Source organism: Inquilinus sp. YAF38, assembly GCF_052113205.1.
Classification (GTDB): domain Bacteria; phylum Pseudomonadota; class Alphaproteobacteria; order DSM-16000; family Inquilinaceae; genus Inquilinus.
On the sequence record NZ_JBFRCU010000037.1, the window covers coordinates 1 to 56,852 of the forward strand.

The window sequence follows — 56,852 nt, forward strand, 5'->3', positions numbered from 1 at the left end:
CCCACGGCCTGGTCGCCTCGGCCCACAAGGCCGCCTATGTCGCGGCCAAGCACGGGCTGATCGGGCTGACCAAGGTGGTGGGGCTGGAGACGGCCGGCACCGGCGTCACCTGCAACGCGGTGTGTCCGGGCTGGGTCCGCACCCCGCTGGTGGAGAAGCAGATCAGCGCGATCGCGGCCGAGAAGGGCATCAGCCAGGACGAAGCGGCGCGGCAGCTCTTGGGCGAGAAGCAGCCCTCGATGACCTTCGTGACGCCGGAGCAGCTGGGCGGCACCGTCGCCTTCCTGTGCTCGGACGCAGCCGAGCAGATCACCGGCACCAGCGTGTCGGTCGACGGCGGCTGGACCGCGCAGTAACCGGCGGTTTCGCCCGGCGGGGCGCCGCGAGGCGCCTCTTGAACCGGGTTTCATCCTCCCCAGATACAGATCGTGGCGGCGCCCAGCCGGGGTCGCCACGATCGCTCACCGCGGCGCGACCATGATGGTGCGCCGCCCAGGTATCGCTCACTGGAGGATATCCATGCGTACTCTTGACCTTTCCCCGCTGTTCCGCTCGACCATCGGCATCGACCGCCTGTCGCGGCTGCTCGATTCCGCGCCGCAGTTCGACGCCGCGGCGCCGTCCTACCCGCCCTACAACATCGAGAAGACCGGCGAGGACGCCTACCGCATCACCATGGCGGTGGCGGGCTTCGGCGAGGACGACCTCGAGGTCGTGACCTCCGAGAACACCCTGACCATCCGTGCCAAGGCGACCTCCGACGAGGAGGAGAAGAGCCGGGTCTTCCTGCATCGCGGCATTGCCGGCCGGGCCTTCGAGCGGCGCTTCCAGCTGGCCGACTACATCAAGGTCGGCGGCGCGACGCTGGTGAATGGCCTGCTCAACATCGACCTGGTCCGCGAGGTGCCGGAGGCGCAGAAGCCCCGCACCGTGAAGATCGCGGCCGGCCAGGCCGAGGCGCCGAAGCAGCTCGCCGCCTGACGTTCGGCAAGGGGCGCCGCCGCAGCGGCCGCGCCCCTTTTCCCGAGCCGCACAGATAAAAAGAGGGCCGCTTTCCGCGGCCCTCGTTTTTTGAAGCCTCGCCTGCTCAACTCGAGCATTGCGCGACGATAAGAGCGCTTTTGCCGCGGCGTCAAGAACTCGTTTGGGTCAGAAAAACCCTTTGTTTTGAAGGGTTTTCAGCTGTTCGCCGGCGCGCGGCGGCATTTGCTCAAGCGCAAGAGCGCTAAATGATCTTAAAAATGCAATATTTATGAGGGGTTGTCCTTCGGCGCTTAGATCCGGTGGAAACGGGAACGTTACCCGTTTCCATAGCCAGATCGCCGAAGCGTCACGCGAATTTCATCGAGAATCGCCGGGTCGTCGATCGTCGCCGGCACGGCGAAGGGAAGCGAATCGGCGATCCGGGCCATGGTGCCGCGCAGGATCTTGCCCGATCGGGTTTTCGGCAGCCGGTCGACGATCATCGCCGTCTTGAACGCCGCCACCGGACCGATGCCGTCGCGCACCCGCTGCACCGCCTCTGCCAGGATCGCCTCATGCGGCCGCGCCACCCCCGCCTTCAGCACCAGGAAGCCCAGCGGCACTTGGCCCTTGAGGTCGTCCGCCACCCCGATCACCGCGCATTCGGCGACGTCGGGATGGCCGGCCAGCACCTCCTCGATCTGCCCGGTCGACAGGCGGTGGCCGGCGACGTTGATGACATCGTCCACCCGGCTCATGACGAAGACGTAGCCGTCCGCGTCGACCAGCCCGGCATCGCCGGTCTTGTAGAAGCCGGGATAGTCCTCGAGATAGGCGCTGCGGAACCGCGCATCGGCCCGCCACAGCGTTGGCGCGGCGCCGGGCGGCATCGGCAGCCGGCAGGCCAGCGCGCCGATCTCGCCGCACGGCATCTCATGTCCGTCCGGCCCCAGCGCGCGCACGTCCCAGCCCGGCATCGGCCGGGTCGGCGATCCCGGCTTGACCGGCATCGGCTCCAGCCCCAGCGGGTTGGCGCAGATCGGCCAGCCGGTCTCGGTCTGCCACCAATGGTCGATCACCGGCACCCGCAGCAGCTTTTCGGCCCAGCCCAGCGTGGCGGGGTCGCAGCGCTCCCCGGCCAGGAACAGGGCACGGAAGGCCGACAGGTCGCGCCCGGCTAGCAGGCGGCCCTCCGGGTCCTCGCGCTTGATCGCGCGGAAGGCGGTCGGCGCGGTGAACAGCACCGAGACGCCATGCTGCTCGACCACCCGCCAATAGGCGCCGGCGTCGGGCGTGCCGACCGGCTTGCCCTCGTACATCACGCTGGTGCAGCCAGCCAGCAGCGGCCCGTAGACGATGTAGGAATGGCCGACCACCCAGCCGACATCCGACGCGGTGAACATCACCTCGCCGGGCCTGACGCCATAGATCGCCGACATGCTCCAGGCCAGGGCCACGGCATGGCCGCCATTGTCGCGGACGATGCCCTTGGGCTGGCCGGTGGTGCCGGAGGTGTAGAGGATATAGAGCGGATCGGTCGCCGCCACCGGTACGCAGCCAGCCGGCTCGGACGCGGCCTCCAGCTCGACCCAATCGTGGTCACGGCCAGCGGTCATTGCCGCCTCGCATTGCGGCCGCTGCAGCACCACAGTCGCCGGTACGGTGTGCTTCGCGAGGCCGAGGGCGGCGTCGAGCAGGGGCTTGTAGGCGACGATCCGGCTGACCTCGATACCGCAGGAGGCGGAAACGACCAGCTTCGGCTCGCAATCGTCGATCCGCGCCGCCAGCTCGGGCGCCGCGAAGCCGCCGAACACCACGGAATGCACGGCGCCCAGCCGGGCGCAGGCCAGCATGGCGATCGCCGCCTCCGGCACCATCGGCATGTAAATCACCACCCGGTCGCCCGGACCGACACCGAGGCCGCGCATGGCGCCGGCGAAGCGGGCGACCCGGTCGGTCAGCTCGGCATAGGTGAAGCGCCGCACCGTGCCGGTGACCGGGCTGTCATGGATCAGCGCCAGCCGGTCGCCATGGCCGGCGGCGACATGGCGGTCGAGCGCGTTGAAACAGGTGTTGAGCCGGCCGCCGGCGAACCAGCGGAAGAAGGGGGCATTGCTCTCGTCCAGCACCCGGTCCCAGCGCCGGTCCCAGTCGATCGCGGCGGCGGCCTCGCCCCAGAACCCCTCCGGGTCGGCGAGCGAGCGGCGATAGGCCTCTTCATAGGCTCCCATGGCGTCCTCCCGAAACTCTTTGGCCCGAGCCTAGCGCCGCAGGACCTCCGCGGCGAGGGCCGGTGTCGCGTTCCGGCCATGGCCGGACGCGGCCGGCGGAGCCCGATCCCGGCATTTCGCCCGAGGCTGGGCGATGCCAGTATGTCTCCGCACCAGGGGGCCCACCGATGCCGCACGCCTACGACACCGATCTCGACCGCAACCCCGCCAATTACGTGCCGCTGACGCCGATCTCCTTCCTCGGCCGCACCGCTTTGGCCCATCCGGACCGGACCGCTGTCGTCTACGGCGAGGTGAAACGGAGCTGGCGGGAGACGGCGGAGCGCTGCCGCCGCCTGGCGTCGGCCCTGTCGCGCCGCGGCGTCGGCAAGAACGACACGGTGGCGGTGATGGCGCCCAACATCCCGGAGGCGTTCGAGGCGACCTATGGCGTGCCGATGGCCGGCGCGGTGCTGTGCGCCCTCAACACCCGGCTGGACGCCGCCGCCATCGCCTTCCAGCTGCACCATTCCGAGACCCGGGTGCTGCTGGCCGACCGCGAATACGCCGCGGTGGTGCGGGCGGCGCTGGCGCAGCTCGACGCGCCGCCGCTGGTGGTCGACATCGTCGACCCCACGGTGGCGGGCGAGCCGGTCGGCGGCCTGACCTATGAGGAGTTCCTGGCCGAGGGCGACCCGGCCTGGCCGGGCGTCATGCCGGGCGACGAATGGGATGCGATCGCGCTCGGCTACACCTCCGGCACCACCGGCGACCCGAAGGGCGTGGTGACGCATCACCGCGGCGCCTATCTCAACGCGCTCGGCAACGTCGTCACCTGGGCCCTGCCGCACCACCCGGTCTATCTCTGGACCCTGCCGATGTTCCACTGCAACGGCTGGTGCTTCCCCTGGACGATCACGGCGATGGCCGGCACCCATGTCTGCCTGCGCCGGGTGGCCGCGCGCGACATCTATGCCGCGATCGCCGATCACGGCGTCACCCATCTCTGCGGCGCGCCGATCGTCATGGGCATGCTGCTGAACGCCCCGGCCGAGGAGCGACGCGACTTCCCGCAGGCGGTGCAGATGATGACCGCGGCCTCGCCGCCGCCCGCGACGGTGCTGGAGGGCATGGCCCGGCTCGGCATCAAGGTCACCCATGTCTACGGCCTGACCGAGGTCTACGGCCCGGCCGTGGTCTGCGACTGGAAGCCGGAATGGGACGCGCTGCCGGCGGGGGAGCAGGCGCGGCTGAAGTCGCGCCAGGGCCTGCCCTATGTGGTGCAGGAAGGGCTGATGGTGGCCGACCCCGACAGCCTGGTCCCGGTGCCGGCCGACGGCGAGACGCTGGGCGAGGTGTTCATGCGCGGCAACATCACCATGAAGGGATACCTGAAGAACCCATCGGCCACCGCCAAGGCCTTCGCCGGCGGCTGGTTCCACACCGGCGATCTCGGCGTGATGCATCCCGATGGTTATATCGAGTTGAAGGACCGGTCGAAGGACATCATCATCTCCGGCGGCGAGAACATCTCGACCATCGAGGTCGAGGGCGTGCTGTACCGCCACCCGGCGGTGCTGGAGGCGGCGGTGGTGGCGCGGCCGGACGAGAAATGGGGCGAGACCCCCTGCGCCTTCGTCACCCTGCGGCCGGGCGCCGAGGCGACGCCGGAGGAGATCATCGGCTTCAGCCGCCAGCACCTGGCGGGCTTCAAATGCCCGAAGACGGTGGTGTTCGGCGACCTGCCGAAGACCTCGACCGGCAAGATCCAGAAATTCGTGCTGCGGGACCGCGTCCGGGCGCTGTAGATGCCGGGGCCGTTGTCTCAAGGGGAAACGGGATTTCCTCTTTCTGTCATTGCCGGGCTTGACCCGGCAATCCAGAGATTGCGGCGACATCTTCTGGATGCCCGGGTCAAGCCCGGGCATGACAATTTAGGGTTTGGTTGACCGATATTCAGGTCGACTGGGCTCCGCTCTCTCCTGCCGCGGCCTCGACGCAGCGGCGGATGCCCTCGGCATAGGGCGTCTTGCGGATCGGCCCGATCAGGGCCTGCAGGGTGCCGTCGTCCAGCACCACCGGGTCGGTCTGCAGATAATGCATCTCGACCAGCTCGCGCATCAGCGGGTCGAACAGCCCGGCGAGGCGCAGCATGGTCCTGCCGGCCACCATCAGCCTCGGCGTGCGGCCGGCCGCGGCGAAGGCCATGGCCGCCGCCTCGCGCTGGGTGATGGTGCCGGCGCCGGCCAGGTGCCAGATCCGGCCCCAGGCTTGCTCCCGCGCCGCCAGGGCGGTGACCACCGGGCCGATATCGGGGACGAAGGCGAATTCATGCGGCCGGTCGATCGGGCCGATCAGCTTCGCCCGCCGGCCCGACGCCGCGGCCTGGAACAGGTCGTGCAGGAAGCTGCGCTCCACCCCCGGGCCGTAGAAATCCGGCAGGCGCAGCACCGCGCCGCGGATCCGGCCGGCGGCATCCGCCTCCAGCACCAGGTCCTCCTGCGCCTTGCGCATCCGGCCCTTGACCGTGTGCGGCTCGCGCGGATGGTCCTCGCGCACCGGCAGGGTCCGCGGCCGGCCGTAGGGATAGACCGTGCCGATCAGCAGCAGCCGGCCCACGCCCTCGGCCGTGGCGCCGTCCAGCACCTGGCGCATCACCACCGGATGCTGCCGGAACTGGTGATAGGGCACGCCGACCAGATGCACGATCGTGTCCATGCCGCGGGCGGCGGCGCGGACCGACTCCGGGTCGTCCGGGGTCCAGGTGACGATCTCGGCCAGCGGGTCGGTGCCGAACTCCCGCTCCAGCGCCGGGCGCGACCGCCCGACCACGCGGTAGGGCCGGCCATCCGTCCGCAGTGCCGCGGCGATGCTGCGGCCAATGGCGCCGGCGGCGCCGAACAACGCGATCCCACCCATCTCAGCTGCTCCATGAACAACGATCTGTTAGTGAACAATGTTCACTGAACGATGTTCATATACGCGTTGACGGCGGCCGGGTCAATCGGCCAGCATCCGGCATGGGCACGATGGAACGACGGGCGCGCGACAAGGCGGCGCTGCGCGGGCGCATCCTCGACGCGGCGCGCGAGATCGCGTTGCGCGAGGGGTTCGAGGGGCTGACCATGCGCAAGCTGGCGGCCGCGGTCGAATATGCGCCGGGCACGATCTACCTACATTTCGCCGGCCGCGACGCGATCGCGCGCGAGCTGTGCATCGAAGGCTACCAGGCTCTCTGGACGGCGCTGGAGCCGGCGGCGGGCATCGCCGATCCGCGGGTGCGCCTGGCGGCGCTGGCCCGGGCCTATGTCGGCTTCGGGCTGGAGCAGCGGGAGACCTACCGCCTGATCCTGATGGAGGAGCCGAAGCTGCTCGACGCGCTGTACCGGGACCGGCCGATCGACGATCCGGACGGCCCCGGCACGCGTTCGTTCCTGGCGCTGGTCCAGGCCTTCGCCGATCTCGGCGCGGCGGAGCCGGAGCGCCGGGCCGAGGTGTTGCTGGCGACGCTGCACGGCATTGTCAGCCTGAAGCTGACCTGCGACCGTTTCCTGCGCACCCCGGCGGAGGAACTGGTGGCGGCGGCGCTGGAGCGGGAGCTGGCCGCCTAGAGGCTGGCAAACCCGGTCCGCCAGGCGGAGGGAACAGGCTTGCCGCGGCTGCTCCCCCGCGTATTGTCGGACATTCCGTCGGGCCGCGCGTTTCCGCGTGATGGCCGGATGTCTTGAGCGGAAGCAAATTCCGTTTCATATAAAACGAATGTCAGGCGGGCGGGGAGGCCGGCGATGCGGGACCAGGCGGTGCGGGCGGAGTTCGATCTCGAGGCGTTCCTGCCCTATGAGCTGTCGGTGGTCAGCAACCGGGTCAGCCGCACCTTCGCCCGGCGCTATGCCGATGCCTTCGGGCTCAGCATCCCGGAATGGCGGGTGATGGCGATGGTCGGCCGCTACGCGCCGCTGTCTTCGAACCAGATCTGCGAGCGCACGGCGATGGACAAGGCCAAGGTCAGCCGGGCCGTCAGCCGGCTGATCGCCGCCGGCCATCTCAGCCGCGGCACCCACCCGGCCGACCAGCGGCTGATCCGGCTCGACTTCACCGCCGCCGGCCGCCGGGTCTATGACGCGATCGTGCCGCTGGCGCAGGAGATCGAATCCGAGCTGATGGCCGCCTTCGCGCCGGGCGAGCGCGAGGTGCTGCGCCGCCTGCTGCGCAAGCTCGACGCCCGCGTCGCCGGCCTCGGCACGCCGCCGGACGCGGCGGGGGAGGATTAGGTCACGGGTGCAGCGACAGGCCCTTCAGCACGCGGTCGACATCCTTGCGGTCCTCATGCAGGGCGAAGCCGACCAGGTCCAGCGCCTCGCCGGGCACGGCCTTGACCGCGGCGCGGTTGGCCTCGTCATGGCCGGTGGCGAACAGCTCGGCGGTGTAGATCGCGATCCGCATATTGCGGGCCAGCGCCCTTGCATGCGCCGCCTTCAGCGCCTCGGCCGTGCCGGCGAAGACCAGCACCGGCTGGCGGAACATCGGCAGGTACAGGTTGCCCGACCCGTCCTCATAGGGCGCGCCGACCAACTCCGGCCGGATCGCGGCGAGGCCGCTGACGGTGAAGGCGGTGACGTTCAGCTTCTGCCACACCGGCAGGTCCTCGCGAAGGGCGACGGCGATCTTGGTGTCGAACCGCATGCATGCTCCTTCCCACTTCCGTCATCCCCGCGAAAGCGGGGATCTCTCTGAAATCCCGAGGAGATTCCCGCTTGCGCGGGAATGACGATTTCAATTTGACGCTCAGTCTATGAACCGCAGCCGCCACCCGGCTTGTACGATCGTGCTGTGGCGGCCTTCCCCGGAGCGGCCTAACATGGGCTCATGGACAGCGGTGAATGGGTCACGGTCGGGCTGGACCGGCGCTTCGGCGTCGAGCGGTTCCGCGCCCATTTCACCGCCCATTGCTACGAACGGCACGCGCACGAGACCTATGCCATCGGCCTGACCGAGGCGGGGTCGCAGAGCTTCCACTGCCGCGGCGGCACGCACCGCACCCGGCCGGGATCGGTCATCACCTTCAACCCGGCCGAGATCCATGACGGCCACGCCACCAATGCCGAGGGCTTCCTGTACCGGATGCTGTATGTGGCGCCGGAGACGGTGGCGGCCGTGCTCGACGATGCCGGCATCCGGCCGCCCTGGGCGCTGGCCTTCCCCGACATCCTGTCCGAGGACCCGGTCCTCGCGGCGCTGATCGCCCGCACCGTCGACGCCTTCGCCGAGCCGGGGGCGACCCTGGCGCGGTCCGAGGCGCTGGCGGCGATGGTGGTCGGGCTGGCCCGCCGCCAGGCAGGGGCCCAGGCGCCAAGCCTGTCCCGCCCCGGCGACGCGGCGCTGGCGCGGGTGCGCGACCATCTGCACGCCCATCTCGACGACGACGTCACCGCCGACGACCTCGCCGCCGTCGCGGGCTTGAGCCGGTTCCACATGTCCCGCGCCTTCACCCGCCGCTACGGTGCGGCGCCGGCGACCTATCTGCGCTGGATCCGGCTGGAGCGGGCCAAGCGGATGCTGGCGGCGGGCGAGGCACCGGCCCAGGTGGCGGCGGCCACCGGCTTCACCGACCAGGCCCATCTGACCCGCCGCTTCAAGGGTGCCTACGGCGTCACCCCGGCGCGATTCCAGAAGGCGGCGCGGGCGGCGTAACTCATCACCCTATCCCGTCATCCCGTGCGCGCTGCGGCGCGCAGTGCCGCTGCGCAGACACGGGATCTCGCCGCACCTCGAAGAGATCCCCGCTTTCGCGGGGATGACGATATTGGAATGGATCAGGCCTGGAGCCCCAACCGCTGCACCACCTCGTCCGCGATCGACAGGCTCGAGGTCAGGCCCGGGCTCTCGATGCCGAACAGGTTGACCAGGCCGGGCACGCCGTGCCCCTCCGGCCCCTGGATCACGAAATCCGCGGCGGCGGCGCCGGGCGGGGTGATCTTCGGGCGGATGCCGGAATAGTCCGGCAGCAAGGCCCCGTCCGGCAGCGCCGGCCAGTAGCGGCGGATGGCGGCGTAGAAGCTGTCCGCCCGCGCCGGATCGACGCGGTAGTCCAGCGTGTCGACCCATTCGACGTCGGGGCCGAAGCGCACCCGCCCGCCCAGGTCGATCGTGGCATGGGTGCCGAGGCCGCCGGGCACCGGCACCGGATAGATCAAATGGCGGAAGGGCGGCCGACCGGACAGGCCGAAATAATTGCCCTTGGCCAGGAAGGGCTGCGGCACCGAAGCCTCCGGCACGCCGGCGATGCGGCGGGCGACCGCCGGGGCCGACAGGCCGGCCGAATTCACCACCCGGCGGGCCAGCAGTTCCATGCCGCCATCCTCGGTGGCGATCTGCAGATGCAGCCCCTCGGCGGTGATGGCGGCCGATTCCAGCCGAGCCTGATATGCGATCATCGCGCCCCGCGCCTCGGCGTCGCCCAGCAGCGCCAGCATGAAGCCGTGGCTGTCGACGATGCCGGTGGAGGGCGAGAGCAGCGCCGCGGTGCAGGCGATCTCCGGCTCCAGCGCATGGGCCTCGTCCGCGGTCAGCGGCTGCAGCGCATCGTCCTCGCCGGTCAGGCCGTTGGCCCGGGCCGCCGCTTCGATCCGGACCAGCGTCGCGGCTTCCTGTTCGTCGGTGGCGACGATCAGCTTGCCGCAGCGCTTCGCGATGACGCCGTGCTCCGCGCAGAAGCGGTACAGCGCCCGGCGGCCGGCGACGCAGTGCCGGGCCTTCAGGCTGCCCTGCGGGTAGTAGATGCCGGCGTGGATCACCTCGCTGTTGCGGGCCGAGGTCTCGGTGCCGAAGGCATCCGCCGCCTCCAGGATGATCACCTCCTGCCCGGCCAGGGCCAGCGCCCGGGCGACGGCCAGGCCGACCACCCCGGCGCCGACCACGACGGCATCGACCGTGTCGGTCATGCCGCGCCGCGCAGCTGGCCGATCGCCCGCGCCACCCCGCGCAGCTCGGCCAGCCCCTTCAGCCGGCCGATCAGCGAATAACCGGGGTTGGTCTTCTTGCCGACATCGTCGGCCAGCAGGTGGCCGTGGTCCGGCCGCATCGGGATCTCCCAATCCCTGCGTCCAGCCGCCTTGCGCGCCCGCTCCTCCGCCAGCAGCGCGTCGATCACCGCCACCATGTCGGCGCCGCCTTCCAGGTGCTCGTCCTCGAAGAAGGAGCCGTCGGGCTCGACCGTGACATTGCGCAGATGGGCGAAGTGGATGCGGGCTGAGAACTCCCGAGCCATCGCCGCCAGGTCGTTGTCGGGCCGCGAGCCGTAGGAGCCGACGCACAGCGTCAGCCCGTTCGCCGGCCGRTCGACCATGGCCAGCACGGCGCGGGCGTCGGCGGGGGTGGAGACGATGCGCGGCAGGCCGAACAGCGGGAAGGGCGGGTCGTCCGGGTGGACGGCCAGGCGGGCGCCCGCCTCCTCCGCCACCGGCACCACGGCGGCCAGGAAGGCTTTGTAGCTGGCGCGGAAGTCGTCGGCGGTGATGCCGGCATAGGCGGCCAGGCGGCGCTCGAACCCGGCCCGGTCGTTGACCGCGCCGGCCACGCCCGGCAGGCCGGCGATGATGGTCTTCTCCAGCTCGGCCTGCTCGCTTTCGCTCATCGCCGCGGCGCGGTCACGGGCGCGGGCCAGCACGTCGGGGCGATGATCCGCCTCGGCACCCTTGCGCTTCAAGATGAAGGCGTCATAGGCGGCCATGTCGACCGCGTCGAAGCGCAGGGCGTAGCCGGTGGTGGGCAGCCGCCACAGCAGGTTGGTCCGGGTCCAGTCGACCACCGGCATGAAGTTGTAGCAGACCGTCGTCACCCCGGCCGCGGCGACGTTGCGCAGCGACTGGGCGAAGATGGCGGTGGCCTCGGCCGCGCCGGCGCCGCCGGTCTTGACCGCGTCCGGCAAGGGGATGCTCTCGACCACCGACCAGGCCAGGCCGGCGCCCTCGATCACCGCGCGGCGCTCGGCGATCTCCTCGGCCGGCCAGACGCTGCCGTCCTGGCGGTGATGCAGCGCGGTGACGATGCCGCTGGCCCCCGCCTGCTTGACATGGTCCAGCGTCACCGGATCGTTCGGGCCGAACCAGCGCCAAGTCTCCTTCATCGTCTCCAGCCCCTCATCGCGTGTTGATCCTGTTGCGGCCGACCAGCGGATACTGCTCGACCTCGTACACTTGGCCGGTGACCGGCGCCGACCGATCGGACAGCCAGAACACCGCATGCTGCGCCACCTCCTCCGGCCGCAGGATGCGCCCCGTAGGGGCCAAGGCCGGCGGGATGTGCTCGGCCCAGTCGTCGGGCCGGCCCTCGCGGCGCTGGATGGCGCGCTCGGTCTCGGTCAGGGTCCAGCCGACATTCAGCTGGTTGACCCGGATGCGCTCGGCCGACAGCGAATCGCCCAGGTTGCGCGTCATCGTCATCAGTGCCGCCTTGGACATCGAATAGACCAGCAGGTTGTCCTGGCCGCACAGCGCGTTGACCGACCCGATATTGACGATGGCACCGCCGCTGCCCTGGCCGCGGAAGGCGCGCACCGCCTCGCGGCACAGCAGCAGCGGCGCGCGGGCGTTGACGGCGAAGATGGCGTCGAAGGCGGCCTCGTCGGCCTGCTCCAGCGTGGTGCGGGCCAGCGACGCGGCGTTGTTGACCAGCCCGTCGATCCGGCCATGGCTGCGCAGGACAGCGTCGATGATGGTTGTTGCCGCATCCGGTGCGGTCACGTCGGCCAGAACCGAGGCGACGCCCCCCAGATCGACCGCGGCCTGGGCCAGCGCCTCCGCCTCGATGCCATGCAGCACCACGGTGGCGCCCTCGGCCTGCGCCGCCCGGGCGATCGCCAGGCCGATGCCGGAGGACGATCCGGTGACCAGAATGACCTTGCCGTGAAGCATCGCGCCGTCTCGTGTCCGCTCAGCCCACCGACTTCATAGCGGCATCACAGGGCCTTCCGAAAGGTCAGGTTTATCCGCTGGTGGCCGAGCAGCGCATGGCTGCCGTCCGGCAGGGTGGCGATGCCGTGGAAGGCCAGCCGCGCCGGGCCGCCCCAGACCGCGACGTCGCCATGCTCGACCCTGACCTTTCGGGTCGGGTCGCTGCGCTGCAACCCGCCGAACAGGAAGGTCGCCGGCAGACCCAGCGAGACCGAGACGATCGGCGCGCCCGCGTCGCGCTCGTCGCGGTCCTGGTGCAGCGACAGGCGCGAGCCGGGCTCATAGCGGTTGATCAGGCAGGCATCKGGCGCGAACGGGCCGAAACCGGCCCGGATCGAGGCGGCGTCGGCCAGTTCGGCGAAGACCGGCGGCATCTTCGGCCAGGGGCGGCCGGCGATCGGGTCGTCGGGGTCGTAGCGATAGCCGCTGCGGTCGCTGACCCAGCCGACCTGGCCGCAATTGGTCATCGCCACCGACATGCGATAGCCGCCGGGCGTGACCAGGTGGCGGAACGGCGCCGCCGCCTCCACCGCCCGCACCGCCGCGATCAGCGCCTCGGCTGTGCCGCGGGCGAAGCCGCGCAGGAGGAAAGCCCCCTCGGCCAGGGTCTCCTGGTCCGGTCCCGGTCCTGGAAGGCTGTCGAACAGATCCGCCGTCATGCTCCGGCTCCCTCAACACCATCAATCAACGTCATTCCCGCGAAAGCGGGAATCTCTTTCCGCTGGCGAAGCCACGAGATCCCCGCTTTCGCGGGGATGACGGAAAGGGGTTTGCACGGACCTGCAGCTCGAAGCATCCCATCCCTTGCGGTCAAATTGGGCGCAAGAAAAGGAGTGTCGGCACGGCCGGGCCGCGAGACACTGAATCCTCACCTGCCCGAGGATGCCCATGATCACCCTCTACGACTACCTGCCGTCGCAGAACACCTACAAGGTCCGGCTGCTGCTGGCGCAGCTGCAGCTTCCGTACCGGACCGAGATCATCAGCATCTTCGAGGGCGAAGGCCAGCGGCCCGAATACCTCGCGATCAACCCGACCGGGGCGGTGCCGGCGATCAAGCTGGACGACGGCCGGGTGCTCGCCGAGTCCAACGCCATCCTGGTCTTCCTGGCCGAGGGCACGCCGTACCTGCCGGAGGACCGCTTCGCCCGGGCCAAGGTGCTGCAATGGCTGTCCTTCGAGGGTGACTATGTCCAGTCCACCATCGCGACGCTGCGGCACTGGGTCATGACCGGCAAGGCGGCGCGCCGCCCGGCCACGCTGGTCGAGGCCAAGCGCGAAGGGTCGCTGAAGATCCTGGCAGTCCTGGACCGGGAGCTGTCGCAGCGCGCCTGGCTGGCCGGGCCGGCCTATAGCGTCGCCGACATCGGCGTCTTCGCCTATGTCCACCGGGCGGAGGAGGCCGATCTGCCGCTGGCCGATTTCCCGCATGTGGTCGCCTGGATCGACCGGGTGCGGTCCCAGCCGCGTTTCCTGGCCGAGACCTTCCCGTACTCCGTCGATCCGCATTCCGCGAAGGAATTGTCCTGAGGCCTCGTCAAGAATTCATCGTCATCCCGTGCGCGCTGCGGCACGCAGTGCTGCTGCGCAGACACGGGATCTCGCGCGGACCTGGAAGAGATCCCGGTTCAGCGGTGCACCACTTCGTGCTGCACCGCGCCCGGGATGACGGTGACAATTGAGGTGAGTGGACACCTCATTCCGTGGACCGGAACCAGCGCTCCCCGACATCCTCGGCCCGGCGGCGCTCCAGCTCCTCGCTGTAGCGGCGCAGGGCGTAGGCTTCGCTGACATAGCCGATGATCCGCCGCTCCTGGGCGTCGCTGACCACCGGCAGGGTTTCGGTCTCCGCCGCCTGGAACAGCTCCAGCGCCGTGCGGACGGTCTGGCCGGGCAGCAGGATATAGGCGGCGGCGTGGCGCAGCGTGCCGATCTCGGTGGTCTCCGCCTCGGCATCGTGGTCGGAATTGTGCGCATCCGACACCTGCACCACCCCGGCGGCGCGGCCGGCGGCGTCGGTGACGAAGACGCGCTGGGTCGACCCGACCGGGAACTGCCTGCGGAAATCGGCCACCGTCGTCGTCTCCGGCACGCTGCGGGCGTCGCGGCGCATCAGACGGGCGACGGTCAGGTCGCGGATCCAGCCGACATCCTGGGCACCGCGGATCGCCTCGCCGCGCAGATGGAAGCGCCAGGTGGCGAAGGAATAGCCGAACAGGTGCCGCACCACCGCGGCCGCGACCACCACCCCGACCATGACGCCGATGGTGACGGAGAAGTCGCCGCTCAGCTCCAGCGCCAGGAAGGTCATGGTCAGCGGCCCGCCGATCACCGCGGCCGCCATCGACGCCATGCCGACCAGGGAATAGGCCAGGTGCTCGACCGGATGGCCGGGCAGGGCCAGCGCCGTCAGCTGGGCCATTATGCCGCCGAACAGCGCGCCGGTCAGCAGCGAGGTGAAGAACAGGCCGCCGCGAAAGCCGGCGCCGAGCGAGATCGCCGCCGCCGCGGTCTTGGCCACCAGCAGCAGGGCCAGCGCGGTCAAAGGCGGCGCCAGGGTCAGGTCGGCATAGAGCGCGCCGTGGCCGGAGCTCAGCACCTCCGGAAAGCGCAGCGCCATGAGCCCGACGATCAGCCCGCCGACGGCGGGGCGCAGGATCTGCGGCAGGGCCAGCCGGCGCATCGCCCGCTCGGTCCAGGTGACGCCCTGCATCATCAGGATGCCCAGGCCGGCGCAGGCCAGGCCGATCACGACGAAGATCGCGTAGTCGGCGGCGTGCAGGCCGGTGGTCCAAGTCACCGACAGGAACGGGCCCTCGTCCAGCAGCACCCGTTCCACCGCCGTGGCCGCCAGCGCCGCCGCCACCACCGGTGCCAGCGTCGCCGCGGTGTAGGCGCCCATGATCAGCTCGAAGGCATAGAAGGTGCCGGCCAGCGGCGCGTCGAAGGCTGCGGCGATGGCGGCCGCCGCGCCACAACCGACGATGGTGCGCAGATCGGCCCGGCGCAGCCGGAAGATCTGGCCGATGCGCGAGGCGAAGCCACCGCCGATCTGGGTATAGCCGGCCTCCATGCCGACCGAGGCGCCGACGCCGCTGGACATCAGCGTGGCGCCGGCGACGACGAAGCCGTCGCGCAGCGACATCCGGCCGCCATACAGGGCGTTGGCCTCGATCGGATCGACCGGCGGCCGGGGGCGCCAGCGGCTGATCGCCCACATCACCCCGCCGAAGGCCAGGCCGCCCAGCACCGGCACCAGCACGGTCAGCAGCGGGGCGGTGTCGATGCTGGCGCTGAGGCGCTGGCCGCTCGGCAGGCGGAACAGCAGCTCGTGCATGAGCTGCAGCGCCGAGCGCAGGGCGACGACGGCCAGGCCGACGATCACCCCGATCGCCACCGCCAGCAGCGGCAGCGCGACCTCGTTGGCGCGCACGGCGCTGCGCAGCCGGGTCCACAGATGCAGGCGCAGCAACTGCCGACGCAGGCCGCGCGGGGACGGGGAGGGGATCGCGTCTTCGGCCTGTGGCGTGGCCATGGTCGCCGCCGTGTCGGGAGGTCCCGTCCTTGTGGCCGAGGCGGGCAGGCGGCGCAAGGGATCCGGGCTCGACGAATGGTCGCAACTGGGTTTAAGGACGCGCGGTGGTGCGCAGAGGATGACACGATGGTTCTGATCGGCTGCTTCCTGCCCTTCATCCTGGCGCTGCTCGGCGCCGTGGCCGGCCATCTGCTTGGCAGCGGCAGCATCGGGCTGTGGGGCATGGGCATCGGCTTCGCCGCCGGGCTGGCCCTGGCGGCGGTGATCGGCGCAGTGGCGATGCGGTCGAAGCGCGACTGACTGGCCCGGCCGGTAGGAACTGAAATTTCCCAACACCTATTGAGGGAATCACCACGAACAACGGCGAGGTGCCGTCATGGGTATCGGAACCATCCTGCTGATCATCCTCATCGTCCTGTTGATCGGCGCCTTTCCGTCCTGGCCGTACAGCAGCGGCTGGGGCTATGGCCCGAGCGGGATTCTCGGCGTGATCGTCGTCGTCCTGCTGATCCTGGTCCTGATGGGACGGATATAGCTTAGCCGCGGCGGCCTCAGCTGCCGCGCGGCTTGGCCCGCGCGGTGGCCGGGGCCGCCAGCGGATCGTCCGGCCAAGGGTGGCGCGGGTAGCGGCCGCGCATGTCCTTGCGCACTTCGGCATAGCTGCCGGCCCAGAAGCCGGCAAGGTCGCGGGTCACCTGCAGCGGCCGCCCGGCCGGCGACAGCAGATGGATCGCCACCGGCACCCGACCTCCGCCGACGCGCGGTGTCTCGGCTTGGCCGAACATCTCCTGCAGCTTGACCGCCAGCACCGGCTGGGCCGGATCGGCATAGTCGATCGTGGCGCGCCGGCCGCTCGGGATCGGGATCGTCGCCGGCGCCAGGCCGTCCAGCGCGCGCTGCCGCTCCCAGCCCAGCGCCGTGGACAAAATCTGCGCCAGGTCCAGCCGGTCCAGATCGCTGCGCCGCCGCATCCCGCCGAGATGCGGCCCCAGCCACTCATCCAGCGTTTCGTTCAGGGCGGCATCCGACCAGTCGGGCCAGGCTTCGCCCTCCAGCGCCCGGGCGAAGCCGGTGCGCCGGCGCAGCGCCATCGCGCCCTCGCGCCAGGGCAGGGCATCGAGGCCGAGCCGTCGCACCCCCTCCAGCAGTGCCGCGGCGACGGCGGCGGGGTCCGGGTTCGGCAGCGCCGCATCGGCCAGCACCAGCGCGCCAAGCCGGCGCTGGCGGCGGGCGGCGACGGCCTGCTCCGAGGGATCCCAGGCGACGGTCTCGACCCAGGCGATGCGGTCGCCCAGCACCGCCTCCAGCGTCGTCTCGTCCAGCGGCGCGGCGGCGAGGATGCGGGCCTCGCGCCCGGCATCGTCGGTCTCGGCGACGGCCAGGTAGTCCGCGCCGGTCAGTGGATCGCTGTCCCGCAGCGCCGCGCCGCGGCCATTGGCGAGGAGAAAGCTGCCGCGCGCCCCCGGCCGGCGCTTGGCCACCCGGTCGGGATAGGCCAGGGCCAGCAGGCTGCCGGCATCCCCACCGCCGCCCTTGAGGTCGAAGCGCCGGGCGATGTCGCGCGCCGCCTCGCGCAGCCGGGCGACGGCCGGGTCGCCGCGATCGCGATGCAGGATCTCGATCGCGGCACGCAGGTCGGTCTCCGATGACGGCCGGCGCCCTTCCAGGATCGCCGCCAGCTCCGCCGCCGTGCTGCCGACGCCCTCGGCCTTGGCGCGCAGCACCATATGGGCTAAGCGCGGATGCAGCGGCAGCCTCGCCATCGCCTTGCCATGGGCCGTCGGCCGGCCATCGCCATCGATGGCCCCAAGGTCCGTCAGCAGCGCTCGCGCCTGGGCCAGCGTGGCAGCCGGCGGCGGGTCCAGCCAAGCGAGGTCCGCGCCACCCCACAAGGCCAGCTCCAGCGCCAGCGGCGCCAGGTCGGCGACCAGGATCTCGGGCGGATCGAACGGCGCCATGGCGCCCTCGCCGGCTTTGGCCCACAGGCGCCAGCACATACCGGGCTCGGTCCGGCCGGCGCGGCCGCGGCGCTGGTCGGCGGCGGCGCGGGCGATGGTCACCGTCTCCAGCCGGCTCATGCCGGTGCGCGGATCGAAGCGCGGCGCTCGGGCCAGGCCGCTGTCGATCACCACCCGCACGCCCTCGATGGTCAGGCTGGTCTCGGCGATGTTGGTGGCCAGCACCACCTTGCGCGTCCCGGCCGGCGCCGGGCGGATCGCCTGGTCCTGCGCCGCCGCCGGCAGGTCGCCATAGAGCGGCGCCACGATGACGCCGTCACCGAGGCCGGACAGCTTCGCCTGCACCCGCCGGATCTCTCGCGCGCCGGGCAGGAACACCAGCAGGCTGCCCGTCTCCTCCGCCAGCGCGTCACGCACCGCCCGGGCGACCGCGTCCTCGATCGCCTCGCCGGGGCGGGGCGGGCGGTGATGCGTCTCGACCGGATACGCCCGGCCCTCGGAGCTGACCACCGGCGCGTCGCCCAGCAGGCGCGCCACCGGCGCGCCATCCAGCGTCGCCGACATCACCAGCAGGCGCAGATCGTCGCGCAGCACTGCCGTCTCCAGCGCCAGGGCCAGGCCCAGATCGGCGTTCAGGCTGCGCTCGTGGAACTCGTCGAAGATCACGGCGCCGACGCCCTCCAGCGCCGGGTCGTCCTGCAGCATCCGGGTCAGGATGCCCTCGGTCACCACCTCGATCCGGGTGTTCGGGCCGACCTTGCGGTCCATGCGGATGCGGTAGCCGACGGTGTCGCCGGCCTTCTCGCCCAGCAGCGAGGCCATGTGGCCGGCGGCGGCGCGGGCCGCGATCCGCCGCGGCTCCAGCATGATGATCCTGCCGCCGTCCAGCCAGGGTTCGCCCAGCAGCGCCAGCGGCACCCGCGTGGTCTTGCCGGCGCCGGGCGGCGCCTGCAGCACGGCGCGGCCGTGCTCGGCCAAAGCGGCGCGCAGCGGCGGCAGGGCCGTGTCGATCGGGAGAGGGGGCAGGGTCACGGGCAAACGGCGGAGCAGGAGGTGGGTGACACTTCCTGCACCAGATGGGACCGGCGGTCCAAAGCCGAATTGACGCCGGTCAGTAGCCCAGCGTCACCATCGAGTAGATGTCGGTGCCCATCTCGATCGCCTCCAGCGCCGGGTTCCGGCGACCGCCGGAGATGGTGCCGCGCACCACGATCGGCCGGCCGGGGGCCAGGCGGCTGCGGTCGGGGTCCATGGCCAGGGCGAAGGCCGGGGAGAAGCGGATCACGGTCTTGTCCTTCAGGATCACCCCGTCGGGCCGGCCGGCACCGTCGGTCAGCACGAAGTCGATCAGGCCGCTCTTCTCCATCAGCATCGGCCGGGCCGGGACATAGACGGTGGTCGCGGCGGGGGCTGCGATCACCGTGACCGGCGCCGGCTGAACCACGCGCGGGGGAGCCGCGACGACCACGCGCGGCGCCACCACCGCCGGGGGCGGCGGCGGGGCCATGACCACCGGGGCCGGAACGGGGCGCGGCGGCGCATAGGTCACGGTGGGCGGCGGTGGTGAGACGCGGGCGGGCGCGGTCGCGATCACCTGCGGCGCGGTGTAGGCCGGCGCCGCCGCGGCGACGCGCACGGGCTCGGCCGCGATCACCGTCGGGCGTTCGGCCGTGGCCCCGGCTTCGGTCGGATAGGCCCAGGGCGTGGTGTCGGTGCAGGCGGCCAAGCCGGCGGCGACGGTGGYCGCGATTGCCATCCGGGAAACACTGTCTCTCATCTCCGGCGTCCTCGCTGCCCATTGCTGCCGGTCGGTTGCGATGCCGGCTTCGATTACTGAAGTATGACTCTATTTCTCATAAACAGTCGTGAAACATTCGGATATCGAAAACGGTCGCTGCCTCGAGAAGAAGGGGGCCATGCGCGGAACCGGCTTGCACCCCCCGGATGCGGCGGGTAGAGGACGCGATCCGCCGTTTGTCCGCCTTGTGTTTCCCTGCCCCTGGAGTCCGATCATGTCCGACAGCGTCGAGAGCGTCCGCGCCCCGCACGACGATGCCGACAACCCGCTGAAGACGCCGCGGCTGGAGAAATTGCGGGCGCTGCGGGCGAAGGGGATCGATCCCTACCCCTACCACTACGAGAAGACGGCCGACGCCGCCGGGCTGCAGGCGCGCTATGCCGATCTGCCGGCCGAGGCGGAGAAGCCGGAGGACGTGGTCCGCATCGCCGGCCGCATCCGGGCGTACCGCAACAGCGGCATGTTCATCGACCTGCACGACGTCAGCGGCAAGATCCAGGTGTTCTGCCACAAGGATTACGCCGACCCGGCGACGCTGGAGCTGGTCGGGCTGCTCGACATCGGCGACCTGATCGGCGTCGAGGGCTTCATCCGCCGGACCAAGCGCGGCGAGCTGACCATCAACGTCCGGCACGTCACCCTGCTGGCCAAGACGCTGCTGCCGCTGCCGGAGAAGTATCACGGCCTGACCGATGTCGAGGCCCGCTACCGCCAGCGTTATCTCGACCTGATCATGAGCGAGGAGAGCCGCGAGACCTTCCGCGCCCGCAGCCGGATCGTCGCCGATATCCGCCGGCTGATGCAGGACCGCGGCTTCCTCGAGGTCGAGACGCCGATGCTGCACCCCATCCTGGGCGGCGCCTCGGCCAAGCCGTTCGTGACCCATCACAACACGCTCGACATGGACCTGTACCTGCGCATCGCGCCGGAGCTGTACCTGAAGCGGCTGATCGTCGGCGGCGTGTCCGAGCGGGTGTTCGAGATCAACCGCAACTTCCGCAACGAGGGCATTTCGACCCGGCACAATCCGGAGTTCACGATGCTCGAGCTGTACCAGGCCTATGCCGACTACACCGACATGATGGCGCTGGCCGAGGACATCTTCGCCGCCGCGGCGAAGGCTGCGACCGGCGGCACCACGGTGACTTTCGGCGAGCATTCGATCGAGTTCGGTGGCCAGTACCGCCGCGCCCCGATGACCGAGCTGGTCAAGGAGGCGACCGGCGTCGACTTCCTGCAGATCGAGGGCGCCGAGGCCGCGCGGGACGCTGCTCGCGGCCTGCAGCTCAAGGTTTCCGGCCGCGAGAACTGGGGCCAGGTGGTGGAGCTGGTGTTCGGCGAGACGGTCGAGCACACGCTGATCCAGCCGACCCATGTCACCGACATGCCGAAGGAGATCTCGCCGCTGGCCAAGGCGCATCGCAGCGACCCGCGCCTGACCGAGCGGTTCGAGACCTATGCCAATGGCTGGGAGATCGCCAACGCCTTCTCCGAGCTCAGCGACCCGCAGGACCAGTATGAGCGCTTCGCCGCCCAGGTCGCGGCCCGCGACGCCGGCGACGACGAGGCCCAGATGATGGATCGCGACTACGTCACCGCGCTGGAATACGGCCTGCCGCCGTCCGGCGGCATGGGCGTCGGCATCGACCGGCTGGTGATGCTGGTCACCAACTCGGCCTCGATCCGCGACGTCATCCTGTTCCCGACCCTGCGGCCCAGGAAGTAGGGCGCGCACTCCTCCCGCCTTTGCGTTGCCTCTCCCGCCTGGCGGGTGAGGGCTGGCACCGGCCTCGACAAAGAGCCCTCACCCGGAGCCGCTTCGCGTCTCCGACCTCTCCCGCAAGCGGGAGAGGCAACGCCGCGTGCTCGAAAGCCTCATAAAGTGAACGATTGCCTTGCTTCCGCGGCGGCGCTTGACAGCGCGACGGCTCGGCGAGAGATTACGCCAAATTGTATGAGGATTGGACCGGCAGGGCCGACCCCAAGCAACCACAGAGCGTCGCAGTCGCGTTCACAGGGAGGAGCATATGGATTTCATCACATCGACGAGGCGTCGGGCTTGATCCACCGGCGGCAGGCTGTCCGGCGTTCCGCCAGGAGCGTGCGCGGAGGCTCGGCCGCCGATCGGCATCCCGCGGGATCGCCGGTGTCGAATTCACAGAAGGTTCGTGACCGCGGACAGGCCGGCTGGAACAGCCGGCGTCGCTGCGGCATCATGGGCAGCCATGCGGCAACAATGCGCCGGGATCGTGCCGCAACGGCCGGCCCGGGCGCAGAAGAGTTTAGCAGAGGGAGAAAACGGTGAAGCTGATCTCATCCATCACGGCACTGGCGCTGGGGCTGTCCGCCTTCGCGCTGTCCGCTCAGGCGGCCGAGAAGGGGCTCGTCGGCGTCTCGATGCCGACCAAGACCTCGGCGCGCTGGATCGCCGACGGCGACAACATGGTCAAGTCGCTGCAGGCCAAGGGCTACGACGCCGACCTGCAATATGCCGGCGACGACATCCCGACCCAGCTGTCGCAGATCGAGAATATGGTCACCAAGGGCGCCAAGGTGCTGGTGATCGCCGCGATCGACGGCACCACCCTGTCCTCGGTGCTGCAGCAGGCGCACGACGCCGGGATCAAGGTCATCGCCTATGACCGCCTGATCCGCGACACGCCGAATGTCGACTACTACACCACCTTCGACAACTTCCAGGTCGGTGTGCTGCAGGCCGGCTCGCTGGTCGACGCCCTCGGCCTGAAGAACGGCAAGGGCCCGTTCAACGTCGAGCTGTTCGGCGGCTCGCCGGACGACAACAACGCCTTCTTCTTCTACAACGGCGCGATGTCGGTGCTGCAGCCCTACATCGACAGCAAGAAGATCGCGGTGCCGAGCGGCCAGATGGGCATGGACAAGGTCGGCATCCTGCGCTGGGACGCCGCCACCGCCCAGGCCCGCATGGACAACCTGCTGTCGGCCTATTACGGCGACAAGAAGGTCGACGCGGTGCTGTCGCCCTATGACGGCCTGTCGATGGGCATCATCGCCTCGCTGAAGGCGGTCGGCTACGGCACGGGCGACCGGCCGCTGCCCTTCGTCTCCGGCCAGGACGCCGAGGTTCCGTCGGTCAAGTCGATCCTCGCCGGCGAGCAGTACTCGACCGTGTTCAAGGACACCCGCGACCTCGCCAAGGTCACCGTCGACATGATCGACGCCGTGATGGGCGGCAAGGAGCCGCAGGTGAACGACACCAAGACCTACAACAACGGGGTCAAGGTGGTGCCGTCCTACCTGCTGGTGCCGGTGCCGGTGACCAAGGCCGACGTCCAGAAGGTGCTGGTCGACAGCGGCTACTACAAAGCCGACCAGCTGAAGTAATCTGATGTGCCCGCAGGGCCCCGTGCCGTCCGGCGCGGGGCCCTGTCCTTGCGCCTGCCGCGGTTCGGCGGCAGGCTGGTGGCGCCCGAGGCGAGCGGAGCCCTGAGGTGGATACAGTTAACCCCACGGTCGATACGATCCTGGAGATGCGCGGGATCACCAAGACGTTCCCGGGCGTGAAGGCGCTCAGCGACGTCAACCTCGCGGTCAGGCGCGGCGAGATCCATGCCGTGGTCGGCGAGAACGGCGCCGGCAAGTCGACGTTGATGAAGGTCCTGTCCGGCGTCTACCCCCACGGCTCCTACGAGGGCGAGATCTGGTTCGAGGGGAAGGAGCGGCATTTCCGCTCGATCGCGGACAGCGAGCACGCCGGCATCATCATCATCCATCAGGAGCTGGCGCTGGTGCCGCTCCTGTCGATCGCCGAGAACCTGTTCCTCGGCAACGAGGTCGCCTCTCGCGGCGTCATCGACTGGAACGAGACGCTGGTCCGGGCCCGGGCGCTCCTGACCAAGGTCGGGTTGAAGGAGAACCYGGCGACGCTGGTCACCAATATCGGCGTCGGCAAGCAGCAGCTGGTCGAGATCGCCAAGGCCCTGTCGAAGGAGGTCAAGCTCCTGATCCTCGACGAGCCGACGGCCAGCCTGAACGAGAGCGACAGCAACGCGCTCCTGGATCTGCTGCTGGAGTTCAAGCGCCAGGGCATCTCCTCGATCCTGATCTCGCACAAGCTGAACGAGATCACCAAGGTCGCGGATTCGATCACCATCCTGCGCGACGGCTCGACCATCGAGACGCTCGATGCCCAGGGCGGGCTGGTCAACGAGGACCGCATCATCAAGGGCATGGTCGGGCGCGACCTGACCGACCGCTATCCCGAGCGCGAGCCGAAGCTGGGCGAGACCCTGCTCGCGGTGAAGGGCTGGAGCGTCTATCACCCGCTGCATTCCGACCGGCAGATGATCAAGGGCATCGACCTGCATGTCCGCGCCGGCGAGGTGGTGGGCATCGCCGGGCTGATGGGGGCGGGGCGGACCGAGTTCGCGATGAGCGTGTTCGGCCGGGCCTACGGCCAGAAGATCACCGGCACCGTCACCATGCGGGGCGAGCCGGCGGACCTCGGCACCGTGCCCAAGGCGATCGCCGCCGGCCTCGCCTATGTCACCGAGGACCGCAAGCAGCTGGGGCTGGTGCTGGGCGATTCGATCCAGCACAACATCCCGCTGGCCCATCTTCCCGGCGTCGCCCGCAGCGGCGTCATCGACGAGATGCGCGAGCTCGGTGTCGCCTTCGACTACCGGCGCAAGCTCAACATCCGCTCCTCCGGCGTGCAGCAGCGGACGGTCAACCTGTCCGGCGGCAACCAGCAGAAGGTGGTGCTGAGCAAGTGGCTGTTCGCGGAGCCCGAGGTGCTGATCCTCGACGAGCCGACCCGCGGCATCGATGTCGGCGCCAAATACGAGATCTACACGATCATCAACCAGCTGGTGGCGTCCGGGAAGGGCGTGATCATGATCTCGTCGGAAATGCCCGAGCTGCTGGGCATGTGCGACCGGATCTACGTCATGAACGAAGGCCGGATCTGCGCCGAGATGCCGGCCAAGGAAGCCTCTCAGGAAAACATCATGCGGGCCATCATGCGCTCGAGAGAACGGGTCTAAGGAAGCACGGCCATGACCACCGACACCACCGCCCTGCAGGAGCGCGTGAACACCCGGATCGGCGAGTTCCTGAAGAACAACATTCGCGAATACGCGATGCTGCTCTCGCTGGTCGCGATCATGATCTTCTTTCAGGTCGCGACCGACGGCCGGCTGTTCACGCCGCTGAACCTCAGCAACCTGATCCAGCAGAACGCCTATGTCATCGTGCTGGCCTTCGGCATGCTGCTGGTCATCGTCAGCGGCCATATCGACCTGTCGGTCGGCTCGGTCGCGGGATTCGTCGGCGCGGTCGGCGGCGCGCTGATGGTGTGGCAGGGCATCAACCCCTGGCTCTCGGCCATCGCCTGCCTGGCGCTGGGCGCGGTGATCGGGGCCGCCCAGGGCTATTTCATCGCCTACCGCAAGATCCCGTCCTTCATCGTCACCCTGGCGGGAATGCTGGCCTTCCGCGGCCTCTGCATCATGGTGCTGAACGGCGAGCGCGCCGGCCCGGTGCCGGTCGAATTCCAGAAGATGTCCTCGGGCTTCATCTTCGAGCCGTTCGGCTCGCTGCCGGAGCTGTTCACCGGCAACGGCAAGGTCTGGATCACCACGCTGCTGATCAGCCTGGCCGTGCCGCTGATCCTGGTGTGGTTCAACGTCAAGAAKCGGCGCAACGAGATCCAGCACGGGGTCGAGCAGGAGCCGCTGCTGTTCTTCATCATCAAGAACGTGGCGACGCTGGTGGCGCTGGCCGGGCTCGGCTACCTGCTGGCCACCTATAACGGCCTGCCCAACATCCTGATCCTGATGGGTGTGCTGGTGGTGCTCTACGCCTTCGTCACCACCCGCACCACGCTCGGCCGCCGCATCTACGCGGTCGGCGGCAACGAGAAGGCGGCCAAGCTGTCCGGCATCAACACCGAGAAGCTGGTGTTCCTGACCTTCGTCAACATGGGCGTGCTGGCGGCGTTGGCCGGGCTGATCACCACGGCGCGCCTGACCTCGGCGACGCCGCAGGCCGGCAACCAGTACGAGCTCGACGCCATCGCCGCCTGCTTCATCGGCGGCGCCTCGGCCTCGGGCGGCGTCGGCAAGATCACCGGCGTGGTGATCGGTGCCTTCATCATGGGCGTGATGAACAACGGCATGTCGATCCTCGGCCTCGGCATCGACCTGCAGATGGTGATCAAGGGCCTGGTCCTGCTCGCCGCCGTGGCCTTCGACGTCTACAACAAGAACAAGGTCGGCTGAGGCTGAAATCGTAGGTTGGGTTCGCGTTCGCGAACCCAACATCGCGCAGCCGGAGCGTTGCAGTGTTGGGTTCGCCGAGGCGAACCCAACCTACAGGCGCAAGCTACCCCCACYACGCATGGAAATGGTGCAGCGGCCCGTGGCCGCCGCCGACGGACAGGCGGTCGGCCGCTTCCAGCGCCCCGGTCAGATAGGTCTTCGCCTCGCGCACCGCCGTCTCCAGGTCGGGCCGCTGCGGCAGCAGCGCCGCGATCGCCGCGGACAGGGTGCAGCCGGTGCCGTGGGTGTTGCGGGTGGCGATTCGTGGTGCCGCCAGGGTCAAAGATCCGGCCGCGCTGAGCAGCAGATCCGGGCTCTCCGCCTCCGCCAGATGGCCGCCCTTCAGCAGCACCGCCCGGGGGCCGAGCGCCAGCAGTGCCGCGGCGATCTCCGGCATCTCCTCCCGGCGCCGCGCCGGCGCGCGGCCCAGCAGGTCGGCGGCCTCCGGCAGGTTCGGGGTGACCACGGTGGCCAGCGGCAGCAGCTCCTCGCGCAGCGCCGCCACGGCGTCGCGGTCGAGCAGCCGGTCGCCGCTCTTCGCCACCATCACCGGATCGACCACCACCCGGGTCAGCCCATGCCGGCGCAGCGCGTCGGCCACTGTGCGCACGATCTCGCCGGTCGCCAGCATGCCGATCTTGACCGCGTCGATCCGGACATCGGCCAGCAGGCAGTCGATCTGCTTGGCGACGAAGGCCGCCGGCACCAGCTCCACCGCCTGCACCCCGCGGGTGTTCTGGGCGACCAGGGCCGTGATCACCGCGCAGCCATAGGCGCCGAGGGCGCCGAAGGTCTTCAGGTCGGCCTGGATGCCGGCGCCGCCCGACGGATCGGTGCCGGCGATGGTGAGCACGTTCGGAATCATCGCGCCCGTCCTTCCGCCACCGCCGCGGCGATGGCCCGGGCCGCCGCCTCGGGGTCGGGCGCGGCGCAGATCGCCGAGACAACGGCGACGCCGTCGGCCCCGGCCGCGATCACCTCGGCGGTGCGGGCCGCGTCGATGCCGCCGATGCCGACCACGGGCAGCGGCACCAGCCGGCGCAGCGCCCGGAACCCGTCGACCCCGATCGCCGGCCGGGCCTCGGTCTTGGTCGTGGTGGCGAAGACCGGGCCGATGCCGGCATAGTCGGCGATTTCGGTGTCGACCGCCCGCGCCTCGGCCGCGTCATGCACGGTGACGCCGACGATGCGGCCGGGGCCCAGCAGGCGCCGCGCCGTCGCCGCCGGCATGTCGCGGTCGCCGAGATGGACGCCGTCCGCGCCGACCGCCAGCGCGACATCGACCCGGTCGTTGATCACCAGCTTCACGCCGTGCGGCGCCAGCACCGCCTGCAGCGCCTCGGCCGCGGCGATCAGCGCCCGGGTGGTGGCGTCGGGGTCGCGCAACTGCACGATGCTGACGCCGCCTTGTGCCGCCGCGGCGGCCACGGCAGCGACGCCGCGCGGCCCGCTCAGTCGCGTGTCGGTGACCAGATAGACCGACAGGTCGAAGCGCCGCCCCGGTTCCGGTGCCGCAACAGCCATTCCGCTCCTCCTCCGGCGAAGGGCGGTCGGCGATCGATCCTGAGGATCCGGGGCCCATGCGGGCATCGCGTGACGGCTCCCTTCGCTGGCATGACCCAGATCAGGTTCGACGGGTATGATCTCAGCCCGTTTCCAGGCACCCCGTGTCACTTCCTGGCCCAGGCTCGCAAGCCGGGACGGCCGGTGTCAAGCGCACCGGCCGGGCGCTATGCTCAGATGCCGGATGCCGTCACGACTTTTCAGCCAAGCTGCTTGGCTGCATGCGGGACAGCGCAAGGGCTGATTCTGTACAGAGAAGGGGCGTCTGGTCGGTCCAACCGACCTATCGAATTCCGATCGACGTGAATGTGGGCGCAGCATCGCCTCGGGCGAGCTGTCTCTCGAATGGCCGGCCTCTATCCGGTGGGAGTTGAAGTAAAATTCGATCCAACGATACCTCTCGAACCCAAGGAATCAAAAAGCGAATCAGATCAGGAGCTTAGCAAGCCATTGATTCTTTGAGGAGATTCTAATATTATATTTATGGCGAGTGACCCGGGTTGCCCTTGTCGTCGTATGGCGACAGCTGGCCGGATGCCTAACTCGAGGAGTGGGCTCGAACACTACCAGTGAAAGAGGGTCCGGGGGCTCGCCGCTATTTGTCGTAGAATGACAGGATCTCTCGCTGGTCGCACGGAAGGCGGGATGGGATCCAGGTCGGCATCACCTTTACGCCGAAGCCATACATTCTTTTGTGTTTGGGATGCCGAGCGACCCGCGGTTCTAACAATTTGGCATAATCCGGCCGTACAATTCCTTGTGAGGTCCGCTCTATGGCCTGGAAGAAGGCGCTGGCGACAACATCGGCTAGCTGAAGGCCGGGGCGCTCCTGATTTGGGTGTTGAAATACGTTTTCTTTATCAAATACCATCCAGTCCAGGTCATAGTCCTTGATAAAGAGCATATTCAATCGACTCTGATCAGAGAGATATTGAAAATACTCTGTGATGCTCTGAAGATTGACGCCACCTCGATCGGAAAATTCGACCCTCATGCTTCGTGGCTCGCCATAATCATGGAGTGTCCGAGAGCCACAAAATACAGAAACTCTTTCCAGCAATAATCTAGACATCCAACAATAGAACCAAGCTGTCTTGTTCTTCTGAGACTCACGCGCTCTCACGTTTACATAATTTTTCATATTTTTCTTATGAGATAAGACAGAAAATATCCGAATTGGCAAGTCTGATAGATAGGTGCACGTAAGTATTTTCTTGTCGTGCCGCAACTTTCGAAAATGGATATGAGTCATCTGATGCTGATCAAATTTTGAAATAAGGTCCTTCATCCATGCGTGGACCAGTTGTGCATTTGATTCTCTTACGACCACTGCTGACATAACGAGCCATTCGGACACACCGTTTGGGTCCTCGCTTCGGAGTGGCCGGTTGAGGCCATCGTCGCCAGCTTCATCCACATAGACAACATAACCGGTGCGGGGCATCAGTATATCCAGAATAAATCCTATTCCGAGAATGCCATATACTTGGAGAATAGCATAGGCAAATAGAGCGCGGCAGTCCACGCCCGCAGTCGGCAGGATCACCATTACGATGCCGGCTCGGCTCGCCCGTTTGAAGTGGGCAGTGTGGTTCAGATCCTGGGTGCGGCGGCGTTCATGCCGCCTCCTTGCTCATTCGACCGTCCACCGTGACCAGCACGCCGTCGCCGGTGCGGCGGGTGACCGCGATCCGCGGGCCCAGGAAGGCCTCGATGACCGCGATGTTGGTCAGGGTGTGCGGCGTCGGCTCGACCGTCAGGAACCGGCCGCCTGCGCCCAGCGCCATCGGCAGCAGCAGCTGGTCCGCCAGATGCGGGCCGACCGGGGCGTGGCTGGCGAGATACAGCCGCACCGCCTTCGCCGTCGCGGCGGCGATCGCCTCCGCCGGCACGCCGGGCTGACCATGGCCGGTAAAGACCTCGGTCACGTGCTCATGCGCCACCGTCACGGTCAGGCAGTTGCCCGGTCCGCCCGCAGCCACGGCGCGGCCGGGGACGACCGACTCCTCCGGCCAGCACAGGGTCTTGGCGACGGCTGCGATCTCCCGCGTCGCGACATGCAGCGGCAGATGGGTGACCACCGCCTCCACCCGGCGCGACAGCAGGGCGCCGCGCCGGTCCAGCATCAGCGGTGCCGGCCGGCCGCGCGGCATGACCTCGACCTCGATGACGCCGCCGCCCGCCGGATAGAAGCCGTGCCGGTGCAGCGCCGCCCGGGCGTGGAAGCCCATGCGGTGCAGCAGCGGCAGGAAGGCGCGCGCGGCGAAGTCGAAGCTGGGCGCAGCCATGGCGTGGGTGCCGCCCTGCAGCCGCAGCCGCGACGGGGCATCCGACAGTGCCAGCGGCAGCAGCACGGTCTGCAGCACCAGGAGCGTCGACCCGGCCGAGCCGATGGCGAACTCATAATCGCCGGGGATGACCGGCCCCGGCGCGAAGCCGAGCGCGGTCGAGCCCAGCTCGGCCCCCGTCACCGCGGCCCGGCTGATCGCGGCGGCCGCCTTCACGGCGGTCAGGCGCTGGCGCAGCAGGCCCGGCTTGGTCCGGCCCGCGCGGATCCGCTCGATCCGGCACGGGGTTCCGGTGGCCAGGGACAGGGTCAGGGCCGAGCGCAGGATCTGCCCCCCGCCCTCGCCCTGGGATCCGTCGATCGTGATCATGGTCGGTTCTTTCGTTTCTTGTTGAGACCACGAGCAAAGGCGGGCAGCGCGGTCCGGCTGCCCGGACCGCGCTGCCCGTGGCGTCTCTACCCCTTCACGCAGACGATCTGGCGCAGCGTGTGCACGACCTCGACCAGATCCGACTGGGCGGCCATCACGGCGTCGATGTCCTTGTAGGCCTTGGGCGTCTCGTCGATGACGCCCTCGTCCTTGCGGCACTCGATCCCCGCGGTGGCGGCGGCATGGTCGGCGACCGTGAACCGCCGCTTGGCCTCGGTCCGCGACATCACCCGCCCGGCCCCGTGGGAACAGGAGCAGAAGCTGTCGGGGTTGCCCTTGCCGCGGACGATGAAGGACCGCGCCCCCATCGATCCCGGGATGATGCCCAGATCGCCCTCGCGGGCGCGCACGGCGCCCTTGCGGGTGACCCAGACGTTTTCGCCGAAGTGATGCTCCCGCTCCACGTAGTTGTGGTGGCAGTTGATCGCCTCGTCGGTGACGCCGAAATCGGTGAAGGCGGCGGCCATCGCCGCCAGCGCCTGCTTCAGCATCACGTCCCGGTTGGCGCGGGCGTAGTCCTGCGCCCAGCCGACCGCGTCCATGTAGTCGACGAACATCTCCGAGCCCTCGGCCAGATAGGCCAGGTCCCGGTCCGGCAGGTGGATGAACAGCCGCTCCATCTCCCGGCGCGCCGCGGCGATGAAGAAGCTGCCGATGCGGTTGCCGACCCCGCGCGAGCCGGAATGCAGCATCACCCAGACGCGGTCGTCCTGGTCCAGGCAGACCTCGATGAAGTGGTTGCCGCCGCCCAGCGTGCCGATCTGCCGCGCCGGCGAGTTCCGGGTGGAGATCGCCGGGTACTTCTGCTGCAGCAGGTCGTAGCGCTGCTTGAAGCCCGAATACCAGGCGTTCTCCGAAGCGCGCGGCACCTTTTGCCCATGATCGGCCATCCCGACCGGGATCACCGCCTCGAGCGCCGAGCGCAGCCCGGACAGGCTGTCCGGCAGCTGGTGGCTGGTCAGGGTCGTGCGCACGGCGCACATGCCGCAGCCGATGTCGACGCCGACCGCCGCCGGGATGATCGCGCCACGGGTCGGGATCACCGACCCGATGGTCGCGCCCTTGCCGTAATGCACGTCCGGCATCGCCGCGACATGCTTGTGGATGAACGGCAGCGTCGCCGTGTTCAGCAACTGCTGGCGCGAGCCGTCATCGACCGGCACGCCGCGGGTCCACATCTTGACCGGCTTGGCGCGCGTGTCGCGCGCCGGGGCGAAGCTTTCGGTCAGAAGGTCGTAGGTCCGGTCCATGATGGTGATCCTCGAGTCCAGAAGGGCGCATGGCGACAAGGGTGATGAAACTTTGCCCGACCGGACCGAGGCCCGGCCGGGCACCTGCTCTACCGCTGAGCTACGGAGCATTCCCGTGAGGGCGATGCCCCGGCGGGAGTCGAACCCGCGACCTGGGGAGGGACAATCCATGGAGTTCCATCGGCATTCGCCATGCGTTCGGGTGCAGCGACAAGGAGTGGCGGGATCTTTCCGCACCACGGCGAACCGCGGTGCGGGCGAGGACTCGAACCTCACGGCTTGCGCCGCTGCCTGATGGAATCCCGGCCGGCATTCGCTGCGATCTGTGGTCCTTTCAAAGGGTTGCGTTGGTACGGCGACAAGGGTTCGCGAGAGTGTTCGTGAGCTACCGGACCTCGCGGCCCGGGCGGATTCGAACCGCCACCTCCTGCCTTGCGGCAGGTGCTCTGACCAATGGACTCCCGCAGGCATTCGCCGCGCGAGGCAGGCGTGACGACCAGGGATGGCGAAACCATTGCTCGGCCGCTGAGCGACGGGCCGGTGATGGAAACCGGACCCGGCGGGAGTCGAACCCGCCTGCATGGAGTTCCGCCGGCATTCGTCACGAAACACGATCGGCCGGGGGGACGAGGGTTGCCGGGACGACCGCCGCCGAAGCGGCGCCTGCGTGTGACGGCAGGTTTTCAACGTAGTCCCGACGGCATTCCCCCCGGCCTCCGGCCGTTCCCCACCGACCGGCCGCCGGCCTGGCGACGAAGATCGGGAGAGAGACCCGCACCGCAGAAGCGGACGCGCCGGAGGGCGCGCCTTTGGTCGGTGCGACTGTACTCTCCACGGCATTCGCCGGGCCGGCCGCCGGCCGGATCGATCCTGCGGCCATGGCGACGAGGTGGTGCGGGAGGCGAGCTTCCGACACGGGGGTCGGAGGCGTGTTTCCGGCACGCCGCGCTCAGGGTGGATGTACTCCCGCACGGCATTCGCCATGGGTCCAACCGGGAGGACGAGGGGTGGCCGGGACAACGCCGTCGAAGCGGCTCCCCGCGTGCAGCCGGTTGCCCGGCTCACCTTCGAGGTCATGATGGAGTCCCAGCCGCATTCCTCCCGGCCGGGACCGGGCGCCCGGTTTCCCGGACGCCCGGCCCCGATCCGTCACAGCACGATCCGCTCGATCTCGTCGATCCAGCGGTCCGCGCCTGTCCCGTCCGCGGCGAAGGCGGCGATCGCGTCGAACACCGCGTCGGAGAAGCCCCCGACGTTGAGGATGTCCGCCCGCTCCTGCGCCTGCGTCGTGGCGTAGGGCTGGATGTCGATGCAGACCAGCTTGGCCTCCGGATTCCTCTCCTTCAGCTTCGCCCAGGCCTGCATCAGCCCGGTGCCCTGGTGCGGGTGCTTCGCCGCATCGACCCAGGACTGGTTGTCCGAGACGAAGACGACGAGGTCGACCGCAGCAGCCTCCGCCACCAGCCGCTCGACCGGGGCCGAGCAGTTGGTGCCGCCACCACCGATGGCGGCCAGCTTCCGCGCGTTGGTCATCACCGCATCGCGCGGGTTGAGGTCGATCTCGACCACATCCCGCTCGAACGGCATGACCCGGGCCGACCGGTTGGCCCGCAGCACCGCCGCCGCCACCAGCGCGGCGACGTCGATGCAGCGCACCGCCGTCGTCCCGCCGGCCCGGTACCCGGTGACCGGGGAGCTCATCGACCCCGACACGTCGGGGCAGACGACCACCCGGCCGGCCAGCGTCGGGACGTTGCCGACCGCGACTTCCATCGCGTCCTGCAGCGCCTCGCGGACGACCGTGGGCACCCCCTTGCCGGCCATGGCGTAAGCCGCCATCAGCTGGTACGGGAACACCCGGGCCCGCCGGATCGCCTCCGGGTCGCGCAGCCGCGCCGCCACCCGCTCGGCGAACCCGTCCACCTCGAACACGCCGTGGCGCGCGAAGGTGTTCAGGTTCATCCGCAGCATGTGCCAGCCGGCCTTCTCCCCGATCGCCGCCCAGTGCTCCCGCGTCAGCGGCAGCGCCGTCAGCATCTGGAAGGGCACGTCCGGCACCGGTGCCGACGGGTCGTGCTTGAAGGCCTCGAAGGCCCGCACCACCTCCGGCAGCGCCGCGGCGTCGTAGGGCCGGCCGATCAGCCAGCCATACAGCGCCTGGCGCGACGGGTTCGCCGGCTTCGGGTGCACCATCCTGACCACATCGGCCAGCGAGGGGTCCTGCCCCACCGCGGCCCGCATGATCTCGATGTCCGAAGCCTGCTCCAGCCACTCCTGCACCAGCCGCTTCGGCCGGGTGCCGAGCGACTTCCGCCCGACGGCGCCCGACCGCATGATCTGCACGAAGCTGCGCAGCATCCGGCCGTTGTCGACGACGCGCCGGAAGGCCGGCGTGACGTCGGGCGATTGCAGGGTGGACAGCAGGGCGACCAGCAGCGCCGGCATGTCCTTCATGTGCCCCCGCTCCCGGGCATGGACCGCGGTGCGGGCGATGAATCCGGGCTCGACCTCGCGGGCGAGGGCGAGCACCTGGTCCAGCTGCTCCCGCGCATCGGCGTAGAACGTCCGGTGGAGCGTCCCGGTCGCCGCCAGCTGCGCCAGCGCGTGGCGCGGCGTCAGGGCGTAGGCCTGGGCTCCTTCGTGGTTCACGGCATCGCTGCGCGGAAGCAGCCTTCCCATCAGCGAAGCAAACACGGACTTGTTTGCCATGATCGTCATCCTTCGGTTGCGTCCCTCCATAAGCGAAGCGCGTGCCAACTCCGGGTGGCCGATCGGCCGATTTCACCTAACTGATTGAGAATGAAGGAATAAAAAATTTTCGGACCGCGATTTACACGTCTCTGATCATCACCCATGATGAGGAAATCCGATCCTGTAGGATCGATCTTTATCTTATAGGATAGATCATGCCGAAGCGTCGGGTCGTCATCGGCTTCATCGGCACCACCATGGATGCCGGCAAGCTGGACAGCCGGTGGGAGCGGTGGCGGCCGACCGTGGCGCTGTGCCAGCACGAGGACATGCTGGTCGACCGGCTGGAGCTGATCCACGACACCCACTCGGCCGCGCTGGCCAAGCGCGTCGCCGGCGACATCCAGGCGGTGTCGCCCGACACGGTGGTCCGCTTCAATCTGATGAATCTGCGCAACGCCTGGGACTTCCAGGAGGTGTTCGCGGCGATGCTGGACTTCGCCCGCGCCTATGATTTCGACACTGAGGACGAGGAGTACCTGGTCAACATCACCACCGGCACGCATGTCATCCAGATCTGCTGGTTCCTGCTGACCGAGGCGCATTACCTGCCGGCGCGACTCTTACAATTGACCCCGCCGAAGCGGTGGGAGGCGGGCCATCCCGGCGGCCACGACGTCATCGACCTGGACCTGTCGCGTTACGACCGCATCGCCACCCGCTTCGAGGCGGAGCGGGAGGAGGCGGCGTCGTTCCTGAAATCCGGCATCGCCACCCGCAACGCCGCCTTCAACCGCATGATCGACCAGATCGAGCAGGTGGCCATCCGGTCAAAGGCGCCCTTGCTGCTGATCGGGCCGACCGGCGCCGGCAAGTCGCAGCTGGCGCGGCGGATCTACGACCTGAAGAAGGCACGGCACCAGGTCGAGGGGCCGTTCGTCGAGGTCAACTGCGCCACGCTGCGCGGCGACGGCGCCATGTCGGCCCTGTTCGGCCATGTGAAAGGCGCCTTCACCGGGGCGCTGCAGGACCGCGCCGGGCTGCTGCGCTCGGCCGATGGCGGCATCCTGTTCCTCGACGAGATCGGCGAGCTGGGCCCCGACGAACAGGCGATGATCCTGCGCGCGGTGGAGGAGAAGCGGTTCCCGCCGGTCGGCGCCGACAAGGAGGTGGCGAGCGACTTCCAGCTGATCGCCGGCACCAACCGCGACCTCTCGGTCGACGTCGCCCGCGGCCGGTTCCGCGAGGACCTGCTGGCCCGGCTGAACCTGTGGACCTTCACTTTGCCGGGGCTGCGCGACCGGCGCGAGGACATCGCCCCGAACCTGGAGTTCGAGCTGCGTCGCCATGCCGAGCGGGAAGGGGTGCAGATCACCTTCAACCGCGAGGCGCGGGACCGCTACCTGGCCTTCGCCACCGCGCCCGAGGCGGTGTGGAGCGCGAATTTCCGCGACCTCGGCGCCTCGATCACGCGAATGGCCACCTTCGCCCCGTCCGGCCGGATCAACGAGGCGGTGGTGGAGGAGGAGATCGACCGGCTGCAGCGCACCTGGTCGCGCGGCGGCGAGGATTCGGGCGAGGCGCTGCTGGCCGGGCTCTTGGGGTCGGAGCGGCTGGCGCAGATCGACCTGTTCGATCGGGCCCAGCTGGCCGCGGTGGTCGGCGTGTGCCGGACCAGCAGCTCGCTCAGCGCCGCCGGCCGCACCCTGTTCGCCGCGTCGCGGGCTCAGAAGACCAGCGCCAACGACGCCGACCGCCTGCGGAAGTACCTGGCCCGCTTCGGCCTGGACTGGCAGTCGGTGACGGGCGGGGCTTAGGATAGCCTCCCTTCTCCCCTCCCGCTGGCGAGATCTTTTCACAACGTCCATCCCTCGCCGTCATTGCGAGGAGGCGAAGCCGACGAAGCAATCCATGCCTCCGCTCTTGCGGCCCTGGATTGCTTCGCTGCGCTCGCAATGACGTTTGGGGTAGGCCTTCGCCGCAATCCAAATCCGTCATCCGAGCCCCGCAGGGGCGTGGCGATCCAGGCTGCTGCCGGAAACCACGATCGCAGTAGTATTAGCGATCTTTCATGTTCATGCTACGTTCTATGAACAAGGCGCAGACCGATTCGGCCCCCGAGGCCTCGGCCGCTCCGCAGGAGGAGCGGGCGGCGGATCTGTGCGTGGTGGCGGAGCTGGTCGAGATTCAGATGTCGATCGCCCGGGCGACGCAGCAGGAGGTGCTGCAGGCGCCGCAGCCCGGCGTCGACTACTGCCAGCGGATCGCCACCGTCTCGCGTGCCGTGCGGCTGACCCTGCTGCTCAAGGACAAGCTGTCGCGTCAGGCCGCCGAGCGGCGCAAGGCCGCGGCGCAGCGCGAGGCGGCGCAGGAGGACTGGCACGCGCTGCGGGTCCGGCTGGCGATGATGGCGGCGGCCTATGAGGTGTCCAAGGACGGCGAGGAGGCCGACCGCCGCGCCGACGAGGTCTGCGAGCGGCTGGAACGGCCGGAGGTGGCGGAGCTGGTGGAAGCCAGCCGGGCCGAGGTCGCGGTGGCGGCCTTGTGCCGGCGCTGGGGCTATCCGGTGCAGGTGAAGCAGTGGCTGGAGATGGCCGACGAGGCCCTCGAGGAGCTGGGCTTCATTCCGCCGGAGGACGGCGAGGACGATGAGGATCCGCCCGAGCCCCGCTCGGCGCCTCCCGGCCGCCGCAAGCCGCCGGACACGGGATGACCGCGTAGGTTGGGTTCGCGCCTTCGCGAACCCAACATGTCGCCGCCGTCGCGGCCCCCGATCCTGTTGGGTTCGCTACCGCGAACCCAACCTACGACACCGGTTCCATTTCGCCTCTCCCGCTTGCGGGAGAGGTCGGAGGCGGGTCCGAACCGGATAGATCGTGGACAGAATGGACCGGGAAGATCGTTGACAGGTTTCCTGGACGGCAAAGGAGGGCTTTGCCGATGCCATTCCAGGAGATCAGTGCGGTGGAGGAGGCGGTTCGCTTCGTGACAGCCTATCTGGCGGGCGAGGAGACGATGTCGGAGCTGTGCCGAGGGTTCGGGATCAGCCGTCAGTGGGGCTACGAGCTGGTGCGGCGGTACCAGGCGGAGGGTTGGTCCGGGCTGGAGCCGCGGTCACGAGCGCCGCATCATCCGGGCCAGACGATGGCGGCGGAGTTGGCCGCTGCGATCGTGGCGCTGCGGGAGGCGCATCCGCGCTGGGGTCCGAAGAAGCTGAAGGCGCTGCTGGAGCGGCGAGAGCCGGAGACGGCCTGGCCGGCGGCCTCGTCGATCGGCGATCTGTTGCGCCGAGAGGGGCTGGTGCGGTCGCGCCGGCGGCGGCGCACGCCGTTGCCGCTGACCCAGCCGTTTGCGCCGGTGACCGGGCCGAACGATCTGTGGGGCATCGACTTCAAGGGCTGGTTCCGGACTGGCGACGGGGTGCGCTGCGACCCGCTGACCCTGAGCGATGCCGACAGCCGCTTCCTGCTGGTCTGCCAGTCGGTGGAGCCGACCATCGAGGGGGTCGATCCGGTGACCGATGCCGCCTTCCACGAATACGGCCTGCCGCTCGGCCTGCGGTCGGACAACGGCCCGCCCTTTGCCGGCAACGGCGCCGGCGGGCTGACCCGACTGGCGGTCAAGTGGATCAAGCTCGGCATCCGCCTGGAGCGGATCGACCCCGGCGCGCCCGAGCAGAACGGCCGTCATGAGCGGATGCACGGTACGCTCAAAGCCGACACCGCCAAGCCGCCGGCGGCAACTCCCGCCGCCCAGCAGGCGAACTTCGACCGCTTCCGGCTGGAGTACAACCACCTGCGGCCGCACGAGGCGCTCGGCCAGGAGACCCCGGCCAGCCACTACCACAAAAGCCCGCGGGGCTATCCCGCCCGGATCGAGGAGCCCGCCTATGATGCCGAGCATGCAGTCCGGCGGGTTCGTTCCAACGGCGAGATCAAGTGGGGCGGCACCCTGATCTTCGTCAGCGAGGCCTTGGTCGGCGAGCCGGTCGGCGTCGCCGAGACCGAGACCGGCGACTGGATCGTCCGCTTCGCCGACCTTCCGATCGGCCTCATCGGCCGTGGCACTCACAAGCTGCGCCCCATCGCGCCGGCCCGGCCGGGCCGGCGCGATCAGCGCTCTCAACGGCACCGGAAATCTGTCAACGATGTATCCGGTCCATAGTGTCAACGATCTCTCCGGTTGCACAGCGCTTGCGCCTCCGGGTGAGGGGGTTTGTCGAGGCCGGGACCCGCCCTCACCCGGTCTCTCTCCGCGAGCCCGGCCTCTCCCGTAAACGGGAGAGGCAAAGCGTTCTTCAATCGATGTCGTAAGAGACCGTTTGGAAATGCGCTGGTGTGAGTCGGCTGGTGGTGGTTTCGAGAACCGGCGCGCAGCGGACGTTATAGTCCGTGAGCACCGGAAGCGCAGAAACCGCCGCCAGACGGCCGCACCAGTAGCATTTACAAGCGGTCTCTCAGCCCGGGAACGTATAGGCGGTCTTCACCACGGTGTAGAACTCCGCGGCGTAGCGGCCCTGCTCGCGCGGGCCGTAGCTGGAGCCCTTCCGGCCGCCGAACGGCACGTGGTAGTCCACGCCCGCGGTCGGCAGGTTCACCATCACCATGCCGGCCTGGCTGGCCCGCTTGAAGTGGCTGGCATATTTGAGGCTCGAGGTGGCGATGCCGGCGGACAGGCCGAACTCGGTGTCGTTCGCCGTGGCCAGCGCCTGCTCGTAATCCTTGACCCGGATCACCGAGGCGACCGGCCCGAAGATCTCCTCGCGGTTGATCCGCATGTCGCTGGTGGTCTCGGTGAACAGCGCCGGGGACAGGTAGAAGCCCTCGGTCTCGCGGTTCAGCCGCTCGCCGCCGAAGGCCAGCTTGGCGCCTTCCTTGACGCCGATGTCGATGTAGGACAGGTCCTGGTCCAGCTGGCTCTGGTCCACCACCGGGCCCATCTCGGTGCCCTGCTTCAGCGCGTTGTCGACCTTCAGCGCCTTCAGCTTCTCGGTCATCGCCGCGACGAAGCGGTCATGGATGCCCTCGGTGACGATCAGGCGGGACGAGGCGGTGCAGCGCTGGCCGGTGGAGAAGAAGGCGCTGTTGGTGGCGGCCCCGACGGCGGTGTTCAGGTCCGCGTCGTCGAGGATGACCATCGGGTTCTTGCCGCCCATCTCGAGCTGCACCTTCTTGCCCAACTCGGCGCAGCGCAGGGCGATGCTGCGGCCGGTGCCGACCGAGCCGGTGAAGGTGATGGCGTCGATATCCTTGCTGGCGACGAAGGCCTCGCCGACCACCGAGCCGCGGCCCATCACCAGGTTGAACACGCCGGCCGGGACGCCCGAATCGACGATGATCTGGGACAGGGCCCAGGCGCTGCCCGGCACCAGGTCGGCCGGCTTGAACACGACGCAGTTGCCGTAGGCCAGGGCCGGCGCGATCTTCCATGCCGGGATCGCGATCGGGAAGTTCCAGGGCGTGATCAGGCCGATGACGCCGATCGGCTCACGCGTGATCTCGACATCGATGCCGGGGCGGACCGAGGCCAGCTTCTCGCCCTGGATGCGCAGCACCTCGCCGGCGAAGAACTTGAAGATCTGGCCGGCGCGGGCCGCCTCGCCGATGCCCTCGGGCAGGGTCTTGCCCTCCTCGCGCGACAGCAGCCGGCCCAGCTCCTCCTTCTTCGCCAGGATGGTGTTGCCGATCTTATCGAGCAGGTCGTGCCGCTCCTGCAGCGTGGTCATCGACCATTTCGGGAAGGCGGCGCGGGCAGCGGCGATCGCCTGCTCCGCCTGGGCGCGGTCGGCGCGGCTGTACTCGCCGACCACGTCCGACAGGTCCGACGGGTTCACGTTCTTCGCCGCATCCGGGCCTTCGACCCATGAGCCGGCGATGTAGTTGGCGTGGACGCTCATCTGGTTTCCTCTTCTCGACCTATTGTCGGATGAATGATGACGGAATAGGGCCCGCGGCCTTCCGATGCAACAGGGCTATGGCGTGTCTTCTTCCGCCGGACCATCGGAGAGGACAGTCGGCATTTCGGCCTCCGGCGCATCGAGTTCAAGGATCGGCGCCGCCTTGTCCATCGGCAGCTCCTCCACCTCGCGCAGCTTGCGGTGGATGGCGCGGCTGCGGATGCCGATCTGGTGGATCACGTTCTGGCCCTCCTGCAGCTTCTTCTCGACCTTGGTCATCAGCTCGCCATAGGTGCGGAACTCGGTCTTCACCGCGCCCAGCACCTGCCAGATCTCGGCCGATTTCTCCCGGATCGCCAGGGTGCGGAAGCCCATGCGCAGGCTGGACAGGAAGGCGCCCAGCGTGGTCGGGCCCAGGATGGTGACCCGGTGCTGCTCGCGGATCGATTCGCGCAGGCCGGGGCGGCGCAGGATCTCGGCGAACAGCCCCTCGGTCGGCACGAACAGCACGGCGAAATCGGTCGTAGTCGGCGGGCAGATGTACTTCGTGGCGATCTTCTTCGCCTCGTCCCGGATCCGCCGCTCCAGCTGCCGGCCGGCGGCCTCGACCGCCAGGGCGTCGCCGGCCTCGGCCGCCAGGATCAGCCGTTCATAATCCTCCTGCGGGAACTTGCTGTCGACCGGCAGCAGCACGCCCTCGGGCAGGCGGATGGCGAACTCCACCGTCTCGGCGCTGTCCGGCCGCGGCCGGGCGTTGCGCACCAGCTGGTCCTCGGTCAGCACCTGCGCCAGCAGGGCGTCCAACTGCTCCTCGCCGAAGGTGCCGCGGGTCTTCACCCCGGACAGCATCTTCTTCAGGTCGCCGACGCCGCCGGCCAGCACCTGCATCTCGCCCAGGCCCTGATGCACCCGCTCCAGCCGTTCGCTGACGGTCTGGAACTGGGTCTGCAGCCGCGCCTCCAAGGTCGCCTGCAGCTTCTCGTCGACCGTGGCGCGCATCTGCTCCAGCTTCGCCTCGTTCTCCTTGCGCAGCGACTGCAGGTTCAAATCCATGGTCTCGCGCAGCCGGTTCTGGCTCTGGGCCATCGATTCGGACAGCGTTTGAAGGCGGGTGGCGACGGTGTCGAGCCGGGTCTGCTGGGTCTCGCCGATCGCCTTCATGGCGCCGACCAGGGTCTCGCCGGTGTGGCGCAGCGATGACGCGATCTCCTGCCGCTGCCGGCTGTCCCGCGCCTCGGCCGAGGCCTCGCTGCGCCGCTCCGCCGTCTGCAGTTCCTGCTCCACCCGCGCCAGGTCGGCGCGCAGCCCATCGATCGCGCCGCTCAAGGGCGCGAGATCCAGCTTCGGCCGGCGGAACAGGGCCACGAGCAAGGTCAGCAGCACCACCGCCAGGATGGCCAGGCCGAGGATGCGGAGATCGATCTGGGCGAGCAGCGAGGCGACGCTCATGGACTCATCCGGTTGCGGGACGGGCACAACACTCCGGAAGGGGTCACCCGCGCAAGACGCTTCGGCCGGCGAAGATGGCGCGGTCGCCCAACGCCTCCTCGATCCTCAGGGCCGCGTTCCATTTCGCCATCCGCTCCGACCGGGCGAAGGACCCGACCTTCAACTGGCCGACGCCCCAGCCGACCGCGAGGTCGACGATGGTGGTGTCCTCGCTCTCACCCGACCGGGCGGAGACGATGCCGCCCAGGCCGGCCGCCCGTGCCGCGTCCCACGCCGCCTTGGTCTCGGTCAGCGTGCCGCGCTGGTTCGGCTTGATCAGCACGGTGGTGCAGGCCTTGGCAATCGCGGCGTCGCGCACCCGCGCCGCATCGGTGACCAGGAAGTCGTCGCCGACCACCTGCACCCGGTCGCCGATCGCGGCGGTGATGGCGCGGAAGCCGGCGGCGTCGTCCTCCGCCACCGGGTCCTCGACCGACACGATCGGCCAGCGCCGGGTCCAGCCGGTGACCAGCTCGACCATCCCGCCGGTGTCGAGATCCTGCCCTTCGAAGCGGTAGCGGCCATCGCGGCCGAACTCCGAGGCCGCGATATCCAGCGCGATCGCCACCTCCTCTCCGGGCCGGCGGCCAGCGCGCTCGATGGCGCGGACCAGCATGTCCAGCGCTTCGGCCGCGTCGGCGAAGTCGGGCCAGAAGCCGCCCTCGTCGGCGACGCCATACAGCTTGCCGGCGTCGGCCATCAGCGACCCGGCGGCGCGGTAGACCTCGGCGGTCCAGTCCAGCGCCTCGGCGAAGCTGCCGGCGCCGGGGCAGACGACCATGAAGTCCTGCACGTCCAGCCGTCGCCCGGCATGGGCGCCGCCGCCGAAGATCTGGATCTCGGGCAGGGGCAGCAGGGTGGCGCCGTCGCCGCCGAGATGGCGCCACAGCGGCAGGCCGGCGGCGGCAGCGGCGGCGTAGGCTGCGGCCATCGATACGGCGATGGTGGCGTTGCCGCCCAGCCGGGCCTTGTCGGGCGTGTCGTCGACGTCGATCAGCACCCGGTCCAGCCCGGCCTGGTCGGCGGCGTCGAACCCCGCCAGCGCGCGGGCGATCTCGCCATTGACCGCGGCGACCGCACCCTGCACGTCATGGCCGCCGAAGGCGGCGCCGCCGTCGCGCTTATCTCGCGCCTCGCCGGAGCCGGTGGAGGCGCCGGCCGGGGCGATGGCGCGGCCCCAGGCGCCGCCCTCCAGCCGGATCTCGGCCTCGACCGTCGGCCGCCCGCGACTGTCCCAGACGCGCCGGCCGTGGATCCCGGCGATGGTGGTGCGGGTCATGCGCTCAGTTCCTTGGTCCAGGCGGTCCGAATCTCGGCCAATCGTGCCGGCGGGTCCAGCAGCAGCGTCCGGGCCACGCGGCGTACGCGGTCCTTCTGGGCCGCGTCGGTCAGGTACTCGGCCGGCGATTTGCCATCGACCCGGGCCAGAAACAGGCCAGGCAGCAGCCGGGCGGCGCGGGATTCGAAGGCGGCGGCCGGCTCCCAGTCCACCCCGGCAAGATAGGCGCTGGCCAGGGCATCGAAGCAGGCCAGGAACTCCGGCGCCGAGTCCGGCCGCCAAAGCCCCTTCAGCAGCAGGTGGTTCAGGCAGAAGGCCAGGTCGAAGGCCGGGTCGCCCCACCAGGCGCATTCGGCGTCCAGGAACACCGGCCCCTGCGGCCCGGCCAGGATGTTCTTCGGGCTGACATCGCCATGCACCAGCGCCCGCTTGGTGGTCCGCGTGGTCTCGACCAGGGCGTGCAGCGCCGCGGCGCAGTCCGGATGCGCCGCCGCGGTCGCCACCAGATAGGGTTCGAGGCGGATGTCATAGAAGATGGTGTCGGTCGGAAACTCGGCCGCCACGGCTGGATCCGCCGCCGTCGCGGCATGGATGGCAACCAAGCGCCGCCCGACCTCGGCGGCGAAGGTCGGATCGGCCCGGCCGTCCCGCAGTTCGGCCTTCCACACCGGATGGTCCTCCGGCGCCAAATAGGCCATGGCCAGCGCCCCGGCCGCCTCGTCCTGGCCGAGCAGCTTCGGTACCGCCGCCGGCACGATGCCGGCCGCGACCCGCATCCAGCGCGCCTCGTACAGGTTGCGCGCCACCGGCGCCCGCCAGTCCGCGGCCACCCGCAGCTTGGCCAGGGCCCGCTTGACGCAGATCGGGCCCGCGGCCAAGTCGACCCGGAAGATGTCGGAGGAGACGCCGCCGGTCAGCGCCGTGAAGCGCGGCGTCTCGTCCGGTCCGGCCAACCCCATCCGGCGCAGCGCCGCCAAGAGGTCGGCGTCGGTCATCGGCTCAATAGGTCGCGCGGCCGCCCGACAGGTCGAAGACGGAGCCGGTGGTGAAGCTGTTCTCGGCCGAGCACAGCCAGGCCACCATCGACGCCGCCTCCTCGACCTTCAGGAACCGGGCGCGGGGGATGCGCGACAGCATGTAGTCGATGTGCTCCTGGCTGATCTGCTCCAGGATCCGGGTCTTGGCGGTGGCCGGGGTGATGCAGTTGACCGCGATGTCGTGGCCCGCCAGCTCCTTGCCCAGCGACTTGGTCAGGGCGATGACGCCCGACTTGGCGGCGGAATAGGCGCTGGCATTGGGGTTGCCCTCCTTGCCGGCGATCGACGAGACGTTGACGATGCGGCCATAGTTGCGGGCGATCATGCCCGGCACCACCGCCCGGCAGCAGTAGTAGACGGCGTTCAGGTCCAGTTCGATCACCTGGCGCCAGGTGTCGATCGGGTAATCCCAGGTCTTCACCGACGGCCCGGCGATGCCGGCATTGTTGATCAGGATGTCGATCCGGCCCTGGGCCTCGACCGCCGCCGCGACCGCCGCGGCATCGGTGACGTCGATGGCCACGCCAGTAGCGCCGATCGCCTTGGCCGTCGCCTCGACCAGCGTCTGGTCGCGGTCCCACAGCACCACCTGGGCGCCCGAGGCGATGAAGCGCTCGGCGACCGCCCGGCCGATGCCCTGCGCCCCGCCGGTGACCACGGCCAGCTTGCCGTCGAGATCGATCCTGTTCATCCGCGTTTCCTCGTCGTCCGGCCCGCATTGGGGCGGGGTTTGTCTGTTCCCTCCATTGTCATCCTCGGGCTTGACCCGAGGATCCAGGGGCGGCCGGAGCGGCTCTTCGTGGCCCTGGATGCCCGGGTCAAGCCCGGGCATGACAGAAGAGGGAAGCGTTCCTGCGGCCCGATCCTACAGCGCCCGGACCGTCACCGTCTCCTCCGCCGCGCGCGCCAGCGGGTTGCGCAAGGGTCGGCCGAAAGCCTTGGCCTCGATCTCGAAGCGGTCGCCCGGCTCCGGCTTGATGCCGTCGGTGACGCTCAGCGTCGCCGTGCCGAAGAAGTGCAGATGCACGTCGCCCGGCCGGCGGAACAGCGCGTATTTGAAGTGGTGGTGCTCGAGATTGGCGATCCAGTGGCTCATATTGGCCTCGCCGCTCAGGAACGGCTTCTCCCAGATCGTCTTCCCGTCGCGGGTGATGCGGCTGGTGCCGCGCACATCCTCCGGCAGCGGCCCGACCAGCAGCTCCGGCCCGACCGAGCATTGGCGCAGCTTGGAATGCGCCAGCAGCAGATAGTTCTGCCGCTCGGTGATGTGGTCGGAGAACTCGTTGCCGATGGCGAAGCCGACGCGCCACGGCGTGCCGTCCGGCCCGATCAGGTAGCAGCCGGTGATCTCCGGCTCCTCGCCGCCGTCCAGCGCGAAGGACGGCATCGTCAAGGGCTGCTCGCCGGCGACGACGATCGAGCCGTCGCCCTTGTAGAACCACTCCGGCTGCACGCCCGCTTTGGCGCCCGTCTCGCCCCCGGCCGGCTTGCCGCCGGTCAGGCCGTCGCGGAACATCTTCATGCTGTCGGTCAGCTTCTCGGCCTCGCCGAGATTCTTGTGCATCTGGTCGCGGGCGTCGGCGCTGCCGAGATGGGTCAGGCCGGTGCCGGTGACGATGCAATGCGCCGGATCGGGATGGTCCAGCGGCGCCAGCAGCCGGCCCTCGGCGATCACCGCATCGTAGGAGTCGGTGCCGGCGCCGTCATCGGCCGCGGCCAGCTCGGCGATGGTCTTGCGCGACGCGATCGCCGCCTGGGCCAGGTCGTAGGTGGTGTCGAAGGCGGACAGCAGCTTCAGCGTGTCGCCGCCCGAGACGATGCCGACGCGCCGGTCGCCGGCCTTGGTGCGCAGTTGGATCAGGTTCATTTCCGCCTCACAGTCCCGACGCCCAGCCGGCGTCCACAACGAAAGTCTGGCCGGTGCACATGGCGCTGTCGTCCGCCGCCAGCCACAGGGTCATCTGCGCCAGATGCACGGGCAGCACCTGGTCGGGGATGCACTGCCCCTTGCGGCGCTCCTCATCCGCCTCCGGCGTCAGCCACAGGTCCTTCTGGCGCTGGGTGATGACCCAGCCCGGCATCACGGTGTTGACCCGGATGTGCTGCGGGCCCCAGTCGCGGGCCAGGCCGCGGGTCAGCCCCTCGACCCCGGCCTTGGCCGAAGTGTAGGCCGGCATGCCGCCCTGGCGCAGCCGCCAGGAGACCGAGCCGAAATTGATGATCGAGCCGCCGCCGGCGTCGCGCATCCCGGGCTGCACCGCCTGGGCGGCGAAGAACTGGTGGCGCAGGTTCACTGCCATGCGCTCGTCCCAATAGTCGGGCTCGACCGTCTCGGGCGCGTGGCGCTGGTCGTGCGCCGCGTTGTTGATCAGGATCCGGATCGGCCCGATCGCCTTCTGCGCCTCGGCCACCGCGGCGCGCAGGTCGGCGATGTCGCGCAGGTCGCAATGCCGGAACTGCGGCACCGCCAGCCCCTCGGCCTTCAGCCGGTCGACCAGCGCGGTCGAGGCCGCGTCATTGATGTCGACGAAGAACACCCGCGCCTGCTGGCGGCAGAGATGCTCGACGATGCTTTCGCCGATGCCGCTGCCGCCGCCGGTCACGAAGACCGGCTTGTCGCGCAGTGACGGATAGATCGCGTATTCGGTCATGATGTCTGCCTGGAGAGAAAGGGCCCGCTCCGGCCGGGACGGGCCCGGATCGTGTTCAGTGGCTGTCGCGCGGCACGGCATGGCCGCGGCTGCCGACCAGGAAGTCCAGGTCGGCGCCCTTGTCGGCCTGCATGACGTGCCGGACATACAGCTCCTGGTACCCGCCCTTCATCGTCGGCTCCGGCGGCGACCAGCGCTTGCGCCGTTCCGCCAGCTCCGCCTCGGCCACGTCGAGATGTAGCCGCCGGCCGGCGACGTCCAGCTCGATCATGTCGCCGTCCTGCACCAGGGCCAGCGGGCCGCCGGCCGCCGCCTCCGGTGCCGTGTGCAGCACTACCGTGCCGTAGGCGGTGCCGCTCATCCGGGCGTCGGAGATGCGGACCATGTCGCGCACGCCCTTCTTCAGCACCTTCTGCGGCAGCGCCATGTTGCCGACCTCGGCCATGCCCGGATAGCCCTTCGGGCCGCAGTTCTTCAGCACCATGATGCAGGTCTCGTCAATGTCGAGATCCGGGTCGTCGACGCGGGCCTTGTAGTGCTCGATGCTCTCGAACACCACGGCGCGGCCGCGGTGCTGCATCAGCTCCGGCGTGGCGGCGGAGGGCTTCAGCACGGCGCCGTCCGGCGCCAGGTTGCCCTTCAGCACCACGATGCCGCCCTGCTTCACCAGCGCGTTGTCCCAGGGGCGGATCACCTCCGGGTTCCAGTTGGCGGCGGCCTTGACGTTCTCCCACATCGACTTGCCGGTGACGGTCGGGGCGTCCTTGAACAGCATGCCGTTCTCGCCCAGCGCCCGGGTCACCGCCGGGATGCCGCCGGCGTAGTAGAGATCCTCCATCAGGAAGCGGCCGGACGGCATCAGGTCGACCAGGGTCGGCACGTCGCGGCCGAACTCGTCCCAGTCCTTCAGGGTGAAGTCGATTCCGACTCGGCCGGCCAGGGCCAGCAGGTGGATCACGGCGTTGGTCGACCCGCCGATGGCGCCGTTGACGCGCACCGCGTTCAGGAAGTTCTCGCGGGTCAGGATCTTCGAGATGCGCAGATCCTCATGCACCATCTCGACGATGCGCCGGCCGGTCATGTGGGCGATGACGTAGCGGCGGGCATCGACCGCCGGGATCGCGGCGCAGCCGGTCAGGCTGGTGCCCAGCGCCTCGGCCATCGAGTTCATGGTGCTGGCCGTGCCCATGGTCATGCAGTGCCCAGCGGAGCGCGACTGCGCCGCCTCGGCCTCCATGAACTGCTGCAGGCTCATCACCCCGGCCTTGACGTCGGCGTCGAACTGCCAGACCGCGGTGCCGGAGCCGATGGTGCGGTCCTGGTAGCGGCCGTTCAGCATCGGGCCACCGGAGACGACGATCGCCGGCACGTCGCAGCTGGCGGCGCCCATCAGCAGCGACGGCGTGGTCTTGTCGCAGCCGGTCATCAGCACGACGCCGTCGATCGGGTTGGCGCGGATCGCCTCCTCGACATCCATCGCCGCCAGGTTGCGGTACAGCATCGCCGTCGGCCGCAGGTTGGTCTCGCCGGTCGAGAACACCGGGAACTCCACCGGGAAGCCGCCCATTTCCCAGACGCCGCGCTTCACATGCTCCGCCAGCTTGCGGAAATGGGCGTTGCAGGGGGTCAGCTCGGAGAAGGTGTTGCAGATGCCGATCACCGGCCGGCCGTCGAAGACATGGTCCGGCAGGCCCTGGTTGCGCATCCAGCTGCGGTGCAGGAAGCCGTCCTTGTCATGGGTGCCGAACCAATGGGAGGAGCGGTAACGCTTCTTGTTGTTGTTGCTGCTGCCGGCGTCGTCAGCCATTGCGAGGAATCCTTGTTGGCTAGGCTGTGTTCAGGATTTCGGTTTGATCTGCGGAAGGGCGCGGCGCATGTCCTGCGCCGCGTCCTCCAGCAGGATCCGCATCGACTGGCGTGCCGTCTCCGGCTCACGCGCCAGGATGGCGTCCCGCACCGCGCGGTGGAGCGGCAGCGATACCTGCAGCGCCCCGGGCGCGTTGTTGGTGATGCGGAAGCTCGACGCCATCGCGGTCTCGATCAGGGCACCCAGCGGCTGCAGGAACTCGTTGTTCGAGGCTGCGAGGATCGACTGATGGAAGCGCAGGTCGGGCTCGACCGAGGCGTCGCCGTCCGGCGCCGCCTCCATATCGGCGAAGGCGCCGCTGATCGCCTTGCGCTGGTCCTCATCCGCGCGCTCCGCCGCCATCGCGGCCGCTGCCGGCTCGATGATCTGGCGGATCTCGAACAGGTCCTTGGCCAGCTGCTCCATCGGCTGGGTCGCGAACTGCCAGGCCAGCAGGTCCGGGTCCAGCATGTTCCATTCGCCGCGCGGCCGCACCCGCGTGCCGGTCTTAGGGCGGGATTCGACCAGCCCCTTGGCGGCGAGCACCTTGATCGCCTCGCGCAGCGCGGTGCGGCTGACCGAGAACTGGGTCGACAGGTCGGATTCGTTCGGCAGCACCGTGCCGGGCTGGATGTCGCCGCGGACGATGCGGGTGCCGATGTCGTAGGCGATCTGGCCGTGCAGCGAGCGGCGCGAGAAGGTCTTGCTGCCGCCCTGCGGCTGGTCGGCGATGCTGTCCGCCGGGCGCCGGCCGCGGCGCAGCACCGGGGTCCCGGCCATCGTCGCATCCGGATGGGCCGATGCAGCGGCCAGCGCGATCGGTCTTTCGCCGATGGGTCTCTCCGGGCCGGACATCTGCTCCCCTTTCCTGCTGCCGGTCAGACGCGGTCGAAGCCGTTCGGGCGCCGCAGCGTCCCGGCTCCACCGTATCCTGTCGGTCCGACGATCATATTCCGGTCGATACGCAGGTCGGGGCTGGGCCGGGCAGTCCTGCCACGGGCCATCCACATGCCGTCCACACGAACGACATTCTCTCCGCTCTTCTCGACCACGGCCTTTCCCCAGCGGTGCGATCTGGCTTGCCGACCGCACTCCTTGTTATTCATCATACAAATGGAGTATTGAGCCCTCGGCGGATCGGCGTCAAGCATTGCCGAACATTGCTGACAAGGGCAGCCGCACGGGAGGATGGAATGATGGTCGAGACGGTGCAACTACGCGTGGGCGACAGCGGGGTCGACATCGTCCCCGCGATCGGCGGTGGCATCGCCGCCTGGTGGACCAGCAGCGGAAACGCGCGGCGCGACTGGCTGCGCCCGGCCACCCCGGAAGCCCTGGCGGCGGGCAGCCCGCTCGGTCTCGCCAACTTCCCGCTCACCCCGTTCTCGAACCGGATCCGCGAGGGCCGCTTCCGCTTCCGGGGCCGAGAGGTGGTGCTGCCGCTGAACACGCCCGAGCGGCACCAGCTGCACGGCCATGGCTGGCAGCGGCCCTGGACGGTGCTGGAGCGGTCGGCGACGCGCTGCGTGCTGGTCGACGACTATGCCGCCGATGCCTGGCCGTTCCCGTACCGGGCGCGGCAGGAATTCGAGCTGACCCCGGCYGGCTTCGACCTCGTGCTCTCGCTCGAGAACACCGGTCGCGAGCCGATGCCGGCGGGGCTGGGCCAGCATTTCTACTTCCCGCGCACGCCCGAGACGACGGTGACCGCCGGGATCGAGCGGATGTGGCTCAACGATGCCGAGGTGATGCCGCTGGAGCTGGTCGAGCCGCCGCCGGAGAAGGATTTCCGGCGCGGCGTCCGGCCGGACGCGGTGCGGATGGACAACAACTTCACCGGCTGGGACCGCCGGGCGGTGATCGAGTGGCCGGAGCGTCGCGCCCGGCTGGTGATGGAAGCGAATGCGCCCTTTGATTTCATGGTCTGCTACTCGCCGGACGACCCCTATGTCTGCGTCGAGCCGGTGAGCAACACGACCGACGCCTTCAACCTCGCCGAGTCCGGCCGCACCGACACCGGCATGGCGGTGCTGCAGCCCGGCGAGGTGCTGCGCGGCGTGGTCCGCTTGCGGCCGGAGGTGGTGGCGTAACGCGGCTATCACCCTTCGTCATCGCGAGGAGCGAAGCGACGTGGCGATCCAGCGGCTCGATCTCTGGATGGCCACGCCCCTTCGGGGCTCGCCATGACGGTGAAGCAGGACGGGCTGGAGTGGTTAGTCGATTCCACCGAGAATCAGTGTGTAGTTACCGCCGATAACCGAATTCCGGCAGGCTAATTATCTTTCTGTCCTCTTCCGATCCACCGGCGACTCGAAGGTCGCGGAGCCTCGGCGCGCACCTTCCGGAACGCCCGAACACAAGGCTTTCTGCGGCTTTCCGGCGGGTGTAGAGACGCTCCATCCGAACCGCCCTGGTGCCGCCGGCCCCGGGGCGTTCGTCTGAAGGAGACGGCGTCATGACCAAGGTTCTGCTGCTCGGCGGGGGCAAGATCGGCACCTGCATCACCGCCCTGCTGACCGCCACCGGGGATTACGACCTCACCGTCGGCGACCAGGACCAGGGCATGCTCGACCGGCTGGAGGGCAGCGTCGCCAAGCGCCAGCTGCGCTTCGACGACCCGCAGGCGCTGCGCGACGCGGTGTCCGGCCACGATGTGGTGATCTCGGCCGCGCCGTTCCACCTGACGCCGCTGATCGCCGAGGCGGCGAAGGACCGCGGCGCCCATTACTTCGACCTGACCGAGGATGTCGAAAGCACCCGCCGGGTCAAGGCCCTGGCCGAGGGTGCGAAGACCGCCTTCACCCCGCAGTGCGGCCTGGCGCCGGGCTTCATCTCGATCGTCGGCTACGACCTGGCCAAGCGCTTCGACGAGCTGCACACGCTGCACATGCGGGTCGGCGCCCTGCCGGTCTATCCGTCGAACGCGCTGAAGTACAACCTGACCTGGTCGACCGACGGGCTGATCAACGAGTACTGCAACCCCTGCGAGGCGATCCATGAGGGCGAGCTGCGCGAGGTGCTGCCGCTCGAGGGCATGGAGCACATCTCGCTCGACGGCATCGATTACGAGGCGTTCAACACCTCGGGCGGCCTCGGCACGCTGTGCGAGACGCTGGACGGCAAGGTCAAGTTCCTGAACTACAAGACCGTGCGCTATCCGGGCCACCGCGACATCGTCAAGCTGCTGGTCAATGAGCTGCAGCTGGGCCAGCGCCGCGACATCCTGAAGGACGTGCTCGAGGCGTCGATCCCGATGACCAAGCAGGACGTAGTCCTGATCTTCGTCACCGCCTGGGGCAAGAAGGAAGGCCGCCTGATGCAGGAGACCTACGCCAAGAAGGTCTATGCCAAGGAGATCGCCGGCCAGCTGTGGAGCGCGATCCAGGTCACGACCGCGGCCGGCATCTGCGCCATGGTCGACCTGCACCGCGCCGGCAAGCTGCCGCAGAGCGGCTTCGTGCGGCAGGAGCAGGCGAACCTGTCCGACTTCCTGGCCAACCGCTTCGGCCAGCATTACGCATAAATACCGGGTTTAGGGATGGAAACGGGAAAGGGCGCGGCCGAGGCTGCGCCTTATTCATTTGGCTCAGGGCGTTTGCAGCAATCGGTGCTGCAGCAGGCTCTGCATGTCGCGCCGTCCGTCGACAATGCAATGGACGACCACCGCGTCCTCGCGGACCCGATAGATGATGCGATACGGCTTGTAGTGGGCCTCGCGGAACTGAGTGAGTCCGAGGGCGCGCAACTCCTTTGAGATGTTGCCCCTCGACGGCAGGTTTGCCAGCCGCCGGATCACGTCGTTCAGGGATCGCAGGATGCGACGAGCGTTCTCCGCCGAATCGTGATCGGCGATAAAGTCGACGATGCTTTCGAGGTCCCGTTCCGCTTCCCGCAACACGATGACCGGCAGGGACACCGGGATCAATCCTTGAGGCGGGCCTCGAGGCGAGCTTCCAGGTCGGCAAACACATCCTCGGCCGGCCGGAACCTACCCGCTTCATAGTCGCGCTCGCCCAGCGCCAGGATCTTCAGCAGCGCCAGCGTCTCCTGGGTCTGCTCGTAGCTGTCGATGTCCTGCAGCACCGCCTTGGCCTCGCCGTTGACGGTGATGATGAACGGCTCCTGTCCCTCCCGCAGCCCCTGGATTACCTCAGGGGCATGGGCCTTCAGGTAGCTGATCGGCTTGATGCGATCGGACAGCTTCATGGCAGCCTCGGTGTTTCGGTCTGAATATAGACCGAATTCGGACCTTGGAGAAGCCGTCTCACTCCCGCCCCAGCACCCGGTCCACGATGATGGTGGCGAGGCCGCTCGGCGTGAAGGAGGCCTTCACCTTCTTGCGGTCATAAGCGGTGTCCACCCAGTCCCAAAAGGCGATCGGCTCGCGCGCATTGGCCTCGGCATAGGCCTCGATGAAACGATCCAGCAGGCCGGTCGGCGACTTCTTGAAGTGCAGGTAGCGCCAGTGCAGCTGCTTCAGCGCCTCGGCCGGCGCGATGTTTTCCCGCGTCATCAGGATCAGCGCCGCCACCAGACCGGCACGGTCGGAGCCGGACTTGCAGTGGACAAGGATCGGATACTCGGCCGCGTCCAGCGCCCGCTTGATCTGGTGCAGCACGCTGACCTTCGGCGCGTCGCGCGACTTGGTGGTGACGTCGACCAGGGTGATGCCGTAGCGGCGGCAGGCCTCGACCTGGCGGCGGTAGGAGCCGCAGTCGCGCGGGCCGCGCAGGTTGATGATGGTGCGGATGCCGTCGCGCGCCATGCCGCGGATCTGGTAGGGCAGCGGCTGGCCGGAGCGCCAGACTCCCGGCGCGATCTCGACCCGGGTGTTGACGAAGGTCCGGAACAGGCAGTGGTCGACGATCCAGCTGTCGAGAGCGTCGGCCAGGCGACCGCGGCCTTTTCGGGACTGGTCGGGAACGGCTTCGGTCATGTCCATGATCGATGGGGCGTCCGGAAAGACGAAGCCCGGCGGTTGGGCCGCCGGGCTCCGCGCGGAAGCGTCCGGTCCGTCAGTTGCGGTTGCCGAGCAGCCGCAGCAGGAACAGGAACAGGTTGATGAAGTTCAGGTACAGGGTCAGCGCACCCCAGACCGCGGTCTTGGTCTCGACCTCCTGGCCCAGCCCCTCGGCATACTGCTCCTTCAGCCGCTGGGTGTCGTAGGCGATCAGGCCGGCGAAGATCAGCACGCCGAGCACGCTGATGACGAAGGCCAGGCCGCTCGAGGCCAGGAAGATGTTGACCAGGCTGGCGATGATGATGCCGAACAGGCCCATGATCAGGAACGAGCCGAAGGCCGACAGGCTGCGCTTGGTGGTGTAGCCGTACAGGCTCAAGCCCGCGAAGGACGCCGCGGTGATGAAGAACACCCGGACCACGCTCTCGCCGGTGTAGGACATCAGCACCGGCGCCAGGCCGATGCCCTGCAGGGCCACGAAGGCCCAGTACAGCGTCTGCAGCGTGGACGCGCTCATCGAGCGGATGCCCATGCTCATCCAGAAGATCAGGCCGATCGGCGCCAGCAGCGCCACCCAGCCCAGCCCGGTCAGGCCGACGCCGCCCCGGACCGGATTGAACGCCAGGAACAGGCCGCCGAGCGGCGTGAACATCACCGCCGCGGCGGTGATGCCGCTGACCAGCAGGCCGCCGGCCATGTACCAGTAGATCCGCAGCATGTACTGCCGCAGACCCTCGTCGAACGCCGCACGCTCGATGGTGCGCGCGCCGGCGCCCGGTGTTGCGTAGCGGCCCTGTGGGTCGAAGGCCATCTTGAAAACCTCTAGTGTGGTGAAGAACCACGCGGCTGAAATATTGGCAGCGTCGGGCCAACATACAACAGTTGACGCCTGCGCCGAAGGGCCTCAGGCGTTACCGTCGAAGGCCCCTATTCGTTTCGCAGCAGCGGCGCGGCCTTCTGGCCCAGCGCCACCCAGGTGCCGAGGAAGCCGAAGCCGAGGGTGATGGCGATGCACAGCGCCGCGGTGCCCAAGAGGGTCAGCGGCAGGAAGGCCCAGTCGATCTCCATCACGAAGGTCAGCACGGCCCAGGCGGCGACGCTGCCCAGGGCGCAGGCGATCACGGCGGTCAGCAGGCCCAGCAGGCCGTATTCGATCAGGAAGGCGCGCAGGATATCGCCGCGGGTGGCGCCCAGCACCTTCAGCACCACGGCGTCGTAGATTCGGCGGCGGTGGCCCGCGACCACGGCGCCCGCCAGCACCAGGGCACCGGCCAGCAGCGTGACGCCGGCGGTCGACCGCACCGCCGTGCCGATCTGGGACAGAAGGGCGTTCACCGTCTCCAGCGCATCCCTCAGGCGCACCGTGGTGACGTTGGGAAAGGCCTCGGTCACGGCCTTCTGCAGCGCCATCTCCCCGGCCGGCGGCACCCGGACCGTCGCCAGCCAGGTGTGCGGCGCCGCCGACAGCGGCTTCGGCGACATGATCAGGGTGAAGTTGATACCCAGCGTGCTCCAGTCGATGTCCCGGATGCTGGCGACCTCGGCCTCGATGTCGCGGCCCAGCACGTTGACCGTCATCCGGTCGCCCGGCTTCAGCCCGAAGGCCTCGGCGATGTCCTTGTAGACCGAGATCTGCGGCGGGCCGTCGTAATCGGCCGGCCACCACCGGCCCTGCAGCAGCTTGTCCTTCGGCGGCATCGCCGCGGCATAGGTGACGCCGCGGTCGCCGCGCAGCCAGCTCGACTTGCCGGGATCGACCACCGCCTTGTCGGCCGGCACGCCGTTCACAGCCGCGATGCGGCCGCGCAGGCTCGGCACCTCGGCCAGGTCGGCGGCGCCCGGCGTGCCCTGGATCAGGGCGTCGAACTGCTGCTTCTGCGACTTCTGCACGTCGACGAAGAAGAAGGACGGCGCCTGGTCCGGCAGGGTGTCGCGGATCTGCCGGTCCATGTTGCCCTGGATCAGGGCAATCGCCGCCAGCACGGTCAGGCCGAGGCCGAGCGACAGCACGATCTGCGGCGTCGGTGCGCCCGGCCGGTGCAGGTTGGCCAGCGCCAGGCGCAGCCCCGGCCGGCGGGAACGGGGCGCCCGGCGCGACAGCGCCATGATGCCGAGCGCGGTGCCGGTGAACAGCAGGATCGCGGCGACGGCCCCGCCGACGAAGATCGCGGCCAGGAACGGATCCGCCGCGGTGGCGATGGCGAGTCCAGCCAGGGCGGCGGCGCACAGGCCGGTGATCGCGATGAAGCGTGCCTCCGGCCGGGCATGTCGCGGCGCCACCCGGTCGCGGAACAGCGCCGCGGCCGGGATGCGGGCGGCGCGGGCCAGGGGCCACAGCGAGAAGCTCAGGCTGGTCAGCAGGCCGAAGCCGGCGGCCAGCAGCAGGGCGCCGGGATAGACCCCGATCCGGGCCTCGACCGGCAGCAGCCCCTGGATCAGCGCGGCGACGGCCGAGGGGGCCGCCGCGCCGATCAGCAGGCCGATGGCGATGCCGAGGCCGGACAGCACCAGCACCTGCATCAGATAGGTCTGGAAGATCAGTCGGCCCGGCGCACCCAGGCATTTCAGCGTGGCGATGGTGGCCAGCCGCGCATCCAGCCAGGCCCGCACCGCATTGCCGACTCCGGCGCCGCCGACCAGCAGGGCGGTCAGCCCGACCAGGGTCAGGTACATGGTCAGCTGGTCGATGGTCCGGCGCAGCGACGGCGCCGCGTCGCGGTCGTCGCGCACCCGCCAGTTGGCGTCCGTATATTGTGCCTTCAGGGTCTCGGCGACCTCGCGCGTGTCGCTGCCGCGCGGCAGGGCCAGGCGGTAATCCCAGGTCAGCATCGATCCGGGCTGGATCAGGCCGCTGGCGTCCAACGCCCCGCGGGCGATCATCAGCCGCGGCCCGATGGCGAAGCCGCTGCCGGCCTTGTCCGGCTCGCGCGCGATGGTGCCGCGCAGCTGCAGCACCGCGTCGCCGACCGCGATCCGGCCGCCGGCCGACAGGCCCAGCCGGGCCGCCACCTCCGGGTCGGCCACCGCGCCCCAGGCGCCGTCGCCCTGCCGGGCCAGCGCCGCCTGCAGGTCGCCGCCGCCCTCCAGCTCAACCCGGCCGTACAGCGGATAGGCGCCGTCCACGGCCTTCAGCTCGACCAGCGTCGTCGCCTCGTCCTGCGGGTTGCGGGCCATACCGCGGGTCTCGACCACCTCCGACACCCGGCCGGCGGCCTCGAACTTGGCCCGCTCCTCCGCCGTAGCCGGCTGGTACAGGCGGTGCAGCTCGACATCGCCGCCCAGGATCGCCTGGCCGTCCTCGGCGATGCTGCGGCGGATGCCGTCGGCGACCGATTGCACCGCGGCGATGGCGCCGACGCCCAGCGCCAGGCAGGCCAGGAAGATGCGGAAGCCCTTCAGGCCGCCGCGCAGCTCGCGCCGGGCCAGCCGGGCGGCGTTGCGGAAGCTCATTTCAGCCGGGCCAGGGCGGCGGAGTGGGTGAGGCCGGCATCGGTGATGCGGCCGTCGACCAGCCGGACGATGCGGTCGCAGCGCGCCGCCAGTGCCGGGTCGTGGGTGATCAGCAGCAGCGTGGCGCCGCGCCGGCGCGACAGGTCGAACATCAGATCGATCACCTGGCGCCCGGTCTCGCCGTCCAGGTTGCCGGTCGGCTCGTCGGCCAGGATCACGTCGGGGTCGGCGGCGAAGGCGCGGGCCAGGGCGGTGCGCTGCTGCTCGCCGCCCGACAGCTGGCCGGGATAGTGGCTCAGGCGGTGGCCCA

49 protein-coding genes and 1 riboswitch (1 of these 50 running past the window's edge) are annotated in these 56,852 nt (G+C 69.3%); of the genes, 18 read left to right on the forward strand and 31 right to left on the reverse strand.

Translation table 11 applies throughout. The features are described from left to right. A partial coding sequence (locus AB4Z01_RS17820; protein ID WP_441695884.1) for an SDR family oxidoreductase occupies positions 1-356 on the forward strand: 356 nt, incomplete at its 5' end. 163 nt (positions 357-519) lie between these two features. Continuing rightward, positions 520-981 carry an Hsp20 family protein gene (locus AB4Z01_RS17825; protein WP_441695885.1) on the forward strand — a complete coding sequence of 154 codons (462 nt, stop codon included), beginning with the start codon at positions 520-522 and terminating at the stop codon, positions 979-981. A 317-nt stretch (positions 982-1,298) separates the two neighbouring features. On the opposite strand, the gene AB4Z01_RS17830 is transcribed toward AB4Z01_RS17825, so the two are convergent. Continuing rightward, entirely contained in the window at positions 1,299-3,194 is a 1,896-nt protein-coding gene (locus AB4Z01_RS17830) for a propionyl-CoA synthetase (protein WP_441695886.1), read from the reverse strand. A gap of 167 nt (positions 3,195-3,361) precedes the next feature. Here AB4Z01_RS17830 and AB4Z01_RS17835 point away from each other — a divergent pair, with 167 nt between their 5' ends. Continuing rightward, positions 3,362-4,981, forward strand: coding sequence for an acyl-CoA synthetase (locus AB4Z01_RS17835; protein WP_441695887.1), 1,620 nt, complete (start codon positions 3,362-3,364; stop codon positions 4,979-4,981). Between the two features lie 148 nt (positions 4,982-5,129). Here AB4Z01_RS17835 and AB4Z01_RS17840 read toward each other — a convergent pair whose 3' ends face one another. Further along, positions 5,130-6,092 (reverse strand): NAD-dependent epimerase/dehydratase family protein, encoded by a 963-nt coding sequence (locus tag AB4Z01_RS17840; RefSeq protein ID WP_441695888.1) that lies wholly within the window; start codon positions 6,090-6,092, stop codon positions 5,130-5,132. Positions 6,093-6,202: 110 nt separating this feature from the next. Between AB4Z01_RS17840 and AB4Z01_RS17845 the strand changes: the two genes are divergently transcribed. Further along, positions 6,203-6,784 carry a TetR/AcrR family transcriptional regulator gene (locus tag AB4Z01_RS17845; RefSeq protein ID WP_441695889.1) on the forward strand — a complete coding sequence of 194 codons (582 nt, stop codon included), beginning with the start codon at positions 6,203-6,205 and terminating at the stop codon, positions 6,782-6,784. 174 nt (positions 6,785-6,958) lie between these two features. After that, positions 6,959-7,444, forward strand: a complete 486-nt coding sequence (locus AB4Z01_RS17850; RefSeq protein WP_441695890.1) for a MarR family winged helix-turn-helix transcriptional regulator — start codon at positions 6,959-6,961, stop codon at positions 7,442-7,444. 1 nt (position 7,445) lies between these two features. Here AB4Z01_RS17850 and AB4Z01_RS17855 read toward each other — a convergent pair whose 3' ends face one another. Continuing rightward, a complete protein-coding gene (locus AB4Z01_RS17855; RefSeq protein WP_441695891.1) occupies positions 7,446-7,856 on the reverse strand; it encodes a DUF2000 family protein in 411 nt (136 codons plus the stop codon). 183 nt (positions 7,857-8,039) lie between these two features. Between AB4Z01_RS17855 and AB4Z01_RS17860 the strand changes: the two genes are divergently transcribed. After that, a complete protein-coding gene (locus tag AB4Z01_RS17860) occupies positions 8,040-8,864 on the forward strand; it encodes an AraC family ligand binding domain-containing protein (RefSeq protein ID WP_441695892.1) in 825 nt (274 codons plus the stop codon). A 122-nt stretch (positions 8,865-8,986) separates the two neighbouring features. Here AB4Z01_RS17860 and AB4Z01_RS17865 read toward each other — a convergent pair whose 3' ends face one another. From AB4Z01_RS17865 to alkB, 4 genes are read right to left on the reverse strand one after another with little or no spacing between them, the layout of a single operon-like run. Next, positions 8,987-10,114, reverse strand: a complete 1,128-nt coding sequence (locus tag AB4Z01_RS17865) for an NAD(P)/FAD-dependent oxidoreductase (RefSeq protein ID WP_441695893.1) — start codon at positions 10,112-10,114, stop codon at positions 8,987-8,989. Then, positions 10,111-11,298, reverse strand: coding sequence for a mannonate dehydratase (gene uxuA / locus AB4Z01_RS17870; RefSeq protein WP_441695894.1), 1,188 nt, complete (start codon positions 11,296-11,298; stop codon positions 10,111-10,113). The genes AB4Z01_RS17865 and uxuA overlap by 4 nt, the downstream gene beginning before the upstream one ends. A gap of 13 nt (positions 11,299-11,311) precedes the next feature. After that, on the reverse strand, positions 11,312-12,085 hold the full coding sequence (locus AB4Z01_RS17875; protein WP_441695895.1) for an SDR family oxidoreductase: 774 nt from the start codon (positions 12,083-12,085) through the stop codon (positions 11,312-11,314). A gap of 44 nt (positions 12,086-12,129) precedes the next feature. After that, entirely contained in the window at positions 12,130-12,783 is a 654-nt protein-coding gene (alkB, locus tag AB4Z01_RS17880; RefSeq protein WP_441695896.1) for a DNA oxidative demethylase AlkB, read from the reverse strand. A 229-nt stretch (positions 12,784-13,012) separates the two neighbouring features. Between alkB and AB4Z01_RS17885 the strand changes: the two genes are divergently transcribed. Beyond that, complete coding sequence (locus AB4Z01_RS17885) at positions 13,013-13,654, forward strand: glutathione S-transferase family protein (RefSeq protein ID WP_441695897.1); 642 nt, start codon at positions 13,013-13,015, stop codon at positions 13,652-13,654. 166 nt (positions 13,655-13,820) lie between these two features. Here the strand turns inward: AB4Z01_RS17885 and AB4Z01_RS17890 are convergent, their stop codons facing one another. Then, positions 13,821-15,659: a chloride channel protein gene (locus tag AB4Z01_RS17890; RefSeq protein ID WP_441695898.1), complete on the reverse strand. Its 1,839-nt coding sequence runs from the start codon at positions 15,657-15,659 to the stop codon at positions 13,821-13,823. A gap of 126 nt (positions 15,660-15,785) precedes the next feature. Between AB4Z01_RS17890 and AB4Z01_RS17895 the strand changes: the two genes are divergently transcribed. Both AB4Z01_RS17895 and AB4Z01_RS17900 read left to right on the forward strand, forming a co-directional pair. Then, positions 15,786-15,959, forward strand: coding sequence for a hypothetical protein (locus AB4Z01_RS17895; protein WP_429224482.1), 174 nt, complete (start codon positions 15,786-15,788; stop codon positions 15,957-15,959). 76 nt (positions 15,960-16,035) lie between these two features. After that, the gene (locus tag AB4Z01_RS17900) at positions 16,036-16,194 is read left to right on the forward strand and encodes a DUF3309 family protein (RefSeq protein ID WP_429224481.1); all 159 of its coding nucleotides are present in this window, start codon (positions 16,036-16,038) and stop codon (positions 16,192-16,194) included. A gap of 16 nt (positions 16,195-16,210) precedes the next feature. Here the strand turns inward: AB4Z01_RS17900 and hrpB are convergent, their stop codons facing one another. Both hrpB and AB4Z01_RS17910 read right to left on the reverse strand, forming a co-directional pair. Then, positions 16,211-18,649: an ATP-dependent helicase HrpB gene (gene hrpB, locus AB4Z01_RS17905; RefSeq protein WP_441695899.1), complete on the reverse strand. Its 2,439-nt coding sequence runs from the start codon at positions 18,647-18,649 to the stop codon at positions 16,211-16,213. A gap of 79 nt (positions 18,650-18,728) precedes the next feature. After that, entirely contained in the window at positions 18,729-19,373 is a 645-nt protein-coding gene (locus AB4Z01_RS17910) for a hypothetical protein (protein ID WP_441695900.1), read from the reverse strand. Positions 19,374-19,629: 256 nt separating this feature from the next. On the opposite strand from AB4Z01_RS17910, the gene lysS reads away from it, so the two are divergent. From lysS to mmsB, 4 genes are all read left to right on the forward strand, one after another. Then, the gene (lysS, locus tag AB4Z01_RS17915; RefSeq protein WP_441695901.1) at positions 19,630-21,141 is read left to right on the forward strand and encodes a lysine--tRNA ligase; all 1,512 of its coding nucleotides are present in this window, start codon (positions 19,630-19,632) and stop codon (positions 21,139-21,141) included. Between the two features lie 575 nt (positions 21,142-21,716). Then, a complete protein-coding gene (chvE, locus tag AB4Z01_RS17920) occupies positions 21,717-22,778 on the forward strand; it encodes a multiple monosaccharide ABC transporter substrate-binding protein (RefSeq protein ID WP_441695902.1) in 1,062 nt (353 codons plus the stop codon). A gap of 107 nt (positions 22,779-22,885) precedes the next feature. Further along, entirely contained in the window at positions 22,886-24,439 is a 1,554-nt protein-coding gene (mmsA, locus tag AB4Z01_RS17925; protein ID WP_441695903.1) for a multiple monosaccharide ABC transporter ATP-binding protein, read from the forward strand. 12 nt (positions 24,440-24,451) lie between these two features. Next, positions 24,452-25,675 (forward strand): multiple monosaccharide ABC transporter permease, encoded by a 1,224-nt coding sequence (gene mmsB / locus AB4Z01_RS17930; protein ID WP_441695904.1) that lies wholly within the window; start codon positions 24,452-24,454, stop codon positions 25,673-25,675. 103 nt (positions 25,676-25,778) lie between these two features. Here the strand turns inward: mmsB and thiD are convergent, their stop codons facing one another. From thiD to AB4Z01_RS17960, 6 genes are all read right to left on the reverse strand, one after another. Continuing rightward, positions 25,779-26,579 carry a bifunctional hydroxymethylpyrimidine kinase/phosphomethylpyrimidine kinase gene (gene thiD, locus AB4Z01_RS17935; RefSeq protein WP_441695905.1) on the reverse strand — a complete coding sequence of 267 codons (801 nt, stop codon included), beginning with the start codon at positions 26,577-26,579 and terminating at the stop codon, positions 25,779-25,781. Beyond that, entirely contained in the window at positions 26,576-27,238 is a 663-nt protein-coding gene (gene thiE, locus AB4Z01_RS17940) for a thiamine phosphate synthase (protein ID WP_441695906.1), read from the reverse strand. Before thiE ends, thiD begins: the two co-directional genes overlap by 4 nt. A 58-nt stretch (positions 27,239-27,296) precedes the next feature. Beyond that, positions 27,297-27,392: riboswitch (TPP riboswitch) on the reverse strand. Between the two features lie 480 nt (positions 27,393-27,872). Then, positions 27,873-28,826, reverse strand: a complete 954-nt coding sequence (locus AB4Z01_RS17945) for a DUF3800 domain-containing protein (protein ID WP_441695907.1) — start codon at positions 28,824-28,826, stop codon at positions 27,873-27,875. Positions 28,827-28,893: 67 nt separating this feature from the next. Next, positions 28,894-29,934, reverse strand: coding sequence for an RNA 3'-terminal phosphate cyclase (gene rtcA, locus AB4Z01_RS17950; RefSeq protein ID WP_441695908.1), 1,041 nt, complete (start codon positions 29,932-29,934; stop codon positions 28,894-28,896). An 86-nt stretch (positions 29,935-30,020) separates the two neighbouring features. Further along, positions 30,021-31,244 carry an RtcB family protein gene (locus AB4Z01_RS17955; RefSeq protein ID WP_441695909.1) on the reverse strand — a complete coding sequence of 408 codons (1,224 nt, stop codon included), beginning with the start codon at positions 31,242-31,244 and terminating at the stop codon, positions 30,021-30,023. A gap of 1,149 nt (positions 31,245-32,393) precedes the next feature. Then, a complete protein-coding gene (locus AB4Z01_RS17960; RefSeq protein ID WP_441695910.1) occupies positions 32,394-33,953 on the reverse strand; it encodes a vWA domain-containing protein in 1,560 nt (519 codons plus the stop codon). Between the two features lie 197 nt (positions 33,954-34,150). Between AB4Z01_RS17960 and rtcR the strand changes: the two genes are divergently transcribed. The 3 genes from rtcR (at position 34,151) to AB4Z01_RS17975 (ending at position 38,099) form a co-directional block, all read left to right on the forward strand. Further along, positions 34,151-35,752, forward strand: a complete 1,602-nt coding sequence (gene rtcR, locus AB4Z01_RS17965; RefSeq protein WP_441695911.1) for an RNA repair transcriptional activator RtcR — start codon at positions 34,151-34,153, stop codon at positions 35,750-35,752. 272 nt (positions 35,753-36,024) lie between these two features. After that, positions 36,025-36,648: a hypothetical protein gene (locus AB4Z01_RS17970; RefSeq protein WP_441695912.1), complete on the forward strand. Its 624-nt coding sequence runs from the start codon at positions 36,025-36,027 to the stop codon at positions 36,646-36,648. Between the two features lie 227 nt (positions 36,649-36,875). Continuing rightward, positions 36,876-38,099: an integrase core domain-containing protein gene (locus tag AB4Z01_RS17975; RefSeq protein ID WP_441695913.1), complete on the forward strand. Its 1,224-nt coding sequence runs from the start codon at positions 36,876-36,878 to the stop codon at positions 38,097-38,099. 292 nt (positions 38,100-38,391) lie between these two features. On the opposite strand, the gene AB4Z01_RS17980 is transcribed toward AB4Z01_RS17975, so the two are convergent. The 9 genes from AB4Z01_RS17980 to AB4Z01_RS18020 all read right to left on the reverse strand — a co-directional run bounded on the left by AB4Z01_RS17980 (position 38,392) and on the right by AB4Z01_RS18020 (position 48,912). Next, a complete protein-coding gene (locus AB4Z01_RS17980; RefSeq protein ID WP_441695914.1) occupies positions 38,392-39,831 on the reverse strand; it encodes an aldehyde dehydrogenase family protein in 1,440 nt (479 codons plus the stop codon). 75 nt (positions 39,832-39,906) lie between these two features. Beyond that, positions 39,907-41,280, reverse strand: a complete 1,374-nt coding sequence (gene rmuC, locus AB4Z01_RS17985) for a DNA recombination protein RmuC (RefSeq protein WP_441695915.1) — start codon at positions 41,278-41,280, stop codon at positions 39,907-39,909. 43 nt (positions 41,281-41,323) lie between these two features. Next, entirely contained in the window at positions 41,324-42,598 is a 1,275-nt protein-coding gene (eno, locus tag AB4Z01_RS17990) for a phosphopyruvate hydratase (RefSeq protein WP_441695916.1), read from the reverse strand. After that, complete coding sequence (locus AB4Z01_RS17995) at positions 42,595-43,593, reverse strand: phosphotransferase family protein (protein ID WP_441695917.1); 999 nt, start codon at positions 43,591-43,593, stop codon at positions 42,595-42,597. Before AB4Z01_RS17995 ends, eno begins: the two co-directional genes overlap by 4 nt. 4 nt (positions 43,594-43,597) lie before the next feature. Continuing rightward, positions 43,598-44,326 (reverse strand): SDR family NAD(P)-dependent oxidoreductase, encoded by a 729-nt coding sequence (locus AB4Z01_RS18000; RefSeq protein ID WP_441695918.1) that lies wholly within the window; start codon positions 44,324-44,326, stop codon positions 43,598-43,600. Between the two features lie 174 nt (positions 44,327-44,500). Then, a complete protein-coding gene (araD1, locus tag AB4Z01_RS18005; RefSeq protein WP_441695919.1) occupies positions 44,501-45,502 on the reverse strand; it encodes an AraD1 family protein in 1,002 nt (333 codons plus the stop codon). Between the two features lie 7 nt (positions 45,503-45,509). Next, entirely contained in the window at positions 45,510-46,286 is a 777-nt protein-coding gene (locus tag AB4Z01_RS18010) for an SDR family NAD(P)-dependent oxidoreductase (protein WP_441695920.1), read from the reverse strand. 55 nt (positions 46,287-46,341) lie between these two features. Next, positions 46,342-48,093 (reverse strand): IlvD/Edd family dehydratase, encoded by a 1,752-nt coding sequence (locus AB4Z01_RS18015; protein WP_441695921.1) that lies wholly within the window; start codon positions 48,091-48,093, stop codon positions 46,342-46,344. Between the two features lie 30 nt (positions 48,094-48,123). After that, complete coding sequence (locus AB4Z01_RS18020; RefSeq protein ID WP_441695922.1) at positions 48,124-48,912, reverse strand: FadR/GntR family transcriptional regulator; 789 nt, start codon at positions 48,910-48,912, stop codon at positions 48,124-48,126. Positions 48,913-49,325: 413 nt separating this feature from the next. Between AB4Z01_RS18020 and AB4Z01_RS18025 the strand changes: the two genes are divergently transcribed. Both AB4Z01_RS18025 and AB4Z01_RS18030 read left to right on the forward strand, forming a co-directional pair. After that, entirely contained in the window at positions 49,326-50,222 is an 897-nt protein-coding gene (locus tag AB4Z01_RS18025; RefSeq protein WP_441695923.1) for an aldose 1-epimerase, read from the forward strand. A 365-nt stretch (positions 50,223-50,587) separates the two neighbouring features. Then, positions 50,588-51,655: a saccharopine dehydrogenase family protein gene (locus tag AB4Z01_RS18030; RefSeq protein WP_441695924.1), complete on the forward strand. Its 1,068-nt coding sequence runs from the start codon at positions 50,588-50,590 to the stop codon at positions 51,653-51,655. A 63-nt stretch (positions 51,656-51,718) separates the two neighbouring features. On the opposite strand, the gene AB4Z01_RS18035 is transcribed toward AB4Z01_RS18030, so the two are convergent. The 6 genes from AB4Z01_RS18035 to AB4Z01_RS18060 all read right to left on the reverse strand — a co-directional run. After that, entirely contained in the window at positions 51,719-52,048 is a 330-nt protein-coding gene (locus tag AB4Z01_RS18035) for a type II toxin-antitoxin system RelE/ParE family toxin (protein ID WP_441695925.1), read from the reverse strand. A 5-nt stretch (positions 52,049-52,053) separates the two neighbouring features. Further along, entirely contained in the window at positions 52,054-52,338 is a 285-nt protein-coding gene (locus AB4Z01_RS18040; RefSeq protein ID WP_441695926.1) for a type II toxin-antitoxin system Phd/YefM family antitoxin, read from the reverse strand. 58 nt (positions 52,339-52,396) lie between these two features. Continuing rightward, positions 52,397-53,068: a fused DSP-PTPase phosphatase/NAD kinase-like protein gene (locus tag AB4Z01_RS18045; RefSeq protein WP_441695927.1), complete on the reverse strand. Its 672-nt coding sequence runs from the start codon at positions 53,066-53,068 to the stop codon at positions 52,397-52,399. 79 nt (positions 53,069-53,147) lie between these two features. Next, entirely contained in the window at positions 53,148-53,903 is a 756-nt protein-coding gene (locus AB4Z01_RS18050) for a Bax inhibitor-1/YccA family protein (protein ID WP_441695928.1), read from the reverse strand. 116 nt (positions 53,904-54,019) lie between these two features. Then, positions 54,020-56,542: an ABC transporter permease gene (locus AB4Z01_RS18055; protein ID WP_441695929.1), complete on the reverse strand. Its 2,523-nt coding sequence runs from the start codon at positions 56,540-56,542 to the stop codon at positions 54,020-54,022. After that, positions 56,539-56,852, reverse strand: the 3' end of a protein-coding gene (locus tag AB4Z01_RS18060; protein ID WP_441695930.1) for an ABC transporter ATP-binding protein. The gene runs 439 nt beyond the window's last position; the window shows 314 of its 753 coding nt (coding positions 440-753); its start codon lies off the right edge, out of view; it ends in the stop codon at positions 56,539-56,541. The genes AB4Z01_RS18055 and AB4Z01_RS18060 overlap by 4 nt, the downstream gene beginning before the upstream one ends.

Bases quoted from the DNA above. Each gene is read 5' to 3' on its own strand.
- AB4Z01_RS17960 (WP_441695910.1), bottom strand. From the start codon at position 33,953: ATGGCAAACAAGTCCGTGTTTGCTTCGCTGATGGGAAGGCTGCTTCCG.
- AB4Z01_RS18015 (WP_441695921.1), bottom strand. From the start codon at position 48,093: ATGGCTGACGACGCCGGCAGCAGCAACAACAACAAGAAGCGTTACCGC.
- AB4Z01_RS17945 (WP_441695907.1), bottom strand. From the start codon at position 28,826: ATGGTGATCCTGCCGACTGCGGGCGTGGACTGCCGCGCTCTATTTGCC.
- AB4Z01_RS18045 (WP_441695927.1), bottom strand. From the start codon at position 53,068: ATGACCGAAGCCGTTCCCGACCAGTCCCGAAAAGGCCGCGGTCGCCTG.
- AB4Z01_RS18020 (WP_441695922.1), bottom strand. From the start codon at position 48,912: ATGGCCGGGACCCCGGTGCTGCGCCGCGGCCGGCGCCCGGCGGACAGC.
- AB4Z01_RS17885 (WP_441695897.1), top strand. From the start codon at position 13,013: ATGATCACCCTCTACGACTACCTGCCGTCGCAGAACACCTACAAGGTC.
- AB4Z01_RS17860 (WP_441695892.1), top strand. From the start codon at position 8,040: ATGGACAGCGGTGAATGGGTCACGGTCGGGCTGGACCGGCGCTTCGGC.
- AB4Z01_RS17875 (WP_441695895.1), bottom strand. From the start codon at position 12,085: ATGCTTCACGGCAAGGTCATTCTGGTCACCGGATCGTCCTCCGGCATC.
- AB4Z01_RS17995 (WP_441695917.1), bottom strand. From the start codon at position 43,593: ATGACCGACGCCGACCTCTTGGCGGCGCTGCGCCGGATGGGGTTGGCC.
- AB4Z01_RS17900 (WP_429224481.1), top strand. From the start codon at position 16,036: ATGGGTATCGGAACCATCCTGCTGATCATCCTCATCGTCCTGTTGATC.
- araD1 (WP_441695919.1), bottom strand. From the start codon at position 45,502: ATGAACCTGATCCAACTGCGCACCAAGGCCGGCGACCGGCGCGTCGGC.
- AB4Z01_RS18050 (WP_441695928.1), bottom strand. From the start codon at position 53,903: ATGGCCTTCGACCCACAGGGCCGCTACGCAACACCGGGCGCCGGCGCG.
- AB4Z01_RS17890 (WP_441695898.1), bottom strand. From the start codon at position 15,659: ATGGCCACGCCACAGGCCGAAGACGCGATCCCCTCCCCGTCCCCGCGC.
- AB4Z01_RS17865 (WP_441695893.1), bottom strand. From the start codon at position 10,114: ATGACCGACACGGTCGATGCCGTCGTGGTCGGCGCCGGGGTGGTCGGC.
- rtcA (WP_441695908.1), bottom strand. From the start codon at position 29,934: ATGATCACGATCGACGGATCCCAGGGCGAGGGCGGGGGGCAGATCCTG.
- AB4Z01_RS17970 (WP_441695912.1), top strand. From the start codon at position 36,025: ATGAACAAGGCGCAGACCGATTCGGCCCCCGAGGCCTCGGCCGCTCCG.
- rtcR (WP_441695911.1), top strand. From the start codon at position 34,151: ATGCCGAAGCGTCGGGTCGTCATCGGCTTCATCGGCACCACCATGGAT.
- AB4Z01_RS17895 (WP_429224482.1), top strand. From the start codon at position 15,786: ATGGTTCTGATCGGCTGCTTCCTGCCCTTCATCCTGGCGCTGCTCGGC.
- AB4Z01_RS17835 (WP_441695887.1), top strand. From the start codon at position 3,362: ATGCCGCACGCCTACGACACCGATCTCGACCGCAACCCCGCCAATTAC.
- AB4Z01_RS18030 (WP_441695924.1), top strand. From the start codon at position 50,588: ATGACCAAGGTTCTGCTGCTCGGCGGGGGCAAGATCGGCACCTGCATC.
- AB4Z01_RS17830 (WP_441695886.1), bottom strand. From the start codon at position 3,194: ATGGGAGCCTATGAAGAGGCCTATCGCCGCTCGCTCGCCGACCCGGAG.
- lysS (WP_441695901.1), top strand. From the start codon at position 19,630: ATGTCCGACAGCGTCGAGAGCGTCCGCGCCCCGCACGACGATGCCGAC.
- AB4Z01_RS17955 (WP_441695909.1), bottom strand. From the start codon at position 31,244: ATGGACCGGACCTACGACCTTCTGACCGAAAGCTTCGCCCCGGCGCGC.
- AB4Z01_RS17825 (WP_441695885.1), top strand. From the start codon at position 520: ATGCGTACTCTTGACCTTTCCCCGCTGTTCCGCTCGACCATCGGCATC.
- AB4Z01_RS17975 (WP_441695913.1), top strand. From the start codon at position 36,876: ATGCCATTCCAGGAGATCAGTGCGGTGGAGGAGGCGGTTCGCTTCGTG.
- thiE (WP_441695906.1), bottom strand. From the start codon at position 27,238: ATGGCTGTTGCGGCACCGGAACCGGGGCGGCGCTTCGACCTGTCGGTC.
- AB4Z01_RS17845 (WP_441695889.1), top strand. From the start codon at position 6,203: ATGGAACGACGGGCGCGCGACAAGGCGGCGCTGCGCGGGCGCATCCTC.
- AB4Z01_RS17980 (WP_441695914.1), bottom strand. From the start codon at position 39,831: ATGAGCGTCCACGCCAACTACATCGCCGGCTCATGGGTCGAAGGCCCG.
- AB4Z01_RS18000 (WP_441695918.1), bottom strand. From the start codon at position 44,326: ATGAACAGGATCGATCTCGACGGCAAGCTGGCCGTGGTCACCGGCGGG.
- AB4Z01_RS17855 (WP_441695891.1), bottom strand. From the start codon at position 7,856: ATGCGGTTCGACACCAAGATCGCCGTCGCCCTTCGCGAGGACCTGCCG.
- AB4Z01_RS18010 (WP_441695920.1), bottom strand. From the start codon at position 46,286: ATGACCGAATACGCGATCTATCCGTCACTGCGCGACAAGCCGGTCTTC.
- AB4Z01_RS18055 (WP_441695929.1), bottom strand. From the start codon at position 56,542: ATGAGCTTCCGCAACGCCGCCCGGCTGGCCCGGCGCGAGCTGCGCGGC.
- AB4Z01_RS17840 (WP_441695888.1), bottom strand. From the start codon at position 6,092: ATGGGTGGGATCGCGTTGTTCGGCGCCGCCGGCGCCATTGGCCGCAGC.
- eno (WP_441695916.1), bottom strand. From the start codon at position 42,598: ATGACCCGCACCACCATCGCCGGGATCCACGGCCGGCGCGTCTGGGAC.
- AB4Z01_RS18040 (WP_441695926.1), bottom strand. From the start codon at position 52,338: ATGAAGCTGTCCGATCGCATCAAGCCGATCAGCTACCTGAAGGCCCAT.
- rmuC (WP_441695915.1), bottom strand. From the start codon at position 41,280: ATGAGCGTCGCCTCGCTGCTCGCCCAGATCGATCTCCGCATCCTCGGC.
- AB4Z01_RS17850 (WP_441695890.1), top strand. From the start codon at position 6,959: ATGCGGGACCAGGCGGTGCGGGCGGAGTTCGATCTCGAGGCGTTCCTG.